This window comes from Treponema sp. UBA6852 (assembly GCA_002449305.1).
Taxonomy (GTDB): Bacteria; Spirochaetota; Spirochaetia; order Treponematales; family Treponemataceae; genus Treponema_D.
In genome coordinates this window covers 22,786-70,537 of record DKDI01000036.1, presented here as the reverse complement: position 1 = coordinate 70,537, position 47,752 = coordinate 22,786, and the positions used below count along the sequence as shown (strand labels likewise).

Annotated in this window: 49 protein-coding genes and 1 tRNA gene; 22 read left to right on the top strand and 28 right to left on the bottom strand. The window is 41.4% G+C overall.

Features of this window, described 5'->3' with window-relative positions:
* The 3 genes from B3209_RS08260 to B3209_RS08250 form a co-directional block, all read right to left on the bottom strand.
* On the bottom strand, positions 1 to 433 hold a 433-nt coding region (locus B3209_RS08260), incomplete at its 3' end, for a carboxymuconolactone decarboxylase family protein (RefSeq protein WP_296690421.1).
* A 739-nt stretch (positions 434 to 1,172) separates the two neighbouring features.
* Positions 1,173 to 1,433 carry a DUF2442 domain-containing protein gene (locus B3209_RS08255; protein ID WP_296031133.1) on the bottom strand — a complete coding sequence of 87 codons (261 nt, stop codon included), beginning with the start codon at positions 1,431 to 1,433 and terminating at the stop codon, positions 1,173 to 1,175.
* A complete protein-coding gene (locus B3209_RS08250) occupies positions 1,405 to 1,638 on the bottom strand; it encodes a DUF4160 domain-containing protein (protein WP_296690419.1) in 234 nt (77 codons plus the stop codon). Before B3209_RS08250 ends, B3209_RS08255 begins: the two co-directional genes overlap by 29 nt.
* A gap of 123 nt (positions 1,639 to 1,761) precedes the next feature.
* Between B3209_RS08250 and B3209_RS08245 the strand changes: the two genes are divergently transcribed.
* Genes B3209_RS08245 through B3209_RS08230 form a run of 4 tightly spaced genes read left to right on the top strand, consistent with a single transcriptional unit; the run spans position 1,762 to position 3,604 of the window.
* A complete protein-coding gene (locus tag B3209_RS08245) occupies positions 1,762 to 2,250 on the top strand; it encodes a DUF3990 domain-containing protein (RefSeq protein ID WP_296690417.1) in 489 nt (162 codons plus the stop codon).
* Positions 2,240 to 2,485, top strand: coding sequence for a hypothetical protein (locus tag B3209_RS08240; protein WP_296690415.1), 246 nt, complete (start codon positions 2,240 to 2,242; stop codon positions 2,483 to 2,485). Before B3209_RS08245 ends, B3209_RS08240 begins: the two co-directional genes overlap by 11 nt.
* A 9-nt stretch (positions 2,486 to 2,494) precedes the next feature.
* Positions 2,495 to 2,704, top strand: coding sequence for a DUF3791 domain-containing protein (locus tag B3209_RS08235; RefSeq protein ID WP_296690413.1), 210 nt, complete (start codon positions 2,495 to 2,497; stop codon positions 2,702 to 2,704).
* Positions 2,705 to 2,743: 39 nt separating this feature from the next.
* Positions 2,744 to 3,604, top strand: a complete 861-nt coding sequence (locus tag B3209_RS08230) for a LysR family transcriptional regulator (RefSeq protein ID WP_296690411.1) — start codon at positions 2,744 to 2,746, stop codon at positions 3,602 to 3,604.
* A gap of 178 nt (positions 3,605 to 3,782) precedes the next feature.
* Here B3209_RS08230 and B3209_RS08225 read toward each other — a convergent pair whose 3' ends face one another.
* Positions 3,783 to 5,168: a TrpB-like pyridoxal phosphate-dependent enzyme gene (locus B3209_RS08225; protein ID WP_296690409.1), complete on the bottom strand. Its 1,386-nt coding sequence runs from the start codon at positions 5,166 to 5,168 to the stop codon at positions 3,783 to 3,785.
* A gap of 376 nt (positions 5,169 to 5,544) precedes the next feature.
* On the opposite strand from B3209_RS08225, the gene B3209_RS08220 reads away from it, so the two are divergent.
* The 4 genes from B3209_RS08220 (at position 5,545) to B3209_RS08205 (ending at position 8,027) form a co-directional block, all read left to right on the top strand.
* A complete protein-coding gene (locus B3209_RS08220; RefSeq protein WP_296690407.1) occupies positions 5,545 to 5,916 on the top strand; it encodes a hypothetical protein in 372 nt (123 codons plus the stop codon).
* Between the two features lie 14 nt (positions 5,917 to 5,930).
* Positions 5,931 to 6,194 carry a hypothetical protein gene (locus B3209_RS08215; protein WP_296690404.1) on the top strand — a complete coding sequence of 88 codons (264 nt, stop codon included), beginning with the start codon at positions 5,931 to 5,933 and terminating at the stop codon, positions 6,192 to 6,194.
* A gap of 235 nt (positions 6,195 to 6,429) precedes the next feature.
* Positions 6,430 to 7,083, top strand: coding sequence for a TetR family transcriptional regulator (locus B3209_RS08210; protein ID WP_296690402.1), 654 nt, complete (start codon positions 6,430 to 6,432; stop codon positions 7,081 to 7,083).
* Positions 7,083 to 8,027 (top strand): DNA-methyltransferase, encoded by a 945-nt coding sequence (locus B3209_RS08205; protein ID WP_296690401.1) that lies wholly within the window; start codon positions 7,083 to 7,085, stop codon positions 8,025 to 8,027. Before B3209_RS08210 ends, B3209_RS08205 begins: the two co-directional genes overlap by 1 nt.
* A gap of 146 nt (positions 8,028 to 8,173) precedes the next feature.
* Here B3209_RS08205 and B3209_RS08200 read toward each other — a convergent pair whose 3' ends face one another.
* A complete protein-coding gene (locus tag B3209_RS08200) occupies positions 8,174 to 9,535 on the bottom strand; it encodes a DUF2130 domain-containing protein (RefSeq protein ID WP_296690399.1) in 1,362 nt (453 codons plus the stop codon).
* 269 nt (positions 9,536 to 9,804) lie between these two features.
* Between B3209_RS08200 and B3209_RS08195 the strand changes: the two genes are divergently transcribed.
* Positions 9,805 to 10,392, top strand: coding sequence for a master DNA invertase Mpi family serine-type recombinase (locus tag B3209_RS08195; protein WP_296690397.1), 588 nt, complete (start codon positions 9,805 to 9,807; stop codon positions 10,390 to 10,392).
* A gap of 343 nt (positions 10,393 to 10,735) precedes the next feature.
* On the opposite strand, the gene B3209_RS08190 is transcribed toward B3209_RS08195, so the two are convergent.
* On the bottom strand, positions 10,736 to 11,701 hold the full coding sequence (locus B3209_RS08190; protein ID WP_296690395.1) for a glycosyltransferase family 2 protein: 966 nt from the start codon (positions 11,699 to 11,701) through the stop codon (positions 10,736 to 10,738).
* Between the two features lie 3 nt (positions 11,702 to 11,704).
* Positions 11,705 to 12,988: a hypothetical protein gene (locus B3209_RS08185; RefSeq protein ID WP_296690392.1), complete on the bottom strand. Its 1,284-nt coding sequence runs from the start codon at positions 12,986 to 12,988 to the stop codon at positions 11,705 to 11,707.
* A 216-nt stretch (positions 12,989 to 13,204) separates the two neighbouring features.
* Here B3209_RS08185 and B3209_RS08180 point away from each other — a divergent pair, with 216 nt between their 5' ends.
* Positions 13,205 to 13,633 (top strand): hypothetical protein, encoded by a 429-nt coding sequence (locus B3209_RS08180; RefSeq protein WP_295800684.1) that lies wholly within the window; start codon positions 13,205 to 13,207, stop codon positions 13,631 to 13,633.
* Positions 13,634 to 13,637: 4 nt separating this feature from the next.
* Here the strand turns inward: B3209_RS08180 and B3209_RS08175 are convergent, their stop codons facing one another.
* The gene (locus B3209_RS08175; RefSeq protein ID WP_296690389.1) at positions 13,638 to 13,841 is read right to left on the bottom strand and encodes a helix-turn-helix domain-containing protein; all 204 of its coding nucleotides are present in this window, start codon (positions 13,839 to 13,841) and stop codon (positions 13,638 to 13,640) included.
* A 541-nt stretch (positions 13,842 to 14,382) separates the two neighbouring features.
* On the opposite strand from B3209_RS08175, the gene B3209_RS08170 reads away from it, so the two are divergent.
* Both B3209_RS08170 and purA read left to right on the top strand, forming a co-directional pair.
* Positions 14,383 to 15,891 (top strand): IMP dehydrogenase, encoded by a 1,509-nt coding sequence (locus B3209_RS08170; RefSeq protein WP_295800227.1) that lies wholly within the window; start codon positions 14,383 to 14,385, stop codon positions 15,889 to 15,891.
* Positions 15,892 to 15,936: 45 nt separating this feature from the next.
* Positions 15,937 to 17,163: an adenylosuccinate synthase gene (purA, locus tag B3209_RS08165; RefSeq protein WP_288985209.1), complete on the top strand. Its 1,227-nt coding sequence runs from the start codon at positions 15,937 to 15,939 to the stop codon at positions 17,161 to 17,163.
* Between the two features lie 69 nt (positions 17,164 to 17,232).
* On the opposite strand, the gene B3209_RS08160 is transcribed toward purA, so the two are convergent.
* The 4 genes from B3209_RS08160 to prs form a co-directional block, all read right to left on the bottom strand.
* On the bottom strand, positions 17,233 to 18,582 hold the full coding sequence (locus B3209_RS08160; RefSeq protein WP_296662445.1) for an MATE family efflux transporter: 1,350 nt from the start codon (positions 18,580 to 18,582) through the stop codon (positions 17,233 to 17,235).
* A gap of 41 nt (positions 18,583 to 18,623) precedes the next feature.
* Positions 18,624 to 19,277: an HAD family hydrolase gene (locus B3209_RS08155; protein WP_296662444.1), complete on the bottom strand. Its 654-nt coding sequence runs from the start codon at positions 19,275 to 19,277 to the stop codon at positions 18,624 to 18,626.
* 14 nt (positions 19,278 to 19,291) lie between these two features.
* A complete protein-coding gene (locus B3209_RS08150) occupies positions 19,292 to 20,530 on the bottom strand; it encodes a xylulokinase (protein WP_296662442.1) in 1,239 nt (412 codons plus the stop codon).
* Positions 20,531 to 20,612: 82 nt separating this feature from the next.
* Positions 20,613 to 21,866: a ribose-phosphate diphosphokinase gene (gene prs, locus B3209_RS08145; RefSeq protein ID WP_296091406.1), complete on the bottom strand. Its 1,254-nt coding sequence runs from the start codon at positions 21,864 to 21,866 to the stop codon at positions 20,613 to 20,615.
* Positions 21,867 to 22,167: 301 nt separating this feature from the next.
* On the opposite strand from prs, the gene B3209_RS08140 reads away from it, so the two are divergent.
* The 3 genes from B3209_RS08140 to B3209_RS08130 all read left to right on the top strand — a co-directional run bounded on the left by B3209_RS08140 (position 22,168) and on the right by B3209_RS08130 (position 24,973).
* A complete protein-coding gene (locus B3209_RS08140; RefSeq protein WP_296662440.1) occupies positions 22,168 to 22,380 on the top strand; it encodes a DUF2281 domain-containing protein in 213 nt (70 codons plus the stop codon).
* Between the two features lie 132 nt (positions 22,381 to 22,512).
* Positions 22,513 to 23,619, top strand: coding sequence for a DNA adenine methylase (locus tag B3209_RS08135; RefSeq protein ID WP_296662439.1), 1,107 nt, complete (start codon positions 22,513 to 22,515; stop codon positions 23,617 to 23,619).
* 1 nt (position 23,620) lies between these two features.
* Positions 23,621 to 24,973: an MATE family efflux transporter gene (locus B3209_RS08130; RefSeq protein WP_296662437.1), complete on the top strand. Its 1,353-nt coding sequence runs from the start codon at positions 23,621 to 23,623 to the stop codon at positions 24,971 to 24,973.
* A gap of 222 nt (positions 24,974 to 25,195) precedes the next feature.
* Here B3209_RS08130 and B3209_RS08125 read toward each other — a convergent pair whose 3' ends face one another.
* Entirely contained in the window at positions 25,196 to 26,218 is a 1,023-nt protein-coding gene (locus tag B3209_RS08125; RefSeq protein WP_296662435.1) for a branched-chain amino acid aminotransferase, read from the bottom strand.
* Between the two features lie 152 nt (positions 26,219 to 26,370).
* Between B3209_RS08125 and B3209_RS08120 the strand changes: the two genes are divergently transcribed.
* On the top strand, positions 26,371 to 26,700 hold the full coding sequence (locus tag B3209_RS08120; protein WP_296662433.1) for a hypothetical protein: 330 nt from the start codon (positions 26,371 to 26,373) through the stop codon (positions 26,698 to 26,700).
* Between the two features lie 11 nt (positions 26,701 to 26,711).
* Here the strand turns inward: B3209_RS08120 and B3209_RS08115 are convergent, their stop codons facing one another.
* From B3209_RS08115 to B3209_RS08105, 3 genes are all read right to left on the bottom strand, one after another.
* Positions 26,712 to 27,836: a leucine-rich repeat domain-containing protein gene (locus B3209_RS08115; protein WP_296662430.1), complete on the bottom strand. Its 1,125-nt coding sequence runs from the start codon at positions 27,834 to 27,836 to the stop codon at positions 26,712 to 26,714.
* Entirely contained in the window at positions 27,779 to 28,054 is a 276-nt protein-coding gene (locus B3209_RS08110) for a hypothetical protein (RefSeq protein ID WP_296091400.1), read from the bottom strand. Before B3209_RS08110 ends, B3209_RS08115 begins: the two co-directional genes overlap by 58 nt.
* A gap of 390 nt (positions 28,055 to 28,444) precedes the next feature.
* Positions 28,445 to 29,191: a methyl-accepting chemotaxis protein gene (locus B3209_RS08105; RefSeq protein ID WP_296662426.1), complete on the bottom strand. Its 747-nt coding sequence runs from the start codon at positions 29,189 to 29,191 to the stop codon at positions 28,445 to 28,447.
* Positions 29,192 to 29,542: 351 nt separating this feature from the next.
* On the opposite strand from B3209_RS08105, the gene B3209_RS08100 reads away from it, so the two are divergent.
* The 4 genes from B3209_RS08100 (at position 29,543) to B3209_RS08085 (ending at position 31,311) form a co-directional block, all read left to right on the top strand.
* Positions 29,543 to 29,616 (top strand) — tRNA-Pro (locus tag B3209_RS08100).
* Between the two features lie 32 nt (positions 29,617 to 29,648).
* On the top strand, positions 29,649 to 30,680 hold the full coding sequence (gene pta / locus B3209_RS08095; RefSeq protein WP_296662423.1) for a phosphate acetyltransferase: 1,032 nt from the start codon (positions 29,649 to 29,651) through the stop codon (positions 30,678 to 30,680).
* 60 nt (positions 30,681 to 30,740) lie between these two features.
* Positions 30,741 to 31,085, top strand: coding sequence for a DUF4258 domain-containing protein (locus B3209_RS08090; protein ID WP_296662422.1), 345 nt, complete (start codon positions 30,741 to 30,743; stop codon positions 31,083 to 31,085).
* Positions 31,075 to 31,311, top strand: a complete 237-nt coding sequence (locus B3209_RS08085) for a type II toxin-antitoxin system MqsA family antitoxin (RefSeq protein ID WP_296662420.1) — start codon at positions 31,075 to 31,077, stop codon at positions 31,309 to 31,311. Before B3209_RS08090 ends, B3209_RS08085 begins: the two co-directional genes overlap by 11 nt.
* Positions 31,312 to 31,388: 77 nt before the next feature.
* Here B3209_RS08085 and B3209_RS08080 read toward each other — a convergent pair whose 3' ends face one another.
* The 6 genes from B3209_RS08080 to B3209_RS08055 form a co-directional block, all read right to left on the bottom strand.
* Entirely contained in the window at positions 31,389 to 31,868 is a 480-nt protein-coding gene (locus B3209_RS08080) for a COG2426 family protein (RefSeq protein ID WP_295796564.1), read from the bottom strand.
* A gap of 56 nt (positions 31,869 to 31,924) precedes the next feature.
* Positions 31,925 to 32,557, bottom strand: coding sequence for a hypothetical protein (locus B3209_RS08075; protein WP_296662418.1), 633 nt, complete (start codon positions 32,555 to 32,557; stop codon positions 31,925 to 31,927).
* A 76-nt stretch (positions 32,558 to 32,633) separates the two neighbouring features.
* On the bottom strand, positions 32,634 to 34,250 hold the full coding sequence (gene lysS, locus B3209_RS08070; protein WP_296690386.1) for a lysine--tRNA ligase: 1,617 nt from the start codon (positions 34,248 to 34,250) through the stop codon (positions 32,634 to 32,636).
* Positions 34,251 to 34,421: 171 nt separating this feature from the next.
* Complete coding sequence (locus B3209_RS08065) at positions 34,422 to 35,129, bottom strand: YARHG domain-containing protein (protein ID WP_296690384.1); 708 nt, start codon at positions 35,127 to 35,129, stop codon at positions 34,422 to 34,424.
* Positions 35,130 to 36,059, bottom strand: a complete 930-nt coding sequence (locus tag B3209_RS08060; RefSeq protein WP_296690381.1) for a hypothetical protein — start codon at positions 36,057 to 36,059, stop codon at positions 35,130 to 35,132.
* An 88-nt stretch (positions 36,060 to 36,147) separates the two neighbouring features.
* The gene (locus B3209_RS08055) at positions 36,148 to 37,074 is read right to left on the bottom strand and encodes an NADase-type glycan-binding domain-containing protein (RefSeq protein ID WP_296665033.1); all 927 of its coding nucleotides are present in this window, start codon (positions 37,072 to 37,074) and stop codon (positions 36,148 to 36,150) included.
* Between the two features lie 97 nt (positions 37,075 to 37,171).
* Here B3209_RS08055 and B3209_RS08050 point away from each other — a divergent pair, with 97 nt between their 5' ends.
* Positions 37,172 to 38,944, top strand: coding sequence for a phosphoglucomutase (locus B3209_RS08050; RefSeq protein WP_296665031.1), 1,773 nt, complete (start codon positions 37,172 to 37,174; stop codon positions 38,942 to 38,944).
* Positions 38,945 to 38,947: 3 nt separating this feature from the next.
* Here B3209_RS08050 and B3209_RS08045 read toward each other — a convergent pair whose 3' ends face one another.
* Both B3209_RS08045 and B3209_RS08040 read right to left on the bottom strand, forming a co-directional pair.
* The gene (locus B3209_RS08045; RefSeq protein WP_296665029.1) at positions 38,948 to 39,787 is read right to left on the bottom strand and encodes a Cof-type HAD-IIB family hydrolase; all 840 of its coding nucleotides are present in this window, start codon (positions 39,785 to 39,787) and stop codon (positions 38,948 to 38,950) included.
* A 77-nt stretch (positions 39,788 to 39,864) separates the two neighbouring features.
* The gene (locus B3209_RS08040; RefSeq protein ID WP_296665027.1) at positions 39,865 to 41,646 is read right to left on the bottom strand and encodes an AAA family ATPase; all 1,782 of its coding nucleotides are present in this window, start codon (positions 41,644 to 41,646) and stop codon (positions 39,865 to 39,867) included.
* Positions 41,647 to 41,794: 148 nt separating this feature from the next.
* Here B3209_RS08040 and B3209_RS08035 point away from each other — a divergent pair, with 148 nt between their 5' ends.
* Positions 41,795 to 42,532, top strand: a complete 738-nt coding sequence (locus tag B3209_RS08035; protein ID WP_296665025.1) for a hypothetical protein — start codon at positions 41,795 to 41,797, stop codon at positions 42,530 to 42,532.
* Positions 42,533 to 42,783: 251 nt separating this feature from the next.
* Here the strand turns inward: B3209_RS08035 and ettA are convergent, their stop codons facing one another.
* From ettA to B3209_RS08015, 4 genes are all read right to left on the bottom strand, one after another.
* Positions 42,784 to 44,523 carry an energy-dependent translational throttle protein EttA gene (gene ettA / locus B3209_RS08030; RefSeq protein ID WP_296665023.1) on the bottom strand — a complete coding sequence of 580 codons (1,740 nt, stop codon included), beginning with the start codon at positions 44,521 to 44,523 and terminating at the stop codon, positions 42,784 to 42,786.
* Positions 44,524 to 44,720: 197 nt separating this feature from the next.
* On the bottom strand, positions 44,721 to 45,497 hold the full coding sequence (locus B3209_RS08025; RefSeq protein ID WP_296028908.1) for a hypothetical protein: 777 nt from the start codon (positions 45,495 to 45,497) through the stop codon (positions 44,721 to 44,723).
* 412 nt (positions 45,498 to 45,909) lie between these two features.
* Positions 45,910 to 46,701, bottom strand: a complete 792-nt coding sequence (locus tag B3209_RS08020; RefSeq protein ID WP_296665021.1) for a hypothetical protein — start codon at positions 46,699 to 46,701, stop codon at positions 45,910 to 45,912.
* 17 nt (positions 46,702 to 46,718) lie between these two features.
* Complete coding sequence (locus B3209_RS08015; RefSeq protein WP_296665019.1) at positions 46,719 to 47,339, bottom strand: TM1812 family CRISPR-associated protein; 621 nt, start codon at positions 47,337 to 47,339, stop codon at positions 46,719 to 46,721.
* Between the last annotated feature and the right edge of the window lie 413 nt (positions 47,340 to 47,752).

Below are 47,752 nucleotides of genomic sequence, written 5' to 3'. Positions count from 1 at the left end.
GAAGCTTTATTTTGTGCGCTTTCATAATTTTATTTGCAGAATCAAGGAATGGGCGAACTTTTCCGAACTCAAGATAAGCCGCTGCCTGATAAATAACTTCTTTTGCCTCAACCGCCGTCACGCTGCCGGAAGAAAGAGCCTTGTCCAGCGCAACCTCAAATTCCTCTTTTCCCTGAACGCCGAGCAACGCCGCCAGAACAGCAAGATTTCTCTCCTTTTCTTCAACCTTGCCTTTTGCATACGCAGGCACTTCGCCGTCAGAAAAATTGCGGAAAGTCTGCATAAATTCCGCATCCGTCTTAAAAAGCGATGAATCCAGTTTTGATTTTTCGATTTTCATATTACCATTTCCTTCTGCTTTGCCAGCAGTTTCCGCGCCACAAAAAAATAAAGCACAAAACAAACCGATAAATGCCGTAATCAGTTTTTTCATAATTTCCTCCATATCAAAAAGAATATAATTCTGCGAAGTCGTTATGTCCAATATTTATTTCTCATTTCAAGATATGCAAAAAGTGAATACGTCTAATCAAGGTACGCTTACACTCAATACCTTGACTCAGCCGTTTTAGGGTTTTGATAAACCCTAAATAAAAACAAAATTCCGCAGGCAGAAAATGTGCTTTGCAAGACCGCGGAATTTTTCCGTTTGAAGAAATTGCTTTTGATCAATAAACGGAATTATTCCGATTGTCAAAAATACGCTAGTTTGGGGTGCGGAATTTTTCCGAAGCAAGAAAAAACATAAATTCAGCCCATGGAATTATTCCGTTTGCTGAAAATGCTTGCCGAAAGCCTGCAGAATTTTTCCGATTTAAGAAATTACTTGCGGTCAGTAAACGGAATTATCCCGTTCCAAGAAATTGCTCCAGTTCGGGGTGCGGAATTATTTCCATAGATGAAATTGAACAAAATCAAGCCGTTAAATTTTTCGAATAAGCAGAAAACACGTTGGGCAGAGCTTTAAAATTTTCGAATGGCTAAAAAGTTCGCCGGGCGGCACATAAAAGTTTTAGAACGAGCAGAAAATGACTTGGGGAACGCGTAAAATTTTCTGAATGGACAGAAATTGAGCTGAGCAGCTTATAAAAATATTTTAACAGTCTGAAAATGCACAGGGGAAGAAAATAATGCAATGGAAAAACACCAATGCCATTGCCCAACCTAAAAAATCACGAATAGCTGAGCGGAAACTTTTCGGGATGCTGAAGGGATTCCAATTCAATGTCAGCGTCAAGGGCGGGCCAATGCAAATTTCCTGCGAAATCGGTCTGAACGTCGGCAATGTCTTTTATGTCAGAGTTTTCAAAAACAGGATAATCTTTGTACGATACAAAATATTCATTTCCGTCAGATGCAATCAGCCAGATTCCAAACGGAGAAATATTCGTGACAACTGCTTTTTCAACTGAAATGCTTTTTCCAGAATTCATCGATTTCCTCCTTTCTGCTTTTTACGATTTCAAGAATTTTGTTCACTTCCTTTTCAGAAAGATTTATTACCTTTGCAACAGTAATTTCAGGCTCAAGCCAAACCTTCATCTCACCATCGGACGATGACACATGAATATGTCTGCGGCTTTCTTCCCTTGAAAAGAAATAAAATCTGTATTGACCTTGAACAAAAACTGTAGGCACGGCTTCACCTCGTAAAAAGTATACATTTCTTTTTTTAGGAAATCAATGTAAACATATAAAAACCGTCCATTGTTTCTGTACAGGGAATCGCAAATCTAAAAAAACTATGCTATAATCCAAGCGATGAAACTTTATCACGGAAGCAATATTGCAGTTCAGAATCCTCAGATTTTAGAATCAGACAGAAAACTGGATTTTGGAACAGGCTTTTATCTAACTTCAAATCTTGAGCAGGCTGAACGATGGGCAAAACTTACACAGGCACGACGTGAGAATGGAACTGCGACGGTTTCAGTTTTTGAAGCTGATGAAAAAATCTTGAACACGCTTAATGTTCTGCATTTTCAAAAAGCGGACAAGTCATGGCTGGAATTCGTAACACAGAACCGCAAAAATGTGGCACAACAAAATGACAGCTATGATGTTGTTATCGGTCCTGTCGCAAATGACAGAACAATGCCTGTAATCAGCCTGTACTTTTCGGGAATCTATGACGCGGACGAAACTGTAAAAAGGCTTCTTCCGCAAAAGCTGAACGACCAATACACATTCAAGACGGAAAAATCACTGACCGCACTGAACTTTATCGAGGCAAAAACCCATGACAAATGAGCTGCCTTTTATCCTTGATTTTTATGACAAGGAAGTTTCACTAAAAATAAGCCGGAAGTACGGATTTTCGCTCATGGATTCTTATAGAAAATTTCTGAATTCAAAAACATACAGGATGCTCTCCGACCCGAAACTTGAAATGTGGGATTTCAGCCCGGACGGAATTTTTGATATGTGGGAAAACGAGCAGGTTACAGGCACCCCTCAAAGCTCGCTTTATCTTAGAAGGGATTAGGAGCGCAGAATGACAAAAGAGATGGAATTTTTCTCATTCCTGCTTGAACAGTACGCATTTTTCAAAAAGACAACCGCTGACAAAATTCTGAACAAACTGGACGCTCTGAATCTTACGGAGCGCGTCTTTAATATGTACGAAATGTATCATTCAGAAGCAATTGAAAACGCATTCGCCGACATCGACAGTATGATTAAGGATGCAACCATAAAAAACTAAAACCTTGCGAAGCAGAAAAATGCGTTGTATAGTAAAAAAATGGAACTTAGAATCTTGCGGTATTTTTTGGCGGTTGCGAGGGAGGAAAATTTTACAAAGGCGGCGATGTCGCTCAACGTTAGCCAGCCTGCCCTTTCGCGCCAGATTGCGCAGCTTGAGGACGATCTTGGAAAGCCGCTTTTTGTTCGCTCAAGCCACTGCATTGTGCTTACGGACGCAGGGCTTCTTTTAAAGCGGCGGGCGGAGGAGATTCTCTCTCTTGAGGACAAAATCCGGCGGGAATTTTCCGAGGGCGGCAACGAGATTTCCGGCGAGCTTGCGTTCGGTTGCGGCGAAAATATGGGAATGAGGGAGCTTGCAGAAAAGCTTGCGGAGTTTAAAAGGCTGAATCCTAAAATCACTTACAGAATCTACAGCGCGATTGCCGACGACATAAAATTCCGCCTTGACCAGGGGATTCTGGACTTCGGGCTTATGAGCGAGCCGGTCGAGATTCTCCACTACGATTTTGTGCGCATAAAGACGGTTGAGCACTGGGGAATTCTTGTGCGGAGCGACAATCCTCTTGCCGCAAAAAGCTCCGTAATGCCGCAGGACTTGACCACGATTCCGCTTTACATTCCCTGGCGAACAACAATGCGAAGTGAAGTTTCAGCGTGGCTTTCAGACTGCGCCGAAAAAATCACGGTCGCCGGAACCTACAACCTGCCGGGAAACATAACGCATCTTGTAAAGCTTGAGAACGCAGCGGCAATCACCGTTGAAAAGCTCTACAATTACGACGGACTTACATTCGTTCCGTTTGAAAAGGCAAATCCTATGACTTCAGTCCTCGCCTGGAAAAAATCCGCAAACCTAAGCCCGAGCGCAAAAGCGTTTGTAGAGTTTTTTAAGGGATGAAGGGGAAAATTTCCATAAAGCGTACCGCAGAAAGAAATAGAACCGAAAGAAAATGCAAACCGCCTGGCTCAGACAAAAGCACGTGAACCAGGCAAAAGTGAAATACTAAATCACCGCCGGACAGAACAATTCAAGTTCCGTCTCCGGCAGTGATAGACTTCAAATCAGTTTCAGTTCCCTAGAATTCGTTTCCCGGGAAGCGCGGAATCAAGTCAGTTGACTTTTTGATTTCCTCGTCGGTCGGGATGTAGTCGCTCATCGTTCCGTTGTTGAACGCTTCGTAGGCTTTCATGTCGAAGTAGCCGGTTCCTGTAAGTCCGAAAAGGATTGTCTTTTCCTCGCCGGTTTCCTTGCATTTGAGGGCCTCGTCGATTGCGACCTTGATTGCGTGGCTTGATTCCGGAGCGGGCAAAGTTCCTTCCGAACGGCAGAAAAGCTCGGCCGCCTTGAAAACTTCCGTCTGCTCAACGCTTCTTGCTTCGATGTAGCCGTCGTGGTAAAGCTGGCTTACGATTGCGCTCATTCCATGGTAGCGAAGTCCTCCCGCGTGGTTTGCGCTTGGCATGAACTGCGAGCCGAGCGTGTACATTTTTTGCATTGGGCAAACCTCGCCTGTGTCGCAGAAGTCGTAGGCGAACACTCCGCGCGTAAGGCTTGGGCAGGATGCAGGCTCAACTGCGATGAACTGGTAGTCCTTTTCGCCGCGAAGCTTTTCTCCCATGAACGGGCTTATAAGTCCGCCCAAGTTCGAGCCGCCGCCCGCGCATCCGATGATTACGTCCGGCTTGATTCCGAACTTGTCCATGGCAGCCTTCGCTTCCATTCCGATTATCGACTGGTGGAGCAGAACCTGGCTTAAGACCGAACCCAGAACGTATCTGTAGCCGTCGTGCTTTGTGGCGTATTCAACCGCTTCCGAAATCGCGCAGCCCAAAGAGCCTGTGCAGCCCGGATATTCGGCGTTCAGCTTCTTTCCGATTTCAGTTTCCATGCTTGGGGAAGGAATCGCATGGCCTCCGTAAGTTCTGATTACTTCGCGGCGTTGAGGCTTCTGTTCATACGAGCAGCGCACCTGATAAACACGGCAGTCCAAGCCAAGATATGCGCATGCCATGGACATTGCAGTTCCCCACTGACCGGCACCTGTTTCCGTTGTAACGCCTTTGAGTCCCTGTTCCTTTGCGTAGAATGCCTGGGCGATTGCCGAGTTCAGCTTGTGGCTTCCGGAAGTGTTGTTTCCCTCAAACTTGTAGTAGATTTTTGCAGGCGTTCCAAGCTTCTTTTCTAGGCAGTAAGCTCTTGTGAGCGGAGAAGGTCGGTACATCTTGTAGAAGTCCAGAATTTCCTGTGGAATCGGAATGTAGCGGTCAGTTTCGTTCAATTCCTGCTTTACAAGTTCCTTGCAGAAAACGTGCTCCAGTTCTTCCGCCGTGCAAGGCTTGAGCGTTCCCGGATTCAAAAGCGGCGCGGGCTTGTTCTTCATGTCGGCGCGCATATTGTACCACTGCTGCGGCATCTCTTCTTCGTTCAAGTAGATTTTGTAAGGGATTTTCTTTGTTTCCATAAATGTTCCTCCTGTAAAAGACATTAATAAAGTTTGCAACGCAGCAGCTCTGCGCTTTATTTGTTTCTATGAATAGTAATATATATCTTTCTGATGATTCTGTCAATAGTAACAATAAAAAGAGATTAGCATTTGGATTTTATTTTGATAAGATTTTATTGTAAGAAAAGCATAGAAAAATACGTCTTTATTGCGGTTATCAGCTTTTTATAAACTTGGAAATAAATGTGTAGAAAATGTTAGAATTTTGTTTTAGACTTGTAATATAAAAATATGTTAGTTTGATGCATTTTTCGCACTTTCGTTGAAAGTAAAATCTTCAGCATATTTTTAAGCCATTCGTTGAATGGCTATTGTTGAACACTAGGAGGATTTTATGAAAAAGAAAATTAGATTTTTTCTTTTTACATGCTTATTTGCACTTTTTCTTACAAGTTGTGATGAAGTTTTATCTGTTGTAACAGTTGGTGATGATGGTGAAAAAATTGTAAACAATTATGTTTCTATGATTGGAGACACAGTTTATGATGAAAGCGTTTCCCTTAAATCGTGGGAAGAACTCGAACTTCTAAAAGAAGAAAATATTGATTTAGATGATTTGCTTTTTAAAATCGTGAATAAAAAAGACAAAATCATAGTTTTAGGCGATGAGGAAGCTGCCATTGAAATTACTTTCTTTGAAGGCGGATATAAGTTCAAACTTTTTGGCTCAATGGATTCCTTAAACGAAGCATTTAAAGATTTATAATGTTAGGAGGAAAAATGAAAAACTGTATAAAATTTTTAATTTCGGCTTTTGTTATTTCTGCAATTTTTACTTCATGCACAAAAAAGCCTCTTACTCTTGACGATTCAACTTCAATGAAAACGCTTCTTAAGGCAAGTGATAAAGAAATTACAGAACTTGTTATTCAGGAAGCATCTCAAAAAGCAGGTGTGAGTGCAGAAAAGATAAATGTTGAATACATTTATCGCGATAAAGAGAACCAAGCCGTAGTCGTAAAAAGCAAGATAGACGAAAAATAAAATCAGCGTAGCAATAAGGTGTTTGTTACTGCGCTAACTGTTTGCTTATTAGTGCAGTAAACACCTATTGATTAGTACGCTAATTGGATGCAAAAATTTATAGTTCAAACAAAACGGTAAAGCAAATTTTAGCTTATGCTCATTTTTGCTTAGAATTCATTAGACATCTCCACATTTCTTAGCAACATCGCGTCATTTATTGAACAATTTTACGCCGTGTGGTATTCTTAATGCTATGCAGAATTACATACGCGCACGGAGCGACGACCAAAAAGAAGAGAGGCTCAACCAGATAAAGGAGGCTGCGGACTCGCTTTTTGCGCAGATGCCGTACACCGAAATCACGCTCACGACAATTGCCGACAGGCTCACCTGGTCGCGCGCGAACCTTTACAAATACGTCACGACAAAAGAGGAGATTTTCCTTGAGATTTCCGCACAGAAGATGGCGACATATTTCAACGCTCTAAATTCGGCTTTTCCCGAAGGCAATAAGTTTTCCCCGGAAGTGACTGCGGAAGTCTGGGCCGGAATCCTGAACGCAAATCAGGACTACCTGCGCTACGTCTCCTACCTGAATCCGATTATCGAAACGAACGTTACGGTTGACCGTCTAGCCTCATTCAAGAAAAAATACTACGATTTTGCATACACATTCTGCGACAAGCTTTCCGCAATGCTCGCCATTTCCCCTAAAGATGCGTACAAGCTCCACCTTGATGTCCTGATGTTCGCCGCCACAACCGCCGTAAGCTGCTACAAAAATCCGCTGATAAAAGAGGCCCTCAAAAAAATCGGCATAACTCCGCCAAAAATGGACTTCTACGAGGATATGCGCGACTTCGTCCTGATGAGAATCAAGTGGAGCGTAAGGGAACAGACAGTCTGATGGAAAAAAAAGAACGCGCGGCGAACAACAGGACATTGACGCTTGAGCCACAGGAGATTGAAGGCTTGAGAAACCGCCTGCTTACTGAATCTAATATTTCTTTGGAAACGGACATTTTGGACCGGACGCTGAACGGCGACATTCTGAAAATGCTTGAATTCGTGCCGGACAGTTTCGCCGACCTGATTATCATAGATCCGCCTTATAATCTTTCAAAGAATTTCAACGGAATGAAGTTCGCATCGCGCTCTCAGGAAAGCTACGGCGAATATCTGGCGACTTGGTTTCCGCAAGTTTGCAAAAAACTGAAACCCAATGGCTCGCTTTATATGTGCGGCGACTGGAAATGCACTTCATCGCTCCAGCGTGCGCTTGAAAAGGAGCTTACGGTTCTGAACCGAATTACCTGGCAGCGCGAGAAAGGACGCGGCGCAAAATCCAACTGGAAAAACGGAATGGAGGACATCTGGTTCGCCGTGAAAAATCCGGACGAGTATTATTTTGATGTTGAGGCCGTAAAGCTGAAGCGTAAAGTCCTTGCGCCGTACAAGGCTGACGGAAAGCCGAAGGACTGGAATGAGGAGGAAAACGGAAATTTCCGCATCACATATCCTTCAAACTTTTGGGATGACATTTCCGTTCCGTTCTGGTCAATGCCCGAAAACACCGACCATCCGACGCAGAAGCCCGAAAAACTTTACGCAAAACTGATTCTGGCAAGCTCACGTCCCGGCGACATTGTTTTTGACCCTTTCTTGGGAAGCGGAACCGCAAGCGTTGTGGCGAAAAAACTCGGCCGGCGTTTCTGCGGAATCGAGCAGAACGAGGAATACTGCCTTTGGGCGGAAAAACGCCTTGCTCTTGCGGAAAACGACAAGTCGATTCAAGGCTACAGCGACGGCGTCTTCTGGGAACGAAATTCCGGACCGTGGCAGGGGAACTAAGATGCGCAACAGACATATTGTCATTGCCCGGATCGCTAAATGTCATCCTTCGGCTTGACCGGAGGATTTATGTTCACACACAAAAGATTGTCGGATTAAGTCCGACAATGACATCTTTTCAAACTAAACAATGACAAGTTTTCCCATTATTCCCCTTTCAGGTCATCGAACTTCTGCTTCATCGTGGGATTATTTCTTACAAGTTTCTTCACAGTCAAGTCTTCAAGTTTATTGTTCGCAAGACGGTAGTTGTTTTCGGAACTAAGCAAATCCTCTTTCATTTTCTGAAGGTTTGAAATCGCCTTGTCAATCTGTTCAACTGCGCTCATGAATTTGCGGCTTGCAAGGTCGTAGTTTCGGCTGAATCCGTCCTTGAATTTATTCAAGTCTTCTTCAAAGTGCGTGATGTCCATGTTCTGTTCCTGAATCCGCCTAAGCTCACGCTTGGACTCAAGAGTGTTCATGGCAGCGTTCCGCAGAAAGGTAATCACTGGAATAAAAAACTGCGGGCGAATCACGTACATCTTCGGGTACTTATACGAAACATCCACAATTCCAGTATTGTAGTAGTCGTTGTCGCTTTCAAGCATGGAAACCAAAACCGCATACTCGCAGCCTTTTTCGTTTCTGTCTTTGTCCAGCTCCTTCAAGAAATCCTCGTTCTTGTGCTTGGTCGCCGTTTCGTCAGCCTGATTTTTCATCTCGAACATAATTGAAATGAATTCCACACCGTCGCTGCTAGCTTCCCTAAAAATAAAGTCGCCCTTGCTGCCCGAAGCACGCGAAACCTTGTTGTCTTTTTCAAAATACGAATTCTGAAAACCAAGTGCGCGGTTCTTGTTGAACTCCGTAAGGCAGAACTGTTCCAAGTCCTCGCCAATTCTCTTGGTCGATTCTTTTGCCTTGAAATCCTTATAGAACGCAATTTCCTCGTCCTTTGCCTTTAGTTGCGCCGAAAACTGCTCTTTTATAGAAGAAACTTCGCTTTTAGACTTGTTTTCCATAACAGCAAGGTTGCTCTTAAGCTGAATTATTTCCTTTTCCTTGTCCTGAACTGCGGATTTCACTGCAATTTCAGAATCACGTTTGCCAAAATTAATCTTTTCATTTAAAAGCGCGATTTCCTGTTCCTTTGAAGCAAGCGCAATTTTCAGTTCCGACTGCGACTTTTCTTTTACCGCTCCAAGCTCTGCGGAAATCTTTGTAATCTGCTGATTTTTTTCCGCCAGAGCAGCCTGCAAGTCCGACTTTGACTTCTGTTTTTCCGCTTCGAATTCCGCCGCCAGTTTTGAAAGTTTTGCCTCCAAAGCCGCAATTTCCTTTTCCTTTTCGTTCTGCGCCTTTGAGACCGCAAGCTGAACCGCTGCTTCTTTTTCTTTGCTCAAGGATACCGCACGTTTTTCAAGCTCAATTTCAAACTGCTCGTTGCGCACATCGTTCGCAATAGAATCATAAACATTCTGCTCAAGCGCAATCAGCTGGCCGCAATTAGGACACTTTATATTCATTTTTCACCTCATTTCTTGCCATGCACATATAATATATACCATTTTTTGTAAAAACTGCGCATAAATCCTGATTTTTTTGTAAATAGCCCAAATGTCGAGTTTTATAATTTAATGTCATTATCGGGCTTGACCCGATAATCTATCAAATTCTTTCAGCAGATTGCCGCGTTAAGCGCGGCAATGACAGTGAATTCAAAACGGATAACAGCAAAGCAAAGCGGCATTGCCATTTATTTCCCTTTCAGCCTAAAAATGATTATCTTATCATTATGATTTACGGTTACATTCGCGTCAGCACGGACAGACAGACGGTGGAAAATCAAAGGTTCGAGATTCTGCGGTTCTGCAAAAAAAATTCGCTTGAGGTGGGAGCATGGATTGAGGAGACAATCAGCGGAACACTCACGCCGGACAAACGCGAGCTTGGCAGGCTTCTTTCGCACATCCGAAAGGACGACCTGATTATATGCAGCGAACTTTCGCGTCTGGGCAGAAGTCTTTTTATGATTATGTCGATTCTGAACATGATTATGGAAAAAGGCGCGCGGATCTGGACGATAAAGGACGGCTACCGCCTCGGAGACGACATCCAGTCCAAGGTGCTTGCGTTCGCATTCGGACTGAGCGCGGAAATCGAGCGCAACCTGATAAGCCAACGCACAAAGGAAGCCCTCGCGCTCAAAAGGGCGCAGAACGTGCATCTCGGCCGTCCCAAGGGAAGAAAAAACAACGAGCACCTTCTGGACGGCGCAGAATTTCAAATAAAGACAATGCACTGCTGGGGCATGAGCATAAACCGGATTGCGCATTTCGTTGGAGTTTCCCGCAACACAATAAGAAGATGCCTGAAAGCATGAGGCGGATTTTTTTTTATCATCCTGCACTTTATGAACCTGTCATTCCCCGATTTGACTTTTTCTGTCATTCCTGCACTTGCTGCGGGAATCCATGCATAAGATTGCCGTGTCATGGGCTCGATAATGAAATCCATAACAGTCTGTATACGCTGTACAGTTTTCCTGTGGCGACACTACAGTTTGACTGTAGTACCGATTTTGCATTATAGCTCTCGTAAGCACAGGCACAAATTTTTTTTGCGAAATTTACATTGAAGAGTTAAAAAGTAAAGCCACCCATTCGTTTGCAACACACTGGACGGCTTTATAACCAAAAAATGTGGAGACGACCGACAACCTCCACCTACCTCGCCTTTTCCATCCGTTCCACGAGTTCTTCTCCCCAGGCTTCTTTTAGCATTTGCATTGCATCGGGAACAAGTTCCGAGACGGCGAGGGTTTTGATTTGGGTGATGTTGCTTTTTACGTAGTTTTCGGCGGTGCGGCCGATTGCGTAGAGCTGCTCATCGGTGAGCGGAGGCTTGCTGTTTTGTGTCTGCTCGTCGATGTAAAGGAAGATGTTTGTGAAGACGCTGGCTGCCGAGCAGATTTGGCGGCACTGTTCAAGTGTGGTGATTTTTCTTGCGGACGACATTCCGGAATTTCGGCGGTAACCGTAGACAATCTGACTTGTTGCAAAGAAACTCTGCGCCGTCTGCGTGATGAAGAACCAGATTAAGAAATCCTCCGCCATGTTGCAGTAGGTGTAGGGAATTTTTTCCATTGCGCGGCGAAACACGTCTGCTCTTATGAGTTTTGCCCACAGGAACGACGTGTATTTTTTTTGAATCAGCCAGACGGAAAAAAGCTCGCTTCCGGGAATGAATCCGTCGTAGAGCGGAAACCTTCGGCTGTCCTTTTCTTGCGGAAAAATGTCGAAGCCGCCTGCCACAATGTCCGTGCCGTGCTGTTCCTGCAGCATCCACAGGGCGGAAATTGCGCCGCTCTTAAGCACATCGTCGCTGTCCAGCATCAGGATGAAAGTTCCGTGCGCGGCGTTAATCAGCGTGCGCCTGCATTCCACAAGTCCGCGGTTTTCGGAATGTTCAATATAGGACACCTTGAGGCAGCCTGATTTTTTGTGCCTTTTGTGCGCCTGTTTTACGATTTGGCGGCAAGTGCGTCCGCTTGAGTCTGAACCGGGGCTTGAGTCGTTTACAACCACAACTTCAAAGCCCGCGAAGTCCTGCGCAAAGACGGACTCAAGGCAGTCGTCAAGATACTGTTCCGAATTCCACACGGGAATGCACACGCTGACCAACGGCTTCATTGTTTACTCGAAAGAAATATTATAACCGCTAGCAACAGCAAGTCCTTCAAAGTCATTATACGTACTTTTATATCCGCCGTAGCTGAACGACTTTCCGTGAACCGCCGTAACGCTCTTGATTTTTCCGTTCAAGTCTATTGTAACGGCACGAGCAAGATTATAAAAACTATGCATATCATCACTAGCCCGTGCAATGCCGTTTTCCGCAATCACAAGCTCGTCCGGCTTTATGGCAACAATTTTCTGCGGATTGTTAAATTCAAGGTTGGAATTTATATCCTTTTTAGACCAGTACGAAGGATTATTATTTTCACCATCATAAATTATCCAGCCCACACAAGAAGTACTAGTTTTCTCTTTCAGTTTACTTGAATAACCTACAACGCCGTCTGTTCCAAACGTTGTGTCCACAGAAAGATTATCGGAATAATTTATGCGAAGCACTCCGCCGCCAGATGAATAATTTCCTGCATTACTAGACATTTTACTCTCAAAGCAACTCGCAAAAAGCGCGTAAAGTTTTCCGCCAAGCACGGTCATGTCGGTAATCTTATACTGAATCGGGTCTTTTTTCAACGGCTCGGTATTGAAAAGAGTTTCCCCGCCAAGATGAAATGAACTACATTCGCTTTCTTTAACGGAACTTACTTCTGAACCTTTTTCAAACATTGCAGAAAAATCTCGGCTGAACTTATAAGCATACATCTCCATCTCATAACCCTTATTAAATGTTATAAAAATAGAACTGTCTTTTTTGCTTCCGGCAAGTGCTGTAATATTAGCTATAGGTTGAATATCTGCATCAATCAAAATTGTAAAAGACTTTCCGCTTGCAGTGTCTTTAAGAAAAACTTTTTGATGATTTGTATCACTAAAACCGTAAAGCGCGAAAAGGCATTTTCCCTCGCTGTCGTAGCTCACAAAGGCACCTGTCGCATTGGCAACCGCTTCTTTTACCAGCGTTTTTGTTCCGTCGGCAGAGTAAGACCAGAGCGCATAGTTGCTGCCGTCAACATAATAAATAACCGTGTCATCCTCGCCCCAGACGCCCGCAGTGCAGAACGCCACAGCATTCTCCGCAAACGGTGCGCCAAGAGTGTCCCCGGCAGCAATCGACCTCTTAAGCTCAAGCTTGGCAGGAAGCGGCTTTCCAAACGTGTCGTCCGCATAGTTCCACTTCTGGCTGTAGAAGAGGAAGGAGTTGTTTGCCGAACCACTTTCGCCATCAGAACTTCCTCCAGACGAACCATCACTACAACCTATACCCCCCCCCGATAAACAATCCAATAACAAGGAGCATAGACAACTTCAATGCAAGTTTTTCAACTTTCATAACAGTCCCCAAATGCCGCATTTAGCAGACATTTTTAAATAGAATTTTTCAGGTTAAAAAATTTCACCTGACTATTATTCATTATATAACAAATATTCAAAATAACCATGTTCCACAGAATTTTTTTGCTAAAATTTGCAAGTTTCCTCTATTTATTTTATAGTTAGGCTATGGATGAAATTGAAAAAAACAGGATTGAACGAGCATTATCGCTTACACGGCAGACACTTCCACTTGTAGAAGCGGCGGAAAAAAAATTCAAAAGCGCGCGTAACTGGGGCTTTATTGATATGTTCGGTGGAGGAACTTTCGTTGACCTTATAAAGCATTACAAACTGAATACGGCGGCAGACATAATGAACCAGATAAATTTTCTTTTGCAGCAGCTTCAGGCGGAGCTTAGGCAGGTTGTAATTCCTGTGGATTTTAGAATGAACACAATGACATTTGCAACATTTGCAGATTTTCTTTTCGACGGAATCCTTGCAGACACCTACATGCAGTCCAAGATAATGAAAAGCCTGAACCAAGTGCGGGAGCTAAAGAACCGTCTTGTTTTGCTGGAAAAAAATCTTTCCGCGCTAAAACAAAGAGGATAAAAAATTATTGCGCAGTTGTTTCTTCTTCTGAATTCTTATCAGGGTTTAACTTTGGATTCAAGACCCAGCTGCGCACAGTGTCTCTGGAAAGTCCGTACATCTTTGCAAGCCTTTTGTAGCCGCAAGTTCCCATCTCGTACTTTCCAACAACTTCAAGTTTAAACTCTGTAGAAAATTTCTGCTTTCCCATGCTTTTGCCTGTCTGCATTCTAGTTTAAAATCGTTTTTTAATAAAGACATATTAAAAAAACTAAAGCCATACTTTAAACTTTTCCGCAAAAAAATTTTAAACAAGACTACCCCCCCCCAGTCAATATTGTCAAGGGATTTGTTTGTATAGAACTGCCTCTATACATAAAATTCAGCCGCATTTTTTCTTTCCGCAACAAATATCCTTCAACACAAAACTACAACCATCTGAATATGCTATAAGAAAAAGCGCGTCAATTCACCAAGTTGAGCGTAAAAGGAATCGGACCAGCCAACATTGCTCAAAACGGCTCGGTTGCCGCTTTCTTTTTCTTACCGCATATTCAGGAATAATGCAAATTATAAGCAGGTTCTTAGGGCGCAGCCCTAAGCGTTGCAAGGAAAGGAGGGTGGCATGGAGGGAGGAAAAACTACGCTTACGAATTAGTTGGTTTTCCTCCCTCCATAACTAAAGAATAGACAGAACAGGCTGTTTTTTATATAATATGCTGAAATTTCTAAGGCACTATAGCTGCCTAATTTCATTTCAAGAGGGCAAAATGGCATACTTTTACGAAGAACCGTCTCACACATTCGGTGAGTATCTGTTAATTCCCGGCTACACATCCGCAGAATGCATTCCAGAAAATGTTTCATTGAAAACACCAGTTGTAAGATTCAACAAAAAATCAGGCGAAAAACCTTCGCTTTCAATGAACATTCCTTTGGTAAGCGCGGTCATGCAGTCGGTTTCTGATGACAAAATGGCAATTGCCCTTGCAAAAGAAGGCGGAATCAGTTTTATATTTGGCTCACAGACAATCGAAAATCAGGCGGCAATGGTTGCGCGCGTAAAATCATACAAAGCCGGCTTTGTAACTTCCGACTCAAATATCCGCCCGGATCAGACTCTTGAAGAAGTTGTATCTTTAATAGAACAAACTGGACACAGCACAATTGCCGTAACAGACGATGGAACTGCCCACGGCAAGCTTGAAGGAATTATTACAGAGCGCGACTTTAGAATTGACCATGTTCCTGCAAATTCAAAAGTAAGCGAATACATGACGCCTTTTGCAAAACTTGTTACCGGCAAAGACGGAATCACTTTGAGCGCGGCAAACGACTTAATCTGGGCGCACAAAGTAAATCAGCTTCCTATAATCGATGACAAAAATCATCTTGTTTCAATTGTATTCAGAAAAGACTTTGACAACCACGAAAGCCATCCAAACGAGCTTATGGACAGCGACCACAGATACATTGTTGGTGCAGGAATCAACACACGCGACTACATGGAAAGAGTTCCGGCACTTTTAAAGGCTGGCGTTGATATTTTGTGCCTTGATTCAAGCGAAGGATATTCTGAATGGCAGGCAAGAGCCCTTCACGACATCCACGAAAAATTCGGAAAAGATGTAAAAGTTGGGGCTGGAAACGTTGTTGACCGCGAAGGCTTTATGTTCCTTGCAGAAAACGGCGCGGACTTTGTAAAAATTGGAATTGGCGGCGGCTCAATCTGCATTACACGCGAGCAAAAAGGAATCGGACGCGGACAGGCAACAGCTACAATCGAAGTTGCAAAAGCGCGCGATGAATACTACGCAAAAACAGGAATCTATGTTCCAATCTGCTCGGACGGCGGAATCGTTCACGACTACCACATAACACTTGCTCTTGCAATGGGCGCGGACTTTGTAATGCTCGGACGCTACTTTGCAAGATTCGATGAGTCTCCTACAAACAAGCTTATAATCAACGGAAACTACGTAAAGGAATATTGGGGCGAAGGAAGCAACAGGGCGCGCAACTGGCAGCGTTACGATCTTGGCGGAAAAAAGGGAATGGCGTTTGAAGAAGGAGTAGACTCTTACGTTCCTTATGCCGGACGCTTGCACGACAATGTTTCGCTTTCAATGAGCAAAGTAATTCACACAATGTGCAACTGCGGCGCACTTTCAATTCCAGAACTTCAGCAGAAAGCAAAACTTACACTTGTTTCATCTACAACAATCAGCGAAGGAAGCGCGCACGATGTTACAGTACGCAACACTTCTATTCACAGCTGAAACTAAATTAAAAATTCTAGGCGGAAAGCCTTGGAGGAATTATAAATGAATGTTGTTATCATTGGCGCTCAGTGGGGCGATGAAGGAAAAGGCAAAATTGTAGACTACCTTGCAAAGGACGCAAAATATGTTGTCCGTTATTCAGGAGGTCCGAACGCAGGACATACAATTGTTGTAGATGGAAAACAATTTGCGCTTCATCAAGTTCCAAGCGGAATCCTTTATTCAGACAAAAAGGTTTTTCTTGGAGCAGGAATGGTTATCGACCCGGAAGCCTTGTTTGAAGAGCTTAAAATGATAAAAGACAACGGCGTGGACTGGGAAGGCAGAGTATTTATTTCCGACCGCGCGCACCTTATTCTTCCAAGATACCGCCAGATGGATAAAGACAGAGACGCTTCCCGCAAACGCCCGATTGGAACAACCGGCCGTGGAATCGGAATCGCCTACAGTGAAAAAGCTCACCGCGACGGACTTCGGCTTGCAGACTTGGACTGGACAGAAAAACTTGCTGACCTTGAAAAAGAAGACCTTGAATATCTTGATAAATACAAAGAGCAGCTTTTGCAGATGCGTGTAGACCTTACACAAAAAATGTGGGAATTCCGCAAGGAAAACATTCTCTTTGAAGGCGCACAGGGAGCAATGCTCGACATTGATTCTGGAACATATCCTTATGTAAGCTCTGGAGCTTCTTGTGCGGCTGGAGCTGCAACAGGCTGCGGAATCGGTCCTCATAACCTTGACCATATTCTTGGAGTTTTCAAAGCTTATGAAACACGAGTCGGAAACGGTCCTATGCCAACAGAGTTCAATGCCACAAGCGAAGGCGAGCTTTGCCAGTATGTGCGCGACACAGGCCGTGAATACGGAGTTACAACAGGAAGAGCCAGAAGATGTGGCTATCTTGATTTGGTTGCATTGCGCTATGCCTGCCGTGTAAACAGCTTGGACAGTCTTGTTCTTACGCACCTTGATATTTACGATGCAATGGATCAGATTGAAGCTTGCGTTGGCTATGAAATAAACGGAAAAATTGTAACAGACTTTCCTGCAAACATTGACCAGCTTAACAGCGCAAAGCCAATTCTTCAGAAATTTTCCGGCTGGAAAACTTCGCTCAAAGAATGCAGAAGCTACAAGAAAATGCCAAAGAACGCGCGCGCTTATGTAGAATTCATTGAAGCCTTCACCGGCACACCAGTAAGCATTATTTCCGTAGGCTACGAGCGTGACGAAACATTCATCCGCAAAAACCCTTGGAAAAAATAAATCTACAGTGCTGTTAAAAGACAAAGCCCGTGCAAAAAATTGCACGGGCTTTGTCTTTCATCAAACCTTTCACACTGCCTTTTTATACATCCAGACTTTTGACTTCCATCTAAAAATCATCAGAGTTCCGCGGAAAAGTTCATCGCACGCCATTGCAATTATAACGCCAATAAATCCCCAGCCAAACACAATCGCAAAAACATAAGAAAGCAAAGTTGAAATCATCCAGTTTGAAAAGATTCCGGCTCCAACAGGAAAATGAATATCACCAGAAGCCATAAGGCACGGAATTGTAATAACATTTATAGAACGTCCAAGTTCCAGAAAAAATGTTACAGGCATTACAGAAAGTATTATAGAAGTAATCGCAGTGTCTGTAGTAAAAAGCGCAATCATCTGGCGGCGGAAAATAAAAATTACAGTCGCAATAAAAAGGCTCACTGCGCTTCCAGAGATTTGATAGCAAAAAACATTTTTGTATGCAGTCTGCTGAAGTCCCGCGCCGCAATAGTGTCCTGTTTTAATTTGAGAAGCCGTTCCTATGGAAATTGCAATCATATAGATAAAGCGCAAGATTGTCATAAGATAAGTGAACGCGGCAATTGCTTCTGTTCCAAATGTTGTAATTATAATCATTATAACAAGCTGCGACAAATTCCAGGAAACACTTTCGCCTGCGGTTGGAACACCAATTCTAAGAATCTGCCTCCATTCGCTTTTTACAATCTTAAACGGATTTTTTACTGAATACCTGGAATCTTTTAAGCAAGCGATTCGGATAGAAAGAATTACACTTCCTGCGAACTGGCTTGCGACTGTGGAAATTGCAACGCCTTTTACGCCCAGAACCGGCAATCCAAACCAGCCGTACAAAGCAAGCGCATTGCCCACAATATTTAAAGAGTTTGCTATTGCATTTACAACCATTGCATCTTTTGTGTGTCCGTAGCTTCGTAAAATAGAAGATTGAACTATAGAGATTCCACTGAAAACAGAAAATGCCGAATAAATAAAAGCATACTGGCTTGCAAACAATCGCACTTCATCGTCAATGTTGTATTTTTTTAGAATCTGCGGAATTAAAAACGCAAACACAAGTCCAAAAAACAAGCCGAATACAATCACCATCTGCAGTGCCGTCCGGGAAATCTTCTTGGCTTTTTCAACCTGCCCTGCTCCCAAAAAGTTTGTAAGGGAAATAGTCGCTCCATTTGGAATCACTTGCAGCAAAACAAGAAGAAACCAAGTGTACTGGGTTATAAGACCTACCGCCGCAACAGCCTTGTCTGAATAGCCAGACAGCATAAAAACATCAATGCTGGAAAATGCAAGAAAAAGAAGATTTTCAATTACAAGCGGATAAGCGATTTTTCTAAGCGGAGTATCGTTTACTTTGTCAATAAGTTTTTCTTGAGCCATAAAACACCTCGGAGTTCAAACTTATACAGCAAAGATTTTTTTTAGTCAATAGATTTTATTTCATCGAGAATCTTTACAACATCCTGTGCGCCGTCTACAAGGATTCCTCCCATGCCAAGCTCAAGAGGAAGCGCAATGTCTATGTCAAATCTGTCTCCCACAGAAACGCACTCGCTGAATTCACTGGAAGTTTTTTTTGCGGCAAGCTCAAGCATTTCCTTCGCGGGCTTAGACTTCATGCAAGTATCAAGTCCAATCACATCGGGAATAAGCTCAGAAATTCCCACGGCTTTCAAAGTTCTTCTTGCGGCTTTTACAGGATTATTTGTAACGCAAATCAAGTTAAAGGATTTTTTCAATTCCCCAAGAAATTCTTTTAGCTTTAAGTTCGGCAAAAGATATTTTTCCGGCTGCAAAAGCTCGTTGCGCCATTTTATGCTAGTTTCAATATCCACACCAAACGCAGGAAAAGTGTTCCCCAAGCTGATTTTTTTTCCGCCGTGCTCTGCGCTCCACTTTTTTCTGTAGCTTTCAATCATGTTTCTAGCGGAATCTTCGGAAATGCCGTTTATGTGCGCATAGTGCCTAATCTGAACATCAACCTGCTCCGCAACAAATTCCGGGCTTGTATAAAGAGTTCCGTCAATGTCAAAAATAAAAGTTTTTATTTTCTTTGGAATTGAATAAAGCTTCACGTGCGTCCAAGCCCTTAATAGTTTTGCGGATAAAAAGTTTCCGCCTTGGAAAACAAAGATTCAGATGCCGAAGTCAAAGTAGGAAAAACTTTCAACGCTGTAAATGCAAACGCGGCATCTCCCAAAAGTTCTGCGTCAGGACAAGAAGGAACTGAAATTTTCATTCCAGTTATATCGGCTTTCATCTGATTCCAAAGCGCGCTTTTTGCTTGCCCTCCAGCAACACGCATTTCATCAGGGAATGCAATTCCTTTTTTTGCAGCGGCATCTTTTAAAATTCCAAGTGCATCCTTTAAATTCAACGCGGTCTGAATCATAAGATATTTGCCTTGATCTAAAGAAGCATTTGTTCCGTCGCTGCCGATTATTTCCTGAACAAGAACAGAATATTCAATCTGCCTTCCAAGCTCACGTTCAATCTTAAGCTTAAAAGAATCAAACTTTGAACCTGAATCAGGAAGCAAAACAGAAGCGTTCCAAAGTTCCGGCACAACAGAAGGAAGCGTGCGGATTTTTTCAGCTTCAAGCGGAACAGAAGTACAAAAATTAATGCCTTCGCTAGAGCCAGCTCTGTCGCACAAAATGCCAGGCTTTACAGTCGCCGTGCCAACAAGCGCAGAAATAAAATCAGGAGCACCGCAAAAAACAGGAAGTCCTTCTTTTATTCCAAATTCTTCCGCGCCCAAAAATGAAGAGGCTTTTCTTGAAAGTCCTGCAAGTTTATGCGAAGGCTCTGCAAAAGACGGAAGCTTATTTATTTCGTCATTTGAAAATCCGCTTTCCAAAAGAAACTGCTTGTTCCAATACGCGGACTCAAATCTTTTTTCAGGGAGAATTGTGCAAGGCTCTCCGGTAAGAAGCCACAAAAAATATTCAGGGCCGCTAAAAACCAGTTCACTCTTTTTCCATACATCAGGGAACTTGTCTTTAAACGCAAGCAAGCGCGGAACAAAAAGGGAACTGGATTTTAACTGAACAACTTTTTCGTTCCATAAAAAAGTTTCGCCGGACTGTGCAACAAGAGTAGGACCGTTCCCACTTACACATATTCCGCTTGGACGTATTTCTGGCGACTTGGAAAACAAATCCTGCAAAGCATTCTGAAAGGCAGGAAGCCATTCTTTTGAAGCGTGTTCGGTATTACAAAGCAAAAATGGACGGCGGCTGAATGAGCAGACTTTTCCTTTTTCAGAAACAAAGGCAGCCTTTAAAGAAGATGTTCCAATATCAACGGCAAGAACAGTTTGTTCCATAAAAAACAATTTTCCAAAAACAATAACGGCATACCGCTTTTGTAGAATAATTCATCAAAAAGAAATATGCCGTTTTAAAATATTACTCAGCTTTTTCAGCAGGTGTTGAAACTTTTATAAGCTTGTCTATGATTGTGCGGTTGTCAAGCAAATCGCTTAAAGACTGGTCGTGATGAAGCCTTGTAATTACATTTGCAAAAAGACCAGAAACATTTGTGCTGATATACCATTCACGCTTTAAAAGCTCTTCATGGTAAACCGCATTAGTTCCAATTATTCTATAGAACAAACCTTTGCTGTAGGCTTCGTCAAACTGCTCAATCGCATTTCCTGTAAAGAACGGAAGGCTGATTGCGGCAATAACTTTTGTCGCGCCCTGCTCATGCAAAAATCCCATTGCTTTGAGCAAAGTTCCGCCTGTGCCAAGCATATCGTCTGCAAGGAATGCAACTTTTCCTTTTACATCGCCCAAAAGCTTTATGCTCTTGATGTTTGTATTTTTTGCATCCTGAGTAACGATTGAATAATCGCGCTCCTTGTAAATCATGGCAAGAGGCTTTTTTAGTCCAGTCGCATAGAATTTATTGCGGTCAATTGCTCCAGTGTCCGGGCTTACAACAACAAGATCTTCCTTTGTAAGATCAACTACACGTGCAAGCTCGCGGATAATCTGGTATGAAGCATGAAGATTTTCACAATGAGTGTGGGCAAACGCATTTACAATTTCGCGTGAATGAAGGTCAAGGGTAATAATGCGCTTAACTTCCATCATTTCGTAAATGTGTCCCAAAAGAGCTGCGGTAAGACCTTCACGGCTCTTCTTTTTATGCTGGCGGCTGTAAGGATAAGCAGGCAAAACCAAAGTAATCTGGCGCGCTCCAGCCTGACGAACTGCATCAATAGTAACAAGAAGGCTCATAACGTGGTCGTTTACGCTCAGGCTAAGAACATTTTTTCCGTCGTTAAGAGCAAGCTTTTCGTGGTTTTCAACATCCTGAAAAATATAAACATCTTTTCCGCGGATGCAATCCAAAAGTTCTGTCTTGAATTCTCCGTTTGCAAAATATGTGAACCTTGCATTTACCTTAAAAAACGGCGCACGGTATTTGTCTGTTGCACCGCGGATGCACAGGTCGCTAGTTTCAATATCATTCTTCAAGTTAATCTGCTGAACGATATTTTCCTTTTCAAGTCCGTAGCGTTTTGAAATAACATCGCTCTTCAAAGAAAAACGGTGCTTGTACATATGGCGCAAATGTGTGATGACTTCGTTGGCGAAAGACTCTCCGCCCGGACAGGCTACAACAGCAAGATCAGTTGGCTCAGAATACGGCATTATTCTTACCCCTTATTTAAATTTTTTGAAAGCAGAAGATTTAAGTAGAACTTTTACGCATATAATACCGTTTTATAGAACATAGGTCAATTAAGATGAATTTTGTAACCAAGATTGACTGCCTGTCAGCGCGGGAATGACATGGGACAAACTGTCATTCCCGTGCGTTGACACGGCAATCTCTTACGTGAATACAGATTGTCCGGTTGACATAGGCAATGTCAGTCGGTTCAAGATGTTTTTTCCGCTGAAAGTTGATTTCCCAAAAAAAGAAATGTATACTTTTGCAAGGAGGCTTTGTATGACAACAGCGATTCTTGAAAAGAAAGTAAGGTCGCTTCCGGAAAATCTTGTTACGGAAGTTTCAGACTACATTGATTTTCTTCTATATAAAAATTCCCATGCAAAAAATATAAACGGACTTGATGAGGCAATAGCCGAATTCAGCCGAGGAGAATACGACACATACAAAACCTTTGAGGAGCTTGAAAAGGCGGTGGATGCTGATGCGTGAGCTCCGTGTCGTAAAAATCTCTTGAAGTTCCTTGCTTTCTAGAGTATCTTAGAACACAGAAATTTTCCTTTTTAAATCCTTGAGCAAAACAGAAACTGTAAAACATTCCGCTGAATTTGCGAGGAACAGAAAATGGCAGAAAACACAGACTACCTGACAACGCAAATTATAACTTACATCGGAAACAAACGGATTCTGATTGGAAATATCCGAAGCGAAATTGAACAGATAAAATCAAAGCTCAAAAAACAAAAGCTTGTCTGCGCGGATTTATTTTCAGGCTCGGGAATTGTTGCGCGGATGCTCAAGCAGTATTCTTCAACGGTAATTGTGAACGACTTGGAAGACTATTCTTCAATCCTGAACAGCTGCTACCTTTTTAACAAGAAAGACTTTGACAGCGAAAAATATTTCAGCTACAGAAAATCGATTGAAAAAGAATTCTTTGAACAGAAAATCCCCGGAATAATCTGCGCAAACTACGCGCCAAAAAACACAGAAGACATTCAGGCAGGCGAGCGGGCTTTTTACACAAGGGAAAACGCGGAACGAATCGACTCTTACCGCACGCTAATAGACAAACTTGTTGACTGCGAAGAATACAAGAAATTTTTTATTGCGCCGCTTTTAACAGAAGCTTCTGTACACGTAAACACTTCTGGAATTTTCAAGGGATTCTACAAAAACAAAAACACAGGGCTTGGCTGCTTTGGCGGAACAGGAAAAAACGCGCTTTCAAGAATCATGGGACAAGTGGAGCTTCCAGTTCCGGTGTTCAGCAACTTCAAGTCAAAAACTGAAATCTACAAAGAAGACACCGTTGAACTTTCTTCCAAGCTTAAAAAAATTGACATCGCATATTTAGATCCGCCGTACAACCAGCATCCTTACGGCTCAAATTATTTTATGCTGAACATAATCGCGCAAAACAAAATACCGGACGCCAAGCTCAGCAAAGTTTCAGGAATTCCTGCGAATTGGAACCGCTCAATGTTCAACAAAAAGCACAGCGCATTGGATTCCATGGAAAAAATAATCAGCGCGCTTGATGCAAAATTTATAATTGTTTCTTATAATTCAGAGGGATTTATTAAATTCGGCGAAATGAAATCCATGCTTGAAAAATACGGAAAACTCAAAACCGTTGAAATCTCATACAATACATTCAGAGGCTCGCGAAACCTCAACGCAAGAAACATTCACGTTTCCGAATATCTTTTTGTTTTGGAGAAGTCGTAAAATGAGCGCAGGAAAAAATTCAATTGACATGCTCAACGGTCCGCTTCTTGGAAAGATTCTGGTGTTCTCTCTTCCGTTTGCGGCAAGCAGCATTCTTCAGCAAGTTTTTAATTCCGCGGATGTGGCAGTCGTGGGAAGATTTTCTGGAAGCACATCTTTGGCGGCGGTAGGAAACAATGCTCCGATAATCAACTTAATTATAAATATTTTTGTGGGAATGTCGATCGGCGCAAATGTTCTGATTGCAACTTTAATCGGCCAGAAAAGAAAAGACGAAATCAAGTCAGCAGTGCACACAGTAATTTCTGTGGCAATTATAAGCGGAATCTTTCTTGCATTCATAGGTCCGATTCTTTCAAAGCCAATTCTTGAAGCAATAGGAACGCCAGATGAAGTTCTTGTTCTTGCAGCTCTTTACCTGCGCATTTACTTTCTTGGAATGCCGGCAATCATGGTGTACAACTTTGGCTCGGCAGTTCTAAGAAGCAAGGGAGACTCAAACCGCCCTTTGTACAGTTTGATTGCGGCTGGAATTCTCAACGTTATCCTGAACCTTGTGTTTGTAATCGTATTCAGAATGGGAGTTGCGGGAGTTGCAATTTCAACTGTAATTTCAAATTACGTAAGCGCGGCAATGATAATTTTCTTTCTGCTGAATGAAGAAGAGGAACTCAGACTGGATTTAAGGAAACTTCATATAAACAAAAGCCAGCTTGCAAAAATAGCGCGCATAGGAGTTCCGGCAGGATTACAGGGAATGGTTTTCTGCTTTTCAAACATCTGCATTCAAGGCGGAATAAATTCATTCGGAAGCAATGCGATGGCAGGCTCGGCGGCGGCGCTCAACTTTGAATACTTTTCATACTTTGTTGTAAGCGCGTTCACTCAGGCAGCCACAACATTCACAAGCCAAAATTACGGCGCAAAGAAATTCAGCAGATGCAAAAAAATATACAGGCTTTCAATGATGTGCAGCGTAATTATTTCCGGGGCAATGTGCTTTGTCTTTGTGTTCTTTAGAAGAGCAGTGATTAGAGTTTACACCGTGGATGAAGCAGTTATTACATTTGCCCTCATAAGACTAGTCCATGTGGAATCCCTTGAATTTCTTACAAGCAGCTACGAAATTACAGCAGGCGCTTTGCGCGGAATGGGATACTCAATGCTCCCGGCAGTTCTTACACTGGCAGGCTCATGCCTTTTGAGACTTGTGTGGCTTGCAACCGTATTCAAAAAATATACTTCATTTGAAACAATAATGAACGTCTACCCAATCAGCTGGGTAATAACCGGAACAGCAGTAATAACTTCGTATCTGATTATCAGAAAGAAAAAATTCAGCACAGAACAATGAGAATTTTATCTGTCATTCCTGTGCTTGACATAGGAGTCTTTTTTATACAGTGCAGGAGATTACCAATCGAGTTTCTTTCAGAAACATCGCAGGATCAAGTCCGATAATGACAAGTTTTCAAGCACGGCAATGATTGAGCCTGAATGATAATAAAGCAATTTCAGTCTATAAAAAATCCCTGACCGCAGCCAGGGAATCAATAGCAAACTGAATATTTTCCGTTTATTTAATCTCGTAAATCCAGCCTTCTGGAGCTTTTATTTCGCCCATCTGGATTCCTGTCAAAGTTTCACGGAGCTTTTTAAGAACAGGTCCGATTTCTTCCATTCCGCTTGGAACATTGATTTCTTTTTCGTGATCAACAATTTTTCCAATTGGAGAAATTACAGCAGCTGTTCCGCAAAGTCCGCATTCCGCAAAGTCCGCAAGCTCATTCTTGTTAATCTTGCGCTCCTCAACTTCAATTCCAAGATAATCTTTTGCAACCTGAATCAAAGAGCGGCGTGTGATTGAAGGAAGAATGCTGGTTGACTTTGGAGTAACAAGTTTTCCGTCCTTTGTAACAAAAAGGATATTTGCGCCGCCAGTTTCTTCAATATAAGTGTGTGTCGCAGGATCAAGATACATATTTTCTGCAAATCCGTTTCTGTGCGCATCCATGATATTGTGAAGGCTCATCGCATAATTAAGACCTGCTTTTATGTCGCCTGTTCCATGAGGAGCTGCTCTGTCCAAATCTGAAATGCGAACAACAATCGGCTTGACTCCGCCTTTAAAATACGGACCAACTGGAGTAACAAGAATTCTAAACTGATATTCGTCAGCAGGCTTTACTCCGATCACAGCATTTGAACCGAACATATACGGGCGGATATACAAAGTCGCGCCGCTTCCAAAAGGAGGAACCCAGTCAATGTTCGCCTTAACAGTATCAAGAACTGCCTGAACAAAACGCTCTTTTGGGAACACCGGCATTTCAAGACGCTCACAAGAAGAAGCCATGCGGTCAGCGTTCAAGTCCGGGCGGAAAGTAACAATCCTGCCGTCTTTTGTTGTGTAAGCCTTAAGACCTTCAAAGCAAGTCTGGGCATACTGAAGAACTCCAGCGCACTCAGAAATATGCACAGTAGCATCGGAAGTAAGCTCGCCTGCGTCCCATGCGCCGTTCTTGTAGTTAGCAACAAATCTCTTATCTGTTACCTGATAACCAAAAGGAAGATTCGCCCAATCAATATTCTTTGCCATACTTCACCTCGAAAAACCGGTATTTCCATGCCGGCAAGAATTTTGTAAACATATTAACACAAATGAAAAAATCAAACAATTAGCACAGGAAAGACATTCCGCTTAGAGCCGGAAGCAAACAGTATGAGAAAAACCAGGAATACAAGTACACGGTGAGCGGAACAACACTCATATTAACAGAAGAAGGCGAGCGGGATGGTTCATACGTGAAGATTATATGTAAATATGAGATCAGCAGCGAATCAGTAATAACACCGAAAGAAGCCATACTTTATATTGACGGCAATCTGAGCGAGAAGGATTCCAAAAACGAGACTGAAAATATAAAGAGAGCGACTTACCTAAAAGTGGAAAAAGCTCCGACTAAACGATATGACGAGTACTACAAAGACGGAAAGCAAATCACCAGCCAGGACCTCATGGCCAACAACAAAACCGCGCCTAAACAGACGCGGTCTTGTTATTCACATTGCATGGTGTAGAAAAAGATTGGCTATAGAGTTATTGTTTTATTATCAGAACATATTATTTTGATACCACTGCCGCTTTCAAAAGGAGGATTGTTACTGCCTATTGCAATTCCATTCCAATCATCCGACAAGCCTTTATATTTTACAGTTCCACCTTTCAGTTTATTGCATGAAACGAATGCACCTGTTTCAATTGAAGTTACACTAACCGGAATTGTTATAGATTCAAGAACCTCACAGCTCATAAATGCACTACTTTTTATTTCACTTACGCCATCTGGAATTTCTATGCTTGTTAGAGCCGTGCACTCCCTGAATACTTGCTCAGCTATTGAAGTTATTCCCGCCGAAAGAACTATGCTTTTTAGATTGGAACACTTAGTAAATGTTTGATTTCCAATTTCAGTAACGCTGTCCGGAATATATACATCTGTTAGAGACGAGCATCCATGAAATGCAGCCCTTTCTATTGTTGTTACACTGTCTGGAATCTCTATACTTTCAAGAGCCGTGCAACCATTAAATGAGTCTGAACCAATCGTAATTACTCCCCTTGGAATCTCTATGCTTGTTAGAGCCGTGCAGTCCCTGAACGCGCCAATAGCAATCGTTGTTACACTGTTTGGAATCTCTATGCTCTTAAGAGCAGAACAATTACGGAACGCAAGTTGTCCTATTTCATTCACAGTATCTGAAATCGTTACACTTGCAAGTGATGTGCATCCATCAAAAGCATTTTCATAAATAGAGCCTATTCCCTCCGGGAGAACTATGGCAGAAAGAGCTGTGCAGTTCTGAAACTTTGTCACACCAATTGAGCTAAGCCCGGTTGTCCTGCCAAGGTCAAGGCTTATACAACCTTCTGTAAGAACATCCTTTAAATTTTTAGCTATTTCTAACAAGCCGTCGTCATCTATCGGACCGGCAACAATTATGTTCCAGTTCTCGCCGTTATCATCGCTTATACGCTCAGCTATACGCTCCGCAGCCTGCGCCGCAGTGTACACTCTGTTCATAAGAACGCTGCATGAAGCCGTCTCACCCTCTGTAACTGCAACTTCCGCGCTTCCCACGCCGCTCAAGGCACCGCTTAAAGTCGCCTCAACGTCAACCGTGTAGCTTCCGGCATCAAGCTCATTGAACTCCACTGCCCCCCCGGCACGGCTGTCTGGCTTTCTATAACTTTTCCGCCTTTCAGCAGGGAAACTGTGTACGAGTCGGCCCTGTCACTGCTAGAGACATTCCGGGAAGAGCCCGGAAGCGCAACACGAACAGAGCCAGCTCCACCGTTTCCGCTTGCGGAATCCATGCACGAGGCAAGCATTAGCATTACCGCTGGTAAAATCAAGAAAATAGATTTCTTCATAGTTTTCTCCTGTTAATTTGAATACAATTCTATCTAAAAACAGATTCTGTTCGAGATGTGTCTGCAAAAATACGCACTGTTTTTCCTTTGAACTATCAACGTTGCCGCTTCCGCGGCAGCAAAACAGAGCGTTTTCTGCATTCGCCTCTCTTCCTGCGCCGTTTTTAACTGCTTTATAAAGCCCTGAATTAGGACTACCTATTTATATTATATATCAAACTGTCTGGAAAATCCAAAAGGAAACTAAAAAAAATATATTTTTTTTATAAAAAACACCTGATATTGTCTATACAGCTGAATTTTGCCTTTTTTAAGCCTTCATTTAAACAACGATGCGTACTGTAGCTGTCTGGGGGAAAAAAAGAAAGCGAAAAAAAATGTAAGCCAGTGCTACACCTTGAAAAGTCCAATCTTGCCGCCGATTTCTTTTACTGAGTCTGTAATATCGCCGGAAATTGCAGAAAGCATCTTCCTGCTCTCATCTGCAGCCGTGGAGTTTTCCTGCATTCTGTCCATACTGTCTTTTATTGTCAAAGCAGTTGACTGAAGCTTTTTCACTTTTGCAAGGATATGCCTGTTGTCCTCAGACATTTTCGCAGACGAAGATTTTACTTCGGCAGTAGAATCGTTCATAGACTGAAGGGCATCTATAATCTGCTTTGAGCCTATCTGATGTTCTTCCATCGCATTTTTTATCTGCGCCACAATCTGGCCTGTTTCCGCAATATTGTCTGAAACAAGCGAAAATTCCGACAATGTCTCATTTGAAAGAGAGACAACGCCTTTTATTGTCTCCTGAATTTTTGCCAGCCGCGCGCCTATGGAATGTGAGCGCTCCGATGAAGTTGCCGACAATTTTCTAATTTCATCCGCAACCACGCTGAATCCCCTTCCGGCCTCGCCTGCATGGGCTGCCTCAATCGCGGCATTCATAGCAAGAAGGTTTGTCTGCGAAGCAATGCCTGCAATCGCAAAGTTCGCGTCCTGAAGAATTTTCGACTGCTGCTCAATGTCAAGAATCATTTCATTTACATTCGACTGGTTGGCAATTCCAGTATTAGAATGCTCCTCAAACTGGTCAAAGGAAGAAATCATCTTGCCCACGGAAGCATTCACGGAAGATATATTGCCAATCATCTGTTCAATTGCAGAAGATGCCTGCTGAACATTTTCGGATTAAACCTGAATCATTTTTTCAAGAGACCCGATGCTCGAACTGATTTCATCTACTGCGCCCGCAGAAACATAGTAGGAAACCACTCCCACAAAAAGATTTGTGACAATGAGAGTTGAAACTAAAATAATTACAATAGATGATTTTTTAGCTTAATATTGTTCTTCATTTTCTTTTACGAATCTGCCGAAAATGCTACCACAAAATACCCCCTGTTGCAATAAAAATGAAGTATGCGCACAAGATGAACAAAATATACCTTTTCCGCTGCAATTGATAATCAATACGCCATTTGATATAATTGCAGTGCTTTTCGGGCAATAGCGCAGTTGGTTAGCGTGCGTGTCTGGGGGGCACGAGGTCCCGGATTCGAATTCCGGTTGCCCGATTTTCAAGCAAAACAATCAAAGAAGGTGCATTATGGATTTTGTTTCACAGTTAAAGGAAAAGGCTAAGACAGCCGGAAAAAAAATCGTTCTTTGCGAAGGCGAAGACAAGAGAGTTGTTGAAGCGGCTGCAAAAATCGTAAAGGAAGGAATTGCAAAAATCATTCTTATCGGAAACGCAGAAGAATGCGCAAAGGCAGCTCCAGGAGTTGACCTTTCAGGAATTGAGCTTGTAGATCCAGTCACAAGCCCAAACACAGACAAGTATGCAGAACTTTTGTTCAAAACACGTGAAGGCAAAATCAACAAGAAAACTGGGCAGGCAGAATATCCTTCAGTTCAGGATGCAAAAAACTACATTCTCAAAGACCGCACAATGTTCGGAGCTCTTATCCTCAAGGCAGGAGATGCGGACGGATTTGTAAGCGGAGCTTGCCATTCAACAGCAAACACATTGCGTCCAGGACTTCAGGTTATAAAGACCGCGCCTGGAATAAAGACAGTTTCATCAAGTTTTATCATGGTTGCCCCGGAATGCGGAAACAAATACATAAAAGAAGGTGTTGCGCTTCTTGCTGACTGCGCAATCAACATTGAGCCTTCAAGTGAAGAACTTGCAGACATTGCAGTTGCAACAGCCGATACAGCAAAGAAAATTGCAGGAATCGAGCCAAGAGTCGCCATGCTAAGCTTCAGCACAAAAGGAAGCGGAAACGATGACAAGTTCTTCAAGAGCGTTCCAAAAGTTCAGGAAGCAGTAAAACTTGCTCAGGAAAAAGCACCAGACTTGGCATTGGACGGAGAATTTCAGTTTGACGCCGCGGTTGCTCCAGAAGTTGGAGAGCTAAAAGCTCCGGGAAGCAAAGTTGCAGGACACGCAAATGTTTTTGTATTCCCAAATATCAACGCAGGAAACATCGGCTATAAGATTGCCCAGAGAATGGGCGGCTGGATGGCAATTGGACCTGTATGCCAAGGATTCGCAAAACCGCTTAACGACCTTAGCCGCGGCTGCAACGTTGACGACATTGTTGCAACAGTAGCAGTTACGGCATTGCAAGCATAAGCAAACACAAGCTGTCCTAACCGGGCAGCTTTTTAATTTTTATGCTATAATATAAATGCAATGGAATCAAATAATATCAACTTGAAAAAAATACAAGAACTTTGCAAAGAGCATAAAATCCGCTGGACAAGGCACATTCTTACAAGGCTTATTCAGCGTGGAATTAGCCAAGCTGACGTTGAAAATGCCATAATGAATGGCAAAATTATAGAGCAGTATGTAGACGACTATCCTGTGCCAAGTTGCCTTATTCTTGGCAAAACAGAATCAAACAAAAAACTGCACATCTGTTGCAGTTCAAACGAAGAGTATATATGGATGATAACGGCATACTATCCTAGTTCAGAAAACTGGAACAAAAACTTTGATACAAGAAAAAAACAGGAGGATTATAATGAAAAATGAAAACTGCTTTTTCTGCAAAGGAAAAATGAAAGAAGATATTACAACATTCATGGCAGACCTTGGAAAATGCATTGTAATTATCCGCAATGTTCCTTGTCTAAAATGCTCTCAATGCGGCGAAGAGCTTTTTACTGATGAAGTCGCAAAAAACATCGAAAAGATTGTAAACAAGCTAAAGGAAAGTGTTACAGAAATTGCTGTTACTGACTACAAAACAGCAGCATAAATATCCATTCCAGCATCAAATGCAAGAACGACACTAAAAGACAAACACAAGCTGTCCTAATCGGGCAGCTTTTTTATTTACCCTGCGACCGCGTTTGCAGCTCCGAATCCAAGCAATGTCAAAACAAGCATAATCATGCCGGCAAGCAGAACGCCTCCCATAACGGCAAGAGATGTCTTTTTTCCGTCCAAGTCCAAAAGGCTAGCTGCAAGAGTTCCGGTCCAAGCTCCAGTTCCCGGAAGCGGAATTCCTACAAAAAGAAAAAGCGCAAAGTAAAGCCCGCGTCCAGCTTTTGCCTGCATTTTTTCACCGGCAGCAGTTCCCCTGAGCAAAAAGAAACGGCAGATTCCGCCTACAAGACGCTTGTTCTGCCCCCACTCCAAAAATTTTCTTGCAAACAAAAAAATAAAAGGAACTGGAATCATATTTCCAATTATGCTGATAATATAAGAAGAAATCACCGGCAGTTTTAACGCCTGCGAAACAGGAATCGCGCCCCTAAGCTCAATAAGCGGCACCATCGAAATAAAAAACACCCAAAGAAAATTTTTTAACATAGCTCATTTTAGCATACTTAAGAAATCATTCGCAACTACAACACAAAATGCAATTTTCAAAATGATTTTTTCTTAGATGCCGCCCAGATTCCAACGCTCATCAAATAGTTTCCGCCGATTACAACAAACGTCCAGCCCACAGAAGCAAGAATACTCTGCTCATAAACGTGAAGAAAAAAATACGGACCAACCAAAACACGGGCAATATTCAAGACAAAAAGAACAGCCGCATAAACTAAAGTAGGAACAATAGCGTAAACAGTATACGAAAATTTCAGAGGAATTTCTTCAAAGCAGATAAAAGAAACCAAAGCCAAAACAGGACACATAAAGTGCATAAAAAGCCCAGAACCTTCAAGCATATAGTGGCTGAAATTTTTCATTGTGTAGCCGCCAGCATTCGGAATGAGCAAAGCCAGAACAACCGTAATTGTGAGCGTTGTGCAGCAAACCGCAATGTAAGAAAACAATTTTACTGAATCAGGAACCTTTTTTCCTGAACGTAGAAAACTGATTTTACAAGCCGCCATTACAGCACTTGAAATTCCCAAAAAGATATTGCTGTCCTGCGTATAAAACTTAAAGAAACTAAATCCGCCATATTCAATTAAAGACAAAATCACAGCAGCAATTTCAAATGCAGCAATCAGAATATTCAGCGCAAGTGAAAAATAAATTCTCTTCTTCATTTAAACGACCTAGATTAAGGGTTGTCTAACAAGTTCTAAATGCCATTGCCATACTTGATATGGCAACGACATTTTTTTAGTATACGCTCAGGATTTTCTGAAGTTTTTCTTTTCCGATAATCCTAAAGAAACTTGCAAGGCGCGGCCCCTGATCTTTTCCAATCAAAGCATGATACAAAGCTGTAAACAATGCCTTTGACTCAAGGCCGAGTTCTGTCGCAATGTCGTACATTGCCTGCTGGCATTCCTTGTCAACCGCAAAAGTATCAAGGCGCGGAACAACTTCATCACGCACACGGCGCACAGCAGTCAGCATTTCGCCCGAAATATCTTCAGCCTTAGAACCATCTTCTCTTAAAGTAAAGCAGAAATCCGGAGCGCAGTCTGGAGCGCTTTCTTTAATCCAGTACCAGGCGCATTCACAGCGGCGGCGCAAAGTTTCCTTCTGTTCTTCCTTTACATCCTTGAGAGAAGCAATAACCGCATCGATGTCGCCTGAATAAGTCTGAAGCAAAGTTGTAAGCAGGCGGAAGGCAATCTGGTACGGCTGAACTTTCGGCATTCCGTTTTCAATCTGGCTAAGCTCGTAAATGCGTTTTTCCTTGAGGAACAAATCTTCGTTCTTTGCCTTGTCGATTCCCCAAGCAATTCGTTCTGTCTTATCGTAGGCTTCGTATATTGTAACAACGTCCAAGTCAAAGCTGATGCTGAACTCATGGTCAACTTTGTTCATGGCGAAAATGTAGCGCAAAACTTCCGGCTGATAAACTTCAAGAGCATCAACAAGCGAAATTACTTTTCCTTTTGAAGACGACATTTTTCCAGGAACGCCCTTGAGTTTTACAAAGTCGTACTTCATTGTAACAGGAGCGTCCCATCCAAAAACTTTCTTGCTTACAAGTTTTGCAGTGTCGTAGCTTCCGCCTGGAGAAATGTGGTCTTTTCCGCCCGGCTCAAACACAACTTTTTCTTCGTTCCATCTCATCGGCCAGTCAACACGCCAGCCCAATTTGAATTCTTTTGAAGTGCGAAGGTCGCCTTTTTCTTCATGTCCGCAAGCCTTGCATTTATATGTAACGCCATACTCACCGTCGTAATCAAGAATTTCTGTTTCGTCTTTATTGCATTTGCAACAGAAAGCGGCAACAGGCCAATAAACATCTTCCGGCTTCATTTTGTGCTGCTCATCGCGATATTCGTTCAGGCATTCTTTTATAAGCTCACGGTTTTGCAATGCCTTTTTCATTCCTTCTGCATAACGGTTTGCTCGGTAACGGCTAGCCTGATACAAAAACTCAGGATGAATTCCTACACGCGGAAGCTGAGTTTCTATGTCAACCTCATGGTGGCGCGCATAGTTTTCATCGCGTCCGAAAGTGTCCGGCACCATTGTAATTGGATAGCGCAGATATTTTTCAAGAACTTCCGGCTGAGGCATATTGCCCGGCACTTTTCTAAACACATCGTAGTCGTCCCAGGAATAAATAAAGCGCACATTCTTGCCACGGTCGCGGAGAGCGCGCACAATCAAATCTACAGTAATAATTTCGCGGAAGTTTCCAATGTGAACTGTTCCGCTCGGGGTAATTCCAGAAGCGCAGGTATAAAGGTCAAGGTCGCCTTTCTGCTTGATAATTCTTGAAGCCTGCTGGTCAGCCCAGTGGCAAAGTTCTTTTTCGTTTCTTTCTGACATAATGCGGACTATTATATTGAAAAAAAAGGCAATGTGCAACGCAAGTTTTTGGAGGAAAGACAACCCTCTACTTCAGAAGCGAAGCGATTTTATCGCCGTTTTCTTTCCTCCAAACCACCTATCTTTCCCAGCACTGTTTAAAAAACCAGCAATTAATTTACGCTAAACAATTTATAATTTGCTTTCAAATTCCTTTATTAGATTAATAAACTCCCTATGCGGTTCAGCAATAAGTGACTCGTCAAAATCATCTACAGGCTTGTACCATTTCATTCTATTATTAAAAAACACCCGCAAATCCTTTGAGGCAAAGAGGTAGCCGTAATATGCATATATAGTGTTTCTAAGGATACGAAGCTGGCTTTTATTTAGGCTTGGCAGATAGTATTCACGCAGCCTTCTTTTACATTCTTCACAGTATTCTTCTCTTGACGTTGACGAATATGGAATGTCTCTAAGGATATACCAATAGAAGTTGTTTGCAAGAATCTCGTTGATAAAATTTTCTTCAAGATAAACTTCACCGATAATTTCAGGTATTGTAAAGTCTGAAGAACTGGCATCAGCTCCGTATGACCAAAGCATATAATGTCCTCTTTCGGGATAGAAAGTTAACACAGGAGCATCATTAGATTCCATCATTGCAAATTCCCTATCTCTTGCAGGAGCTGATTTATCACTATGATCTTCTTTAAATAAAAATATTCTATCATCATTATTGATTATCAAGCCGCCATAAAATAATAACATTTTTTCATTGACCATGTATTTATAATGATTATTTTCATATACAATAAATTTTATTTTACCTTCGTTCTCAGCAAAACAGCATAAAGAGCGTAAAACAAATAAAACAATCAGTAGAATTAGTTTTTTCATTTAGAGTAACCCCATAATATTCATAAAAGCGGCGAATGCACGCATCCGCTCTAAGAAAGTCTCGTCATCAATGACAATTTTTTTTGCAATGCTTCTCATTTCTTCTTCTGACAAGTTCCGTTGTTTAGGTTTGTTTGGATTTCCCACAAGATATTCAATCTCAATAGATTTTGTCGTTTTGAACACATATTCAAGATAATTAGGCATAATAATCTCGCAGCATTCTAATTCACCTTCATTCCACCAATCATTGTCAAAAACAAACTGCCCATCAAAGCTGTCTAAAATCATTCCGTCATCTTTGTATTCCTCTACATTAAAACGGAAATGTGAATAGTCAAAAAATTTCGTCGATTCAAACATCAGCGCATAGGCTGCGGGCATATTGTACCTCCAAGAGATAGCGATATTCTCGTCCTTGTAAATACTGAATGTAAACTTGTCTAGCGTGCAGGCAATAATTTCATCATTTGAAAGCTCAGCTTCTCTTCCGCTGTCAAATACAATTCTTATCTTTATGTCTTGAATGGTTTCCGTCCAGCCAGAAACAGTCTTAGGATTTTTTATCATTATTTCATAGGCCGCATATTGGTCAATTTTATCCGTAAGTTTTTCTGACACCGAAAAAATCTTTTTATTATTTTTATCAAGCACAGTATAAGAAAAAATCATTTCCTTTATTGGCTCATCACTGACATTGCAAACTTTCACCTCGACATAGTTTCCGAAAAATACAAAGGGACTTATGGCAATGGGCGCAACCATATCTTCGTAGACGGTTCGGAAAACCTTTTTTTTATATTCTGTTTCATGTTTTACTACAATCTTGATAGTTTCCGCAGTCTTTATACCTCGCGATGTGGCTGACTGCACACACAAAATCAATATAATTGCCATCAGAATAAGGACGTTGATTTTGTTTGGTTTCATAATTTTTTCTTCAATTTTTGTCAGATTATACAAGTTAAAAAAGTTTCTTACAATAATTCGAGGCTTGCATCTCTAAAAGCCGTAATTCTTATTTGTATGGGTCAGGCTCATATTTGCGGAACTTGTATTCGGAAGTGTACAAGTCTATCACTTTGAGTATATCTTCTTTCTTGTCAAAGCAGGAATATTTCTGATATGCTGGATACGCCTCTGTGCCGTCGTTATGAGATTCGGGAACAATCGCCGAAACGCACGTGTCTTCCCATTTGTCGCCCTTGTAAACTTCCGCAATTTTCAACTCTAGTTTTTTTGTTTCATGGTTCAGGTTGAAGAATTGAAAACACACACAATCCTCAAGCTCAAAAGTGTATTCGCTGCCGTTATCCAAGTCCCGGACAAAAAATGCCTTTACGCGGGAATTCTTTCGGTACAATTCCGGCTTCTTTGCATCAACATAGCCGTTCAGAATCATAATCTTTTTGAAAGGCTTTTCCGAAGTCATTTTTATAACTGTGCCGATTCCGTAACCGCTTTCACCCTCGACCCAGGGAATATGGTCATAATTCCATGAAAGGCTCTCGTAATGGTCAGTGGGCGCAAAAGCAAATGTGCCAAGATTTTCGGCTGAATAGACCACAAAGCCGCTCCTCGTGTTTTCAGAAAGCGAAGATGATGCAGAATATGTAACTTTGAACCACGGATTGTAAAAATATCCTCGCATTTGCGCATATTCATTATTCTTGCAATTTCCGCCTAACTTGACCGCAAGTTCCGGAATGAACATGATTTCGTCATAATAAAACCAGCCGTTCTCGTCAAGCCTGAAATCGCTACGGCTAAGTTTCTCATAAAAGCTGTCTTCCCAGCAAATTCGATATATCGCTTCAGGAGTCAGAAAATAAGATGAATCCCATGTGAATTCAAAGCGAAGATATTTGTCCTTGGACAAATCTACGGCAAAAGATGAAGCAATGAAACCAAGAAAAATCATCATCATAAAAAGTAATTTTCTCATTTTATCTCCAACATAAGGAATTCCAGACATGAACAAGTTTAACAAAAAATTCTGTTCGCTTCCACAGTTACGGCAAAAGCGGTATAATAAGCACATTATGGAACACAATATGATTTTATCAGCATCCGGCTGGAGAAAAGTTTTTACAGAAAGCATGGATGCGGAAGACACTTCGCCAAAAATCGGAGAAGCAAACAGCTTTCTTTGTCTTTTAATTGCGGAAACATTCGCAGAATATATAATTTCAAAAACAGGAAAAAAAGAGCCGTCAGTTGTAGTAGCAACAGACACACGCCCCACAGGAAAAGAAATCGCGCTCAATGTGATTCAAGGACTTTGCGCCTGCGGAATAAAAATTGTTTTCCTTGGAACTGCCGCCGCCCCGGAAATTATGGCGTATTCAAAAAAACACGACGGATTTCTCTACATTTCAGCAAGCCACAATCCTGTAGGACACAACGGAATAAAATTCGGACTGAACAACGGAGGCGTTCTTGAAGCCGGGGAATCAAAAAAACTTGCGGAAAGCTTTGCAGCAAAATGCAGTTCAGTCGGAGCAGAAGACCACGCACTTTCGCTTGCATTCAAAGCTCAAAAGGCACAAGTTGAAAATGTGTACGCAAAATGCGCCAAGTATAAAAAACAGTCTCTTGCCGCCTACGAAAAATTTATAAAGACCGTAATAGCCGGAAGTCCAAAAATTTTATTTCAGCACAAGCTGTTCAGCATTTTAAAAAAAGCAGCGCAGAAAAATCCGCTTAGCCTTGTGTGCGACATGAACGGTTCTGCCCGCGCAACTTCAATAGATAAAAAATTTATTCCGGAAAGCGGAATCAGTTTTATTCCATTCAACGAAGATAAAATTGTTCACGCAATAATTCCAGAGCCAGAAAATCTTGTGCATTGCGCGCAAAAAATCAATGAGCTCCAAAAAGAAGGAAACAAATCAGCCCTGCTCGGATATATGCCAGACTGCGACGGCGACCGAGGAAACATTGTCTACTGGAACGGCAAAGAGGCAAAAACCGTGCCGGCACAAGAAGTGTTCGCGCTATGCGTAATGTCGGAACTTGCATTTGAATACTGGAAAAATCCGGACACAAAAAATCTTGCGGTAGCTGTAAACTGCCCTACTTCCATGAGAATTGACGAAATCTGCGCCAGACTGAATGCAAAAGTATTCCGCGCAGAAGTTGGAGAAGCAAATGTAGTGAACCTTGCGCGTGAAAAAAGAAGCGAAGGCTTTAACGTAAGAATATTCGGGGAAGGAAGCAACGGCGGAAACATAACATACCCTTCTGCGGTAAGGGATCCAGTTGCAACAATTTTTGCGCTGGTAAAACTTCTTGCGCTGCGAGACACAAAAAATAAAATTGGCTTGTTCCACTTGTGGTGCAAGATGTCCGGGCAGGAAGAAAAATACAATGACAACTTTACCCTAAACGATGTTATTTCCACGCTGCCTGAATATACAACAACAGGCGTAAGCGAAAGCCGCGCAGTTCTTCAAGTAAAAATGCAGGACAAAGGCAAGCTCAAGGAAAACTTCAGAAAAGAATTCATTTCATCTTGGGAAGAAAAAAAAGAGCAGCTCAAAAATGAATACGGAATTTCAAGCTACGAAGCATTCACAACAAACGGCACAAAAGAAACTGTTGCCGCTCAAAACTGGAACAATGCGAACGGCGGACTAAAAGTAAAATTCCTGGACAGTTCAAATCACCCTGCAGCCTTTATCTGGATGCGTCCAAGCGGAACAGAGCCGGTCTTTAGAATAATGTGCGATGTAAAAGGAAACAAGACGCAAGAAGAAAAAGCCCTGCTTGAATGGGAAACAGAGCTTCTGCAAAAAGCGGACATTGAATCTTAAAATTTACAAAACATATTTTTCTATAAAGTCGCCAACGCCGCTTGAATCGTTATCTTTTTCAGTGATAAAGTCAGCGGCGTTTTTTATGTAGTCAATTCCATTGCTCATGCACACGCCGTAACCGCATTTTTCAATCATACTTTCATCGTTCATGCTGTCTCCGAATCCCATTGTAGATGAGCGCGGAATTCCAATGTAGTCAGCAAGCCAGTTTATAGATTCACCTTTTCCGCAGTTCGGCGGAAGGATTTCAAGAAAGAACGGTTTACTTGTAAATATAACGGCGGAATCTCCAAGTTCTTCCTTGAGTTTTTTTTGCAGCACTTGAAGAGTTTCAGGCTCGCCAGGAACAAGCATCTTAGGAAATTTTTTTTCAGTCAGGAAAGTTTCGTAGTCGTCTATAACTTTTCCTTTTAAACCGCACATATCAACGTCCTTGCGCGTCCAAGGAGTTTCTTCTGCATAGAAAATTGTGTCCGGGGAATAGACTTCGCTTCTAAGCCCCATTTTTTCAGCTTCGGAATTGACCTTTAGAAGAATAGAAGAATCAACGCTGCAAGTGTAAATCTGCTTTCGCTCGTGCATATCAAAAACGCTGCATCCGTTTATTGCAATTATAAATTTTCCAAACTCGCTGCCAGCAATGTCCAGCCTGCGCACAAAAGGCAGAATTCCATCTTCCGCGCGTCCAGAGCAAAGCACAACATAAATTCCGCGGCGAGCGCATTCCTGAAGCACCTGCACATTTTTGTCGCTGATTTTTCTATTTGAATCCAAAAGAGTGTCGTCCAAGTCAAGCGCAATAAGCCTTACATCAAGAGCACAAGAAGGAAACTTTGCCATATAAACCTCGCATAAAAAATCTTGGCAGATTATAAACTACACATAAAGTTGTTTCAATGGGAGTTGTAAGGATAGCTTTAATGTTTGCCAAGTTCTAAAAGATATTCCTCCACATTTCTATACAAAACACCATCTTCTGTTTCCAAGTTTTTTCCTCTATATAAAACTACCTTGCTCAAAATCTTACCATAGCGAAATTCTGTCTGTTCACATTTTTTTGTATCGACAAGATGATGATACTGCTCTTTAGAAATTTCTTTGCTGTGCTTAATCTTATATATTTTACAGTTAACATTTTCAGAATCATAGACAACCATATCAAATTCACCTACAGCAAACTTAAGCTTAAAAATATCTTTTTCAGGGTTAGCTTTTTTTGTTTCCAGCAAAACAATTTCCTCAAGAATACGACCTTTCACATCATCAAGAATTTTATCTGTAATTCTTTTTCTATCAATTGCGGAAATATTTTTAAAAACGTCATCCATCATAAGACTTTTTACAAGAGATTCCGCCTGCGAATAACGCAAGCCTGGCTGGCTAAAAACAGTTAAAAAAGCTCTATTGTTCAAATCAGCCATGGAAACAACAGGAATATTGCAAGTCAAATCAAGAATATCCAAGTATTCTTTAATTTCTTTGCGATGAACATCCTTGATTTCTATAGTCTGATTCTCTTTATTTAAAATTTCCAAAGCCTTCATAAGATTTTTTATCAGCTTCGGTTTATTAACAGTATCAAGAATATCTGTAGGATTAGTTCTATCATTACGGACATTTCTTTGCGCCAAGCCAAAATCATGGGATTTAAAATCGCGCGTCAAAACATCAATAGTAAAACGATGATTCATATCTTCTACAATTCTATTGATTACATTTGTCAGCTCATGTTTTTCATATAGCTCATAAAGATTTCTAAAATGATCTTCATATTGGTAATTTTTAAGCGAATGCTGTATGTTTCTGGCAATTGCAGTATTTACATATTCATCAGTACTCTGCTTTGTACCAAAAATTGAATTATTATAATTTTCACCGCTACGGCTCATTGTGCCGCCGTATTTAATATATTCATCAATACTTTGAATTCCAAGAATATCATAAAACTCCCGGAACGGAATAAATGTTGTATGCAAAAGAATGCATCGATCATAAAGCTGCTCATCTTCAGAAAAAATAAAACCAAGAGAATCTGTTCCAGAAAGAACTATCTTCATTCCACTAGCAGCAAAAACGTCAGAAAAAAGCGCAGCTCCATCAATAAAATCTTCCATCAGTGTAACTTCATCAATAAAGACATATTTATAGCCTTTAGATTCCAGCACTTTTAAATCCTTGTTTACATCAGAAAGCGTATTATTTGAATTTATCTGAATAAAAACTGATTTAGAAAAATTACTTTCCAGCATATTATAAATAATCTGACGAACTAAAGTAGTTTTTCCAGTTCTTCGCAGACCATAAAGAATAAATACTTTATCATGCGTTTCATTGTATATAAAATTTTTTATATCTTCATATATATAACGTTTTTTATAAGAACTTACAGATGCCGCAAAAGTCTTTAGAGGCTCTCCAATTCTGACATCACAATTATAGATATTATCTTTTTCAAGCTTTGCCGAAAAAACATGAATTTTAGAATTCCTCATCTCCTTTAATTTTTCCTGCAAAAGTTTTCTCTCTTCTATTTGAGCTTTTAAAAGCTCAGCTTCTTTTTCTTTTACAGTCCGCGAAAATTGCCTGCCGTTCTCTGTCCATTGATAATAAAGATATTTTTTTCCTTTTATCGTTTTTGCTGTAATTCCACCAGCTGGAAGAGTTTCTATTTTTTTCCTAAGTTCTTCTATGCCATTCATGCTTCAATATTAACTTAATTAACTTACTTTAACAAGTTAATTAAGTTAACCTATGCAATAAATAAAATCTCTAAAAAGCAAACAAATCTCTTGACAAAGTGCCGGGGGGGGGTAAGATAGGGTAACAAAATTAACAAGGAGTTATGTTATGAAAAAGTTTAATAAACTTTGCATGATTTTAGCAACAATTTTATTACCAGTTATACTATCAAGTTGTGATGATGGTTGCGACGGAGGAAATAAATCAGAAATAACAAATAATCAGGAGAACAGAGAGGAAACATATTCAGATGACACGATTTCTCTTAGTTCATGGATTCCACGAGATGCCTATAAAATTGAGCTAGATGAAAGTGTTAAAAATAATGAATACTTAAAAGATGTAAAATCTATCTCCGCAGAATTAGCTTCTAATCATAAAGCGGGAAGCTTTTATACTAAAGATGGATCCAATTATAATTATTATACTGGATTTGCAATAACATCAGCAGAACTAGAAGAACTTCTTGAAATAGTAACCGAAGGTTATTTAAAAGATTCCGTAGAGCAACACATTTTCAAACAAATAGATTCAGATGTAAAAGTTCTTTATGGAGCATTAGAAATAAGCTATGACAAAAAAACAATATCAGGAAAAATTCTAAAACAAGAGACAAGAACTCCAGTTACTTTCTATAATGGTAAAGACATCAATGGAAATACCGATTCTTCTAATTCCTCTGAATATAAACCTAGTGATGTAATTCTTACATTCATGGGAAAACTCACACAACCAAGCACATACAAAGTTGAATACGACTACACTTATTCTTCTTTTGGAGAAAAAAAATATTATTACTACCCTGGCACAATAACAATCACAAAAGTACAAATGGGATCAAACTAGCAATAAGCTATTGTCAGCTTTTGCTGCAACAGTTTTTATAATTCATTTTAAAGGAGCATACAAATGGGAAAGACAACTGTAAAACCAGGCAACAGCCACGCAGGGGAAGGCGGAAGAATGCCTTCAACAACAGGAAACCCAAGCGATGGAAACCGCGGCAACAATCCGCCTAGCAAATAACATCGCATTGGTTTTATGACACAAAAAAAAGGATGCCCCAACCGGGCATCCTTTTTTCTACAGTTCTACATTTATCTTGTGAGTTTGCGGTACATGGTCTTGTGAGGATGGTCGTCGTCAATGCCAAGGACGTTTTTCTTCCATTCTACGTATTCGCTCCAGTTGCCTTCAAAACACTTGACTTCGCTGTTGTTTTCAAACGCAAGAATGTGAGTGCAGATACGGTCAAGGAAGTAGCGGTCGTGGCTGATTACAAGAACGCAGCCTGCAAAACTGTTGATTGCCTCTTCAAGCGAGCGCGTTGTAGAAATATCAAGGTCGTTTGTAGGTTCGTCCAAAAGCAAAACGTTTCCCGCTTCCTTGAACATAAGCCCCATGTTCAGCCTGTTTTTTTCTCCGCCGGAAAGCACGCTGATTTTTTTGTTCTGTTCCGCGCCGTTAAAGTTGAACCAAGAGCAATACGCATGGGCATTCACTTCACGCAACGCTCCATTTACAGGCCGTCCTTTTTCGTCCACAGCACCAAGCTTTATAAGGTCAGCTCCTCCAGAAAGAAGCTCAAGTACTGTCTTGTCTGGGTCTAGTTTGCTTCTCATCTGATCTACATACACAAGCTTTACAGTGTCGCCTACTTTTATTGTGCCGGAATCTGGAGTTTCTTCTCCTTCACCTGTGGCAGCCTTTGCAAGCATTTTGAACAAAGTAGTTTTTCCGGCACCGTTAGGTCCAACAACTCCAACAACAGCACCAGCAGGAATTGCAAAGTCAAGGTTTTCAAAAAGGAGCTTGTCGCCAAATGATTTTGTAAGACCGCTCGCTTCAATTACAAGGCTTCCAAGACGAGGTCCTGCCGGAATTGAAATCTGGCTGTCTTTAAGCTGAACACGTTTCTGCTCTTCCGCCAAAAGCTGCTCGTACTTTGTGATATGCTCTTTGTGCTTTGCCTGCCTTCCTTTTGCGCCTGCGTGAATCCATTCAAGCTCTTCTTTCATTTCGCGCTGACGAACGCTTGCCTGTTTTTCTTCCTGCTCAAGACGCTTTTCCTTTGCTTCAAGCCATTCAGAATAATTTCCTTTAAACGGATAGCCTTCACCTCTGTCCATTTCAAGAATCCATCCGGCAACATTGTCAAGGAAGTAGCGGTCATGAGTAATCGCAATGATTGTGCCTTTGTAGTCACGAAGGTGGCGTTCAAGCCAGGCGACAGTTTCTGCGTCAAGGTGGTTAGTAGGTTCGTCCAAAAGCAGAATATCAGGCTGCTGAAGAAGAAGGCGGCACAAGGCAACACGGCGGCGTTCACCTCCAGAAAGCACGTCCACAACTTGGTCAGCAGGAGGACATCTTAATGCGTCCATTGCAAGCTCAAGGTTTGTGTCCAAATTCCATGCATCCGCAGCATCAAGTTTTTCCTGAAGCTCAGCCTGTCTTGCGCAAAGCTTGTCAAAGTCAGCGTCAGGGTCTCCAAACGCCTCGTTCACTTTGTCGAATTCAGCAAGCAAATCTGTAATCGGCTTTACGCCTTCCATTACAATTTCTTTTACAGTCTTGCCTGCTTCAAGCTGCGGTTCCTGCTCCAAATATCCCATTGTGAATCCAGGAAGCAGATGAGTTTCGCCTGTAAAATCGTTGTCAACGCCCGCAAGAATTTTAAATAAAGAAGACTTACCGGCGCCGTTTTCACCAATAACGCCGATTTTTGCTCCGTAATAATATGAAATGCTTATGTCTTTAAGAACAACTTTAGTCCCGTAAGCGCGGGAAACCCGATCCATTGTGTAAATAATTTTCTTATCGTCTACAGTCTTTGCCATATGCCCAATTGTAGTTTATATAATGATAATTTGCAATTAAAGCTGAAAAAATGCAGACATAAAAACAGCTCAAAAGTTACTGAGTTTTCACTCAAAAGTTACTGAGTTTTGACCCAAAAGTTACTGAGAAATGAGATGGAAAATCAGCACGGAAAGCTCATAACACGAATAGTTCTATTTCAAGGTTTGGTCATTAATCACTCTCCATTATAAGGAAGCCCCATCTGTGCATACCAGAACGACTTGCGGATTTCCCTATTAAAGCAAGGGTCATACCTGTCTCCCCAGAAATGCTCCATACGATAGTTTGTATAGCTTCCCTGCGGCTCAATATAGAACACTTTATTACCAGACCTGACCGACACAAACAGGTGGTTCATGCCTGTATTAAAGTTCTTGTTAAAGACAATCTGAGCAGATTTAGAGTCATCAGGATATATCTTAGCCCAAAGATAAATAAACATGACTGTAAAATCCTGGCAGTTAACCTGATGGTCGCCATTCATGTCATATACATTCTTATGTGTTTCATCAAGCACACGGATTATCTTGCTCTCTGTAATATCATCTATAATAGGATAGACAGCTCCCTTAGTATCTAGGGCATATGTGCACAAGAAGTAAGCAGCCGCTAAAGGGATAAATATTGCAAACAGAAAAACTATAGCCATCCATTTCAGGCTGTTGAAGAAATATTTCCAGCGCGAAGCTGACGTAGCACGGAATGAAATGTCATTATCAAGTTTCCGCTGAATAATCTTTGCAGCAAGGTTATCAACCTTAAGCAGGTCAACAGGCAGAAGATTCCTGACACCTTGCTGGTACAGACTTAACTTGCTGCATTCTAAGCAGTCATCAAAATCACATTGACCTGTTTCTCGCAGGCAGTAGCATGTTGCTTTTGTTTCTGCAAGAGTTTTAAGGTTCTTGTCAATCTCTGTTTCCATTCCTATGCGTGTTGTCTTTGTTTCCATCTAAAATCTCCCATATACAGAACAAGTTTTAATACCTTAAATCAAATCTGTGTTTTTAATCCATTCTATATTATCCCCAAGTATCTAGTATAATTCCTAGGATACAAATAGAAATACCTATACAAATGAAAAATGCCGCAATAACAAACTCTACTTGCATAATATCACACCTCTCTTTCAAGTTTTAAACCATTTACATAAGCTTTTTTTTTGACTGCTTTTCACCAAGAGCTATTCTTGCTCCGTTTTTGGCAAAAAATTTTATGATTTTACTGCGTTCATTTGCTCCTCCAATATTTATTTCTGCTTATATATATAAAGAGTTCTTTCTGTTCGGAAAATTAACACTTTTAAATAAAAAAAAATCCGCCCGGAGTAATTCCGAACGGATTGAAAACCGAATAAATGCCTTTTAAAAACAGTTCTCATTGTTTTTTTGCAAATCAAAGAAGCTGTCTATCTTTCTACTTCTGTCGGAAAGCGTTTTTTCAGGAATTCCGAACAGTTTTGACACATCTTTTTGGGTATACTTAAATTTTTTGTTCTCTGACTTAGCAAGCTCCTGTTTTGCAAAATAATCTTCGGCAAGCTCCATGTTTATAAAATCGTACTTTTTGTGTTTTTCTTCTATCCAGCCTGAATCTGGAAATTCTGCATCATGAAGAATTCTGTAGGTGAACATTACGCAAAGCGATTTGCGGACATCAGTTCTTACCGCTCTTGTATATATTTCAATGTCGTCAAAGAGCTTATTAAGCTTACTGTCATTTTCGATTTTATCATCCAAGCTTGCAGGTTTATCATCAGGCTCAAAATCGAGTAAAGTTACCGTCTCGCCATTCTTGCCAACAGGAGAATCAAAAGACAACGCTTTAAATTCCTCCTCATTTTTGACGCATAGCTTTTTAAGATTGTTGCAAAGAGCCTTATAAAAGTAGCCTGAATATGATGAAGAACATGGGGATTTTTTCCAAGAATTCCAGCACGCCTCAATTGTTTTTACAATTTCCATGCATAAATAATCTTCCTTGCCCCTGAATTTTTTACAGCAAATTTTATCGCCATAAGACAAAAGCTCTGCAAATGCCTTATTCTTAAGCGCAGCAGGAGTTTCTGTTACAGGCCCGTCGCAGAGTTCCGGTGTAAAATATTTTTTGCAGAGAAGATTGATGGGATTTTCTTCTTTTGATTTTGAATCTTCCATAAACAACCCCAAAAACGCTAAAGTTCAAACAAAGTGTTGAGCATTGCCAGAGCAGACGCTCCGTCCGGAGCTTTCATTACAGAAGCCATGGAATTCAGGTAGTACAGTGATGTAACATCAAAAATTTCAGCGGTATCGGGAATCGGATGTTTGTTTTTATCAAAATCTACTTTTCCATAAACAATGTTCTTAATATCCGCATCAAAGAATTTCTCCGCAAATCCAAGCACATAAAACAGAACCGGCGTTAAAGTCTTGGGGCCAAAAGTCATATCCGTATAAATTTCGCAGCCAGTCTCAAGCGAATTCACCAGCTGCCTGAACCTTGAATGCAAGACCTGGTTTGTCTCCCTGAATGCCTCCCTCACCTCGACATAAGAAATATCAGCTTTGATTTCAGAATTGATTTTGTCAAGCTCGTTTTTTTGGAGCTTCAGATTATCGTCAGAAAATTTTCCTTCTGTAACAATTCTTACAATCTTGACCTCATCACCTTTTTCAAGCGTTTTTGCAAGCAGAGAATCCACCGTAAAAAGCACAGGCTTTTCATATTCGATTGCCTTGTTTTCTTCAGATTTGTAGACAATGCCTTCTTTTATTTCCTGCATCGGAATTGTTGCAAATACAATTTTTTTCATTTTATCATGCCTCCCTAAATAAATTTCTCAAAAAACACCAGACGTCATTAAGCGGACTTTGCAATCCGTTTTACCAAAAATGACAGCAGCTCTATCGCAATTCCGGTCAAAGCGATTGTGATTGACATTCTTGGATTTGACTGAATCACGTCAAACGCAATTTTTTTAATTCTTAAAATAAAGTCTTTGTTTTTTATTCAGACAAATACAAATCTTGATTTTAGCAGAATTTTGATTGAGTTTTAATCCCTTAAATCAGGTCTATGTTTTTAATAATAAGATTGCAGAAGAGAATAATCAGCTTCAGCGAGATTCCTAGTTTTAATCCCTTAAATCAGGTCTATGTTTTTAATTAACTTTTGATGTCGATGAGTATTCACTCATCGAGAGTTGTGTTTTAATCCCTTAAATCA

Excerpts from the sequence above, each read along its gene's own strand:
- B3209_RS08255 (WP_296031133.1), bottom strand. The coding sequence starts at position 1,433 with ATGAATTCTGGAAAAAGCATTTCAGTTGAAAAAGCAGTTGTCACGAAT.
- B3209_RS08245 (WP_296690417.1), top strand. The coding sequence starts at position 1,762 with ATGAAACTTTATCACGGAAGCAATATTGCAGTTCAGAATCCTCAGATT.
- B3209_RS08240 (WP_296690415.1), top strand. The coding sequence starts at position 2,240 with ATGACAAATGAGCTGCCTTTTATCCTTGATTTTTATGACAAGGAAGTT.
- B3209_RS08235 (WP_296690413.1), top strand. The coding sequence starts at position 2,495 with ATGACAAAAGAGATGGAATTTTTCTCATTCCTGCTTGAACAGTACGCA.
- B3209_RS08230 (WP_296690411.1), top strand. The coding sequence starts at position 2,744 with ATGGAACTTAGAATCTTGCGGTATTTTTTGGCGGTTGCGAGGGAGGAA.
- B3209_RS08225 (WP_296690409.1), bottom strand. The coding sequence starts at position 5,168 with ATGGAAACAAAGAAAATCCCTTACAAAATCTACTTGAACGAAGAAGAG.
- B3209_RS08220 (WP_296690407.1), top strand. The coding sequence starts at position 5,545 with ATGAAAAAGAAAATTAGATTTTTTCTTTTTACATGCTTATTTGCACTT.
- B3209_RS08215 (WP_296690404.1), top strand. The coding sequence starts at position 5,931 with ATGAAAAACTGTATAAAATTTTTAATTTCGGCTTTTGTTATTTCTGCA.
- B3209_RS08210 (WP_296690402.1), top strand. The coding sequence starts at position 6,430 with ATGCAGAATTACATACGCGCACGGAGCGACGACCAAAAAGAAGAGAGG.
- B3209_RS08205 (WP_296690401.1), top strand. The coding sequence starts at position 7,083 with ATGGAAAAAAAAGAACGCGCGGCGAACAACAGGACATTGACGCTTGAG.
- B3209_RS08200 (WP_296690399.1), bottom strand. The coding sequence starts at position 9,535 with ATGAATATAAAGTGTCCTAATTGCGGCCAGCTGATTGCGCTTGAGCAG.
- B3209_RS08195 (WP_296690397.1), top strand. The coding sequence starts at position 9,805 with ATGATTTACGGTTACATTCGCGTCAGCACGGACAGACAGACGGTGGAA.
- B3209_RS08190 (WP_296690395.1), bottom strand. The coding sequence starts at position 11,701 with ATGAAGCCGTTGGTCAGCGTGTGCATTCCCGTGTGGAATTCGGAACAG.
- B3209_RS08180 (WP_295800684.1), top strand. The coding sequence starts at position 13,205 with ATGGATGAAATTGAAAAAAACAGGATTGAACGAGCATTATCGCTTACA.
- B3209_RS08175 (WP_296690389.1), bottom strand. The coding sequence starts at position 13,841 with ATGCAGACAGGCAAAAGCATGGGAAAGCAGAAATTTTCTACAGAGTTT.
- B3209_RS08170 (WP_295800227.1), top strand. The coding sequence starts at position 14,383 with ATGGCATACTTTTACGAAGAACCGTCTCACACATTCGGTGAGTATCTG.
- purA (WP_288985209.1), top strand. The coding sequence starts at position 15,937 with ATGAATGTTGTTATCATTGGCGCTCAGTGGGGCGATGAAGGAAAAGGC.
- B3209_RS08160 (WP_296662445.1), bottom strand. The coding sequence starts at position 18,582 with ATGGCTCAAGAAAAACTTATTGACAAAGTAAACGATACTCCGCTTAGA.
- B3209_RS08150 (WP_296662442.1), bottom strand. The coding sequence starts at position 20,530 with ATGGAACAAACTGTTCTTGCCGTTGATATTGGAACATCTTCTTTAAAG.
- prs (WP_296091406.1), bottom strand. The coding sequence starts at position 21,866 with ATGCCGTATTCTGAGCCAACTGATCTTGCTGTTGTAGCCTGTCCGGGC.
- B3209_RS08140 (WP_296662440.1), top strand. The coding sequence starts at position 22,168 with ATGACAACAGCGATTCTTGAAAAGAAAGTAAGGTCGCTTCCGGAAAAT.
- B3209_RS08135 (WP_296662439.1), top strand. The coding sequence starts at position 22,513 with ATGGCAGAAAACACAGACTACCTGACAACGCAAATTATAACTTACATC.
- B3209_RS08130 (WP_296662437.1), top strand. The coding sequence starts at position 23,621 with ATGAGCGCAGGAAAAAATTCAATTGACATGCTCAACGGTCCGCTTCTT.
- B3209_RS08125 (WP_296662435.1), bottom strand. The coding sequence starts at position 26,218 with ATGGCAAAGAATATTGATTGGGCGAATCTTCCTTTTGGTTATCAGGTA.
- B3209_RS08110 (WP_296091400.1), bottom strand. The coding sequence starts at position 28,054 with ATGAAGAAATCTATTTTCTTGATTTTACCAGCGGTAATGCTAATGCTT.
- B3209_RS08105 (WP_296662426.1), bottom strand. The coding sequence starts at position 29,191 with ATGATTGGCAATATATCTTCCGTGAATGCTTCCGTGGGCAAGATGATT.
- pta (WP_296662423.1), top strand. The coding sequence starts at position 29,649 with ATGGATTTTGTTTCACAGTTAAAGGAAAAGGCTAAGACAGCCGGAAAA.
- B3209_RS08090 (WP_296662422.1), top strand. The coding sequence starts at position 30,741 with ATGGAATCAAATAATATCAACTTGAAAAAAATACAAGAACTTTGCAAA.
- B3209_RS08085 (WP_296662420.1), top strand. The coding sequence starts at position 31,075 with ATGAAAAATGAAAACTGCTTTTTCTGCAAAGGAAAAATGAAAGAAGAT.
- B3209_RS08080 (WP_295796564.1), bottom strand. The coding sequence starts at position 31,868 with ATGTTAAAAAATTTTCTTTGGGTGTTTTTTATTTCGATGGTGCCGCTT.
- B3209_RS08075 (WP_296662418.1), bottom strand. The coding sequence starts at position 32,557 with ATGAAGAAGAGAATTTATTTTTCACTTGCGCTGAATATTCTGATTGCT.
- lysS (WP_296690386.1), bottom strand. The coding sequence starts at position 34,250 with ATGTCAGAAAGAAACGAAAAAGAACTTTGCCACTGGGCTGACCAGCAG.
- B3209_RS08065 (WP_296690384.1), bottom strand. The coding sequence starts at position 35,129 with ATGAAAAAACTAATTCTACTGATTGTTTTATTTGTTTTACGCTCTTTA.
- B3209_RS08060 (WP_296690381.1), bottom strand. The coding sequence starts at position 36,059 with ATGAAACCAAACAAAATCAACGTCCTTATTCTGATGGCAATTATATTG.
- B3209_RS08055 (WP_296665033.1), bottom strand. The coding sequence starts at position 37,074 with ATGAGAAAATTACTTTTTATGATGATGATTTTTCTTGGTTTCATTGCT.
- B3209_RS08050 (WP_296665031.1), top strand. The coding sequence starts at position 37,172 with ATGGAACACAATATGATTTTATCAGCATCCGGCTGGAGAAAAGTTTTT.
- B3209_RS08045 (WP_296665029.1), bottom strand. The coding sequence starts at position 39,787 with ATGGCAAAGTTTCCTTCTTGTGCTCTTGATGTAAGGCTTATTGCGCTT.
- B3209_RS08040 (WP_296665027.1), bottom strand. The coding sequence starts at position 41,646 with ATGAATGGCATAGAAGAACTTAGGAAAAAAATAGAAACTCTTCCAGCT.
- B3209_RS08035 (WP_296665025.1), top strand. The coding sequence starts at position 41,795 with ATGAAAAAGTTTAATAAACTTTGCATGATTTTAGCAACAATTTTATTA.
- ettA (WP_296665023.1), bottom strand. The coding sequence starts at position 44,523 with ATGGCAAAGACTGTAGACGATAAGAAAATTATTTACACAATGGATCGG.
- B3209_RS08025 (WP_296028908.1), bottom strand. The coding sequence starts at position 45,497 with ATGGAAACAAAGACAACACGCATAGGAATGGAAACAGAGATTGACAAG.
- B3209_RS08020 (WP_296665021.1), bottom strand. The coding sequence starts at position 46,701 with ATGGAAGATTCAAAATCAAAAGAAGAAAATCCCATCAATCTTCTCTGC.
- B3209_RS08015 (WP_296665019.1), bottom strand. The coding sequence starts at position 47,339 with ATGAAAAAAATTGTATTTGCAACAATTCCGATGCAGGAAATAAAAGAA.